Below are 55,449 nucleotides of genomic sequence, written 5' to 3'. Positions count from 1 at the left end.
TGCGTCGTATTACTACTCAATGACACGCATGCCGTCTCGCGGCACGGTGCGGCTGGAAGGACAGACGTACGCGGTGACGGGTGAGAGCTGGATGGACCGCGAGTGGAGCACGAGTGCCCTGGGCGAGGACCAGGTGGGCTGGGATTGGTTCTCGCTGCAGCTCTCGGATGGAAGCGAGCTGATGTATTACCAATTGCGGCGCGATGACGGGACGGTGGACCCGTTCAGCTCGGGGACGTGGGTGCCACCGGCGGGCGCGGTGGACAGCGCGTCCGTGCACCTGACCCGGGATGACGTGAAGCTGGCGGTGCTGGACACGTGGAAGAGTCCGCGCGGCGGGGTGTATCCGTCGAAGTGGAAGCTGGGCGTGGAGAAGCTCGGGTTGGAGCTGACGGTGATGCCGAAGCTCGCGGACCAGGAGCTGCCGGTGAGCGTGCGCTACTGGGAGGGCAGCGTGGACCTGGACGGCGTGCGTCAGGGCCAGCCCGTGAAGGGACGCGGCTACGTGGAGCTGACGGGGTACGCGGACACTGCGGCCTCGACACGACGGCCGGAGGCCCGGGCCCGGGGGACTCCGGAATCCCGAAGTACGCCAACAACAGACACCCCACGACACTGACCACGGCAGTCTGATTTCAGTGTGCCCTTGGCGGCGAGGCTGGAAGAAAGCCTATGCTTCACCCCTCACCTGGGGGGGTGTCATGAGTCATGACAGTGAAGCGAGCGCCAGTCCTCGAATGTCCGCCGTCGCCATTGAGCAGGTCGAGGTGCATCCCGCGCCTCCGGAGACAGGGGCCGTCACTCCCGTCCCCCTCCCACAAAACCAGCGACTGATGCTGCTCACCACCGCGCTGCCGCTGCTCAGCGTCGCGGTGGCGTGGTTCGTCGCCCCGGGCTGGAACTACATCGCCGCGTCCGCCGTGCTGCTCGCCTTCCTCGCCGTGCTCGGACAGAGCATCACCGGAACTCCCTTCGGCATCCTCATCAGCGAACGCAACATCATGAGCCTGTCTCGCTTCCAGGCCGTCACCTGGACCGTCATCGTCATCGCCGGCTACATGACCATGGTCATCGCCCGCGCGAAGACAAACACCCCCAATGCCGTCGACGTCGCCATCCCCCAGGAGCTCTGGTGGGCCATGGGCATCTCATCCACCTCCCTGCTCGGCACACCCCTGCTGCTCAGCGGCAAGCGCTCCAAGACGCCTGACGCCAGGGCCGTCGCATCCACCGCCGCCCAGCTCTCCGAGAGCCCCGACGACATCCACGCCCACTGCCAGGGCGCCCTCTACGCCAACAAAGGCATCCAGGACGCTCGAATCTCAGACATGTTCCAGGGCGACGAGGTCGGCAACACCGCGCAAATCGACCTCGCCAAGGTGCAGATGTTCTATTTCACCGCCATCGCCGCGGTGAGCTACTTCGTCGACATCTCCATGGCCATCCGACGCGGCTCCCTCACCAGCCTCCCAGAGCTCTCCGAAGGCCTCGTCGCCCTGCTCGCCATCAGCCACGGCGGCTACCTCCTCAGCAAGACCACCGACCACTCCAACTCCAAGCCCTCCTGAGCCATGCGCCCGCCGCGCCATGGAGCTGCTCGCCGAGGATGGCGCCCGCGTCGCCCGGAGCGTCCTCCCCTTCCCCGTAAGACGCCCCCACCCCAAGCGACCTGCCAGACAAGCCCCCTGAAGACCGCCCGGGTGGGTGCATGCGGCACACGGACTTCCTCGAACGAAGACTTGTGATGACCCACTGACCGAATTACCATCTTGGTCAATGAGTTCCGACCCGCGCATCGCCATCCTCAAGGCCGCCGGCGAAGTCTTCGCCCGGTTCGGCTTCAAGAAGGCCTCGGTGGAGGACATCGCCAAACGCGCGGGCGTCGGCAAGGGCAGCATCTACCTGCACTTCGAGAGCAAGGAAGCGCTGTTCGAGGCGATTGTCCGGCAATCCCACGAGATGAGCCTCGCCGAGCTCAAGGCGAGCGTCCAGCGCGCCACGACGCCCGAGGCCCAGGTCCGCGCCTACATCCGCTGCAAGCTGGAGCAGAGCGTCCGCAAGCCCGACGGGGAGCGCCTCGAAATGGCCACGCTCTTCGAGCTGGGTACCCAGGTGATGCACCTCGTGCCCCAGATGCAGGAGGCAGACGCGGCCATCCTGGCGCGCGTCATCGAGGACGGGGTGGCGCAGAGGGCCTTCTCCGTCAGCGACCCCCCACTGGCGGCGCGCGGCTTCGTGGAGCTCATCGTGATGCTCGTCCCCAGGCTGATGACCCAGGAGACCTCTCCCCTGACGCTCCAAGCCCTGGACGCCACCTTCGAGATCTTCATCCGCGGCCTCCTGGCCTCACCCGCCTCCAAGCCCCCCATGAGCTGACACCCCACGGGCCCCACTCCGTGCCCGGAGGGTTGGGGTGTTCGTTTGCCCGGGACTGACCAGAAAACCAAATCAGTCATTCAGTGCCGGAAGCTCCATGAAGTCCCCGGCCCCACGACGAGGAACGCAGCGATGAAGACGACCTGGAAGGCAGCAGTGGTGGTGGTGGCCGTGGTGGCGGGTGCGTGTGGCGGCGGAAGCAAGCCCGTGGCGCCCCCTCCCTCGGCGCAGGCCGCGCAGAAGCCCGTGGGCGTCAAGGCCGTCACGCCAGCCACGAAGCTGGAGGCGAGCGTCCTTCAGGCCACCGGCAGCGTGCGCGCCAAGCAGGAGGCGACGCTGAGCGCGGAGGCCTCCGGCACCCTCACCAAAGTCACCGTGAATGCGGGCGACGCGGTGAAGCGTGGCCAGGTGCTCGCGCAGCTCGACACCTCCAACGCGCGCCTCACCGCCAACCAGGCCCGCGCCGCCAAGGCCGCGGCTGAAGCGGCGCTGGAGGGCGCGAAGACAGAGGTGGAGCGGGCTCGGACGCTGGCGCAGTCGGGCAGCCTCGCGCGCGCCTCGCTCGACAAGGCCGAAGTGGGCTACCGCCAGGCGCAGGCCCAGGCCGAGCAGGCCGCGGCGGTCCTCGCCAGCGCACAGGAGGCGCTGCGCGACGCCACCCTCACCGCGCCCTTCGACGGCGTCATCACCACGCGCAGCCGCAACGAGGGCGACTACGTGACTCCGGGCACGGCCATCTTCGGCCTCGTCAACCCACAGGCGCTTGAGGTGCGCGCGCCGGTGCCCGAGGCCTTCGTGGACCGCGTGAAGGTGGGCACCATCGTCAAGGGCACGCTCAACCCCTCCGGTGCGCCCTTCGAGGCGAAGGTGCGGAGCCTCGGCGCCGTCATCGACTCGCAGACGCGCACCGTGGAGGTGCTCGCGGATGTGCTGCCCACGAAGGACGATGGGGCGAAGCTGCGCGCGGGCGCCCTGGTGGAGCTGGACTTCTCCAACATGATGGCCACCGACGACGCGCCGGGACAGGCGGGGGTCTTCCTCCCCTCGCAGGCCGTCAACTCCAAGGGCCAGCAGGGTTTTGTCTGGGTGGTCCAGGACGGCAAGGCGCAGCGCCGTGACGTCAAGGTGGAGCGCGTGCTGCCCGGCTTCGTGCGCGTCGTCCATGGGCTCGGCCACGAGGAGAGCGTCGTCGCCGACGCCAGCCTGCCGCTCCAGAACGGCGTCGCGCTCCAGGTCGTGCAGTAGCCCTTCTCCTCCCTCCCTTCTTCGACGAGCGCCACTGCCATGCTCCAGACCTTCATCAAACACTCCGTCTTCACCGTCATGCTGATGGCGGCGGTCGTCGTCTTCGGCCTGTATGCCTATCCGCGCATCGGCGTGGACCAGTACCCCAACGTCGACATCCCCGTCGTCACCGTCACCACGCTCTTGCCGGGCGCGGACCCCGAGTCGATGGAGAAGAACGTCTCCGACCCGCTCGAAGAGGCGCTCAACACGCTCAACGGCGTGGACGAGCTCAACTCCATCAACCTGGAGAACGTCAGCCAGGTCACCATCAGCTTCAAGCTGGGCACCAACGTAGACGTCGCGGCCCAGGACGTTCGCGACCGCGTGCAGGCCACGCTGCGCGAATTGCCCGGCGATATCGAGACGCCCGTGGTGGAGAAGTTCGACATCGGCGCGGCGCCCATCCTCACCCTGTCACTCTCCGGCGCGCTGCCCATCGAGGAGCTGACGCGCGTGGCGGAGGACGTGGTGAAGCCCTCGCTCCAGAGCCAGGCGGGCGTGGGCAGCATCGGCGTGGTGGGTGGCCGCGAGCGGGAGATTCAGCTCGTGGTCGACCCGCAGCGGCTGCGCGGCTACGGGCTGGCCATCGGCGACGTGAGCCAGGCCCTCCAGTCGCAGAGCGTGGATTTGCCCGGCGGACGCGCCACGCAGGGAGGCCGCGAGCGAATCGTCCGGCTGACGGCCGAGGCGCGCAGCGTGGAGGAGATTGGCGCCATCATCGTCGCCAGCCCCAACGGCACACCGGTGCGCGTGCGTGACGTGGCGGCGGTGGTCGACGGCGCACAGGAGGCGCGGGGACTTGCCCGCTCGGACACGGGCACCGCGCTCGCCCTCGTGGTGCGCAAGCAGTCGGGCGCCAACACGGTGCAGGTGGCGGAGAACGTCAAGGAGTCGCTCGCAGAGCTCAACGCCGAGCTGCCCCAGGGCGTGACGGTCAGCACCATCAGCGACAACTCGACGACGATTCGCGCCTCCATCCACGCGGTGCAGGAGGACATGCTCATCGGCGGCGTCCTCTCCGTGCTCATCGTGCTCTTCTTCCTGCGGGACTGGCGCTCCACGCTCGTGTCGGCTGTCGCTCTGCCGGTGAGCGTCATCGGCACCTTCGCGGTGATGGCGCTGCTGGGCTTCACCTTCAACATGATTACGATGCTGGCGCTGACGCTCTCCATCGGCCTGCTCATCGATGACGCCATCGTGGTCATCGAGAACATCGTGCGGCACCTGGAGGAGGGGAAGACGCCGATGAAGGCGGCGCTGGAGGGCACCTCGCAGATTGTCATCGCGGTGCTCGCGGTGACGCTCGCCATCGTCGCCGTGTTCATCCCCGTGGCCTTCATGGAGGGGACCATTGGCCAGTTCTTCTACCAGTTCGGCGTCACGGTGGCCGTGGCGGTGCTCATCTCCTACGCGGTGTCGATGACGCTCACGCCCATGCTCTCCAGTCGCCTGCTCAAGGGCCACGTCCACAACGCGCCCCGCAACCGCGTGAGCGCCGCCATCGAGCGCGGGCTCGTGGGGATGGAGCGCGGCTACCGCCGCATCCTCGACTGGGTGCTGGGACGGCGCGCCCTGGCCATCGGCGTGGCGGTGGGGGTGCTGGTGCTGACACTGGGCATGGCCCGCTTCCTCAAGTTCACCTTCATCCCTCCCTCCGACAACGGCGCGGTGCGGGTGACGCTGGAGCTGCCCGTGGGCTCCACGCTCGAGGACACCGAGCGCGAGCTGGAAATCGTGGCCGCGCAGGTGCGCCCCCTGGAGGGCGTGAAGGAGACGTTCAGCACGGCGGGCGGTGGCACGCTCGAGGAGGTGCACAAGGGAGAGGTGCTGGTGAACCTGGTGCCGCGCAAGGAGCGCGCCTTCGACCAGGAGTCCTTCAAGGTCCGCCTGCGCGACGCACTGGCCGAGCGCCCCGGGGTGATGCTCTCCGTCCAGGACGTCTCCGGCGTCGGCGGTGGTGGCCGCACCCAGCAGGTCCAGTACGTGCTGCGCGGCACGGACTGGCCCCAGGTCGTCGCGTCCAGCGAGAAGCTGCTCGCCACGATGAAGTCCCACCCCGGCTTCACCGACGTGGACACGACGTTCCGCAGCGGCAAGCCGCAGTTCGACGTGCGCGTGGACCGCGAGCGCGCCGCGCAGATGGGCGTGCCCGCGGCCCAGGTGGGCGTCGCCCTGCGGGCCTACCTGGGGCGCGACGAGTTCATGACGTACCGCGAGGGCGGCGAGACGTATGACGTGAAGCTGCGCCTGCCCGACGCGACGCTCGCCTCCGAGGAGGCGCTGGGGCAGCTCACCGTGCGCACCACGGGCGGGCAGTTGGTGGAGCTGCGCAACGTGGCCAGCATCACCCCCTCCGAGGGCCCGGTGCAGATTGACCGGATGAACCAGAAGCGGCAGATAACGCTGCTCGCCAACCTGGCTCCCGGCTACACCCTGGGCGAGGGCATGAGCTACCTCACCGCGCAGGCGGAGCAGGTGCTGCCCCAGGGCGTGGTGGGAGGCTTCGCCGGCAACGCGAAGGAGCTGAACAAGACCGTCGGCGCCTTCGCCACCGCGCTGGGGCTGGGCATCCTCCTGCTGTACATGATTCTGGCGGCGCAGTTCGGCAGCTACGTCCACCCGTTCACCATCATGTTGTCGCTGCCCTTCGCGCTCATCGGGGCCATCGGCGCGCTGCTGCTGTCGGGCCATGCCCTGTCGATGATTGCCCTCATCGGCGTCATCATGCTGATGGGCCTCGTCGTGAAGAACGGCATCCTGCTGGTCGACTTCACCCAGCAGCTTCGAGACGCCGGCAAGAGCGCTCGCGACGCGCTGCTGGAGGCCGCGCCGGTGCGCCTGCGCCCCATCCTCATGACGACCATCGCCATGGTGGCCGGCATGATTCCGGTGGCGCTCGCCAAGGGAGACGGCGCCGAGACTCGCGTGCCGATGGCGCTCGTCATCATCGGAGGCCTCATCAGCTCCACGGTGCTGACGCTGGTGGTGGTGCCCGTCGTCTACTCGCTCCTGGACGGGCTCTCCGCTCGCTTCAGCCGTCGCAAGAGTGGCGTCGAGGCGTCGGAGGAAGTGGCCACGCCGGGCGTCCCGCTCCTCGCGGAGGAGGGCTCCCACTGAGACACGCGCCCACGCCCCGCTGAAGGCGGACCCGAGAACCACACCCTCGGGTCCGCCCCCTTCCACCTGATTCACGAGGTCGACGCTCCGGTCCTCTCAAGGGACCGCGACGCACCTCGTGTGTCCGCTGCTCCTGACGCATCCACCTCGGTCTCCACCATGCTCCTCCATGCGCTCATCACCAGTGTCCTGCTGACGCAGGCTCCCAGCGTCTCCTCCACGCCTGGACACACCCCCACTTCCCATCCGGCTCCCGCCACCAGCGACACACCCGTGCGGGACGCGGGGTCCCAGCCGGCCACCAGCGACTCCGGCGTGCCGCTGCCCGCGTCTGGCACGAAGGCGAACTCGCTTCCGCTGCTCACCCTGGAGGAGGCCATTGCCCTCGCGGAGAAGCAGAGCCCCAGCCTCGATGCCGCACGTGCGCGGCTCCAGCAGTCCAAGGAGCTGGGCAACAAGGCGTGGTCCGGCTACCTCCCCAGCGTCACCGCGAGCGGCTCGTACATCCGCAATCCGAAGGAGCTGACGTTCGCGCTGCCTGGCGCTCCGGACCCCATCACCTTGCAGAAGCAGGACCAGCTCGCCGGGCAGGTCTCCGCGCGACAGGCCCTGATTGTCCCCACGCTGTGGCCCGCCATCAAGAATGCCTACCTGGGCGAGAAGGTGGCGGGACTGACGGCGGAGAACTCGCGCCGCGAGATTCTCTTCTCGGTGGCCCAGGCCTACCTCGGCGCCGCGAGCCTGCGGGAAGCCATGGCGGTGCAGGAGCAGCTCCTGGAGGTCCGTCGCGGCTTCGAGCGCGACGCCCAGAATCGCTTCGAGGTGGGTGACGTGGAGCGGCTGGCGCTGCTGCGCGCGACGCTGGACCGCAAGCAGGCCGAGCAGGAGGTGGTGCGGAGCCGCAACGCCTATGCGACGGCGAAGAGCTCGCTGGCCGCGCTCCTCGCTCGGCCGGTGGACTTCGACGTGGCGCCTCCCAAGGAGACGGCCGTGCCACTCCCCGCCGAGGCAGGGGATGCGGCCTCCGCCGAGAAGACGGCCCTGGACCGGCGGCCGGATGCCTCGGCGGCGCGCCTCAACGTGGACCTGGCGCGCGGCGGTCGCAAGCAGGTCGTCATGGAGTACCTCCCCAGCCTGCATGCCACGGGCAACGTCTCGACGAGCAACACCGCGGGCCTCACCGGCGTGGCGTCCACGTGGACAGCGGGACTGGCCCTGTCGTGGAACCTGTTCGACGGCGGGCTGCGCGAGGCCAACCTGCGGGAGTCCTCGGGAAAAATCGCCGAGGCGAGCGCCAACCTGCGTGGCACCGAGGAGAAGATTCGCGACGAGGTCCGCAAGGCTCGCAGCGAGCTGGAGAGCGCGGAGGTCAACCTCAGCACGGCCGAGGAGCGGGTGAAGCTCGCGTGGGAGAGCGCGCGACTGGCGAAGCAGAGCTTCGACGCGGGCGCCACGACGTACCTCCAGGTGACGGACGTCAACGCGACGCTCGCGAGCGCCCAGATGTCCGCCGTGACGGAGGCGCTCAACGTGCAGCTGTCACGCCTTGCCCTGGCTCGCGCGACGGGCCTCTTCGACCCCACCGGCAACTCCCTGGCGCCCGTGCAGTAGCCGCTACGCATCGAACGCCATGAAGAACGTCTCCACGCTGAATGCGTCACTGCATCACGCCCGGCTCCTCGCCGTGCTGCATGCCGTCGGGCTCCCACTCCTCAGTCGGGCGCAGGACGTGAAGCCCCCGCCGAGTCCTGGCTCCGCGCCACTGGCTGGTGAGGTGACGATTGAAGCCTCGGCGCCACCGCCGGCGATGCTGACGGGGCGCATCGAGCGCATCGACATCCAGGGCAACACCCGCACCCGGGAGTCCGTCATCCTCAGGGCCATGCGCATGGCCCCGGGCGATGTGCTCACCACCGGGGACGCCGCCGAGCTGAAGCGCAGGGTGCTCAATCTCCAGCTCTTCAAGGGCGTGGAGGTGCTGACACGTCCCGAGGGCGAGGGCGTGCGCCTTCAAGTCACGGTGGAGGAGCGCTGGACGCTGCTGCCCATCCCCGTCTTCTCCTCGGGCAAGGGGCAGTGGCAGGCAGGTGTCTTCGCCGTCGAGAGCAACCTGTTCGGGCTGCGCAAGACACTGGTGGGCGGAGGCATGTGGGGCAACCGGGGCGGCACCCTGTTCTCTATGTACCGGGACCCGAGCATCGGAGGCAGCCAGTGGACGGGCCTCCTCTCGTTCCAGTTCGCCAAGACAGACAGGGAGCGCCACGTCCGGGACGTCATCAAGGACACGTACACGGACAGGCGCTTCGACATCGCGGGGACGCTCGGCTACCAGGTGACGCCGGAGCTGAATGTCGGCGCGGGGTGGTTCTCCCTCATCAACAAGCCCCTGGCTTTGACAGAGGGCCTGGAGACGCCCCAGCGCGGAGAGGTGCACGGGGTGAGCGTCTCGGCGGAGTACCTGGGCCAGGACTTCCACTTCTACTTCAACGAGGGACTGGTGGCCCGGGCGCTCTACCGTGAGGGCCTGGGCTTCCTCGGCTCTTCTCGCGAGCTGCGTCAGGTGTCGCTGTTCGCGAGCTACACGCTGCCTGTCTTTGGAAACCACGCGCTGACCTTGACGGCCCAGCACGGGCAGACACGAGGAGACGCGTTCCTGGACGCGCAGCTCCTGGGAAGCCGCACGGGGAGCCGGGGCTTCGCCGCTGGAACCCTGTGGGCGGAGACGGCCAGCTCGGCGACGTTGGAGTACCTGGTGCCGCTCTGGAGTCCCAGCATGCTGACCCTCACCGCGCATGCCTTCGTGGATGTCGGCCGGGTGGAGTGGCGGAACTCGTTGCTCAAGTACGTCTCCCCCGGCGTGGGCGTCCGTGCCTACGTCCGCGAAGTGGCCATTCCCGCCGTCGGCGTCGAGCTGGCCAGGGACCCGCTGTCATGCGACGTGGTGACCTCGGTGGCGGTGGGCTTCGGTTTCTAACGGCCTTCGGAGCGCGCTCCCATGATGACCGTCGTGTCGATGATTCCCAGACGTCAGGGGATGGTGGAGCGGATGATTCGTGACTTGCGCATGACGACCGCGGCGCTCCGCGACATCCTTCCCCTCGTCGAGCCGTGCCTCGCTGGCCCCCGGGCTCGCGAGCTCGCGCTGCTGGAGGCCATCTTCGAGGAAGGCAGGGTCAGGAGAGCCTTCACCGTCCCCAACCCCCGGGCGACCGCCCGTGCACTGGCGGCGGGACTGCATCAAATCGAGTGCACGATGGTGCGCTTCTGCCTGATGCCTGGCTTGCGCGCCTCCAACCTCGAGTGAGCCCCCCCACCGCACAGGGCAAGCCCCCGTACGGGCCTACTCGAACACGGCCGAAAACAGGGAATGAATGCGCGTGTCCGGGTCCTGGCGATTCCAGATGGCGGCGGCATTCCCGAGCGGGCTGGTGACCACCTCAAGCTCCCCGAGGTACCCCTTCACGGTGGCGAAATCGAGCCGCGTGGCGGAAGACCAGCCCGTGCCAGGCACGAAGCGTCGGGCCCAGGCATGAGGAGCGCGGAGGACGGAACGGGTTGAGCTCCCTTTGCGCTGCTCATCACGTGACGCCGTTCCCCACCTCGGGGCGAGGCCGCGCATTTCCTTCCATGGGCAGCGTGACGCCTCCTCACACTCCTCGTCTCTCCCTGTCATGCCCCTGGCGCGCCCCATTCCCGCCTCCCATGCGCTGGCACCTGACTTGCCTTTGAGCCACCGGCGCGTGAGGGCCGTTCGCCCAAGGACGTCAGAGGCGGAGCAAGCATGTGCGGGCATGGACGAGGCGGATGGTGGCTGGGATTGCTGAGCGCGCTCTTGCTCGCCGGCTGCAAGGACAGCGCGGACACCCGCGCGCCCCCCATCGAGGACCAGGAGGAGCTTCCCGATTCGGGCACGCCGCCTGTCGATGAAGACGCCGGTGCACCCGATGCCGGTGAGCCTCCCGACGCGGGCACTCCTGACGACGCGGGCCCACCGGACGCCGGTGCACCCGATGCCGGACCGGCCAGCGGACCTCCCCTGCCTCCGGATGCGAGCGGCTGGCGCTTCCTCGGCTCCGCGCAGGGCGGACCGCGCGAGGTGCTCGGCGTCACGCAGGACGAGGGCGGCAACATCTGGGTCGCGGGTGGCGAGGAGGGCCTCTGCCTGCTGCGCCCCGGCGCCAACACGTTCCAATGCTTCACCATGGCGGACGGCCTGCATCCCTGGGCCGCGTGGAAGGGCAAGGACCCGCTGCCGGAGCACCGCTACCTCAAGGTGACGGCGGTGACGGGCGGCCCCCTGGGCACCGTCTTCGTCGGCTATCAGGGTCGCCCCCACTGCGAGAACGAGTTCTACAAGCCCCCCGGCCAGCCCGAGGACCCCGCCATCTACAAGAGCGGCGACGCGGACCGCGTGGAGTTGAGGGTCGATGGCACCTTGTCCGTCGTCCACTATGACATCCACTCGCCCGCGCACTCGGTGCCCGGCTACGGCCACCGCGAGAAGCTCTGCACAGTGAACCGCATCGTCTGGGACAAGGCCACCCAGGGCCTCTGGTTCGCCGCCAACCACGGCCTCGCGTGGGGCGAGGCGAACTACCAGGGCGGCGAGGCCTGCGCCAACGCCGAGGTCCGCGCCGCCAACACGTGGGCGTACGTGTCCCATGACTCCCAGGGCAACGAGGTGGACCGCGAGTTGCGCCAGCGCTGCAAGTTCGGCGTCATGGAGCACGTCCACCCCGCCATCCAGATGCACGGCGCGGACGAGACGGACGAGGACAGCCGGCTCGCCGGGGATGTGTGGGGCGTGGCGGTGCGGCCGGACGGCGACGTGTGGATGGGCACCGCCATCCGCAGCTCGCGCTTCCGCATCATGACCAACGCCGTGGGCCATGCGGACACCGGCGCCCCCTGGAACTTCGAGGCCGCGCGCAAGCAGTCCGAGGAGAAGAAACACACCGCCAACCGCATCGACATCTGGCCCGATGCCGTGGCCGAGCCCACCGCCCCCACGCCCGAGCAGCGCAAGGACGACGTGGTGAGTGACCTGGCCCTGATGCCGGACGGCACCGTCTGGGTCTCCAGCTTCGCGTGGGGCCTGGCGAAGCTGAGCGACGCAGGGCAGGTGGTGGACCATGAACTGACGGGCGAAGCGGAGCGCTTCGTGGCCTCGCTGGAGCGGGACTCGCGCGACGGCAGCCTGTGGATTGGCCATCGCTGGGGCCGGGGCCTGATGCGCCTCCACACCGAGGGCACCTTCGTCACCCACAACAAGGCGCTGGGGGCACTGGCCAGCCAGCCCATCTGGGACATCCAGGTGGTGGGCACGGGTGACTCGCGCGTGGTGCTGGTGGCCTTCGGGGCCACACGTGATGGCGCCAACACCCTCACCCGTCCGGGAGCCATCGGCATCTACACCGGCCGTTGACGTGGAGTAGGGTCCTCCCAAAGCGCCGTCAATCTTTGGGAGGACTCACCCCATGCCGAAGGCGAAGTACGTCCTGGCCCTGGACCAGGGCACCACTGGCACCCATGTCTCCATCCTCGACTCGAAGCTCAAGGTGGTGGGCCGCTCCTACAAGGAGTTCACCCAGCACTTCCCCAAGCCGTCCTGGGTGGAGCACGACTTGGATGAAATCTGGGCCACCAGCGAGTGGTGCATCGGCCGCGCGCTGAAGCACGCGGGGCTGGTGGGTCGGGACATCTCCGCGGTGGGCATCACCAACCAGCGCGAGACGACGGGCCTGTGGGCTCGCGACACCGGCAAGCCCCTGCACCACGCCATCGTCTGGCAGGACCGGCGCACCTCGGAGCTGTGTCGCCAGCTCAAGGAGCGCGGCGTGGAGCCGCGCGTGCGCGAGACGACGGGCCTCGTCGTGGACCCGTACTTCTCCGGCACCAAGCTCCACTGGCTCTTCGAGCACGTCAAGGGCGCTCGCGCGAAGGCGGAGCGCGGCGACGTGTGCTTCGGCACCATCGACACGTGGCTCGTCTACAAGCTCACCGGCGGCACCACCCACGTCACCGACGTGTCCAATGCCAGCCGCACCCTGCTGATGGACCTGAGGACCTTGCAGTGGAGCGACGAGATGCGCGCGCTCCTGAAAATCCCGGCCGCGTGCCTGCCGCAGATTCGCGGCTCCGCGGAGGTCTACGGCACCACGCGCGGCATGCGCAGCCTGCCGGACGGCATCCCCGTGGCGGGCATGGCCGGAGACCAGCAGGCCGCCCTCTTCGGGCAGGCGTGCTTCGAGCCCGGCGAGTCCAAGTGCACCTACGGCACCGGCGCGTTCCTGTTGATGAACACCGGCACGGAGCCGGTGCGCTCGACGGCGGGCCTGCTCACCACGGTGGCGTGGCGCCTGGGCGGCACCGGCTCCACCACGTACGCGCTGGAGGGCAGCAGCTTCATCGCGGGCGCCGCGGTGCAGTGGATGCGAGACGGCCTCAAGGTCATCAAGCGCGCGCCGGATATCGAGGCGCTCGCCGCCAGCGTGAAGGACTCCGGCGACGTCGTCTTCGTCCCCGCGCTCGCCGGCCTGGGCGCGCCGCACTGGCGCCCCGAGGCGCGCGGCCTGTTCGCCGGCATGGACCGCTCCACCACGGTGGCCCACATGGCGCGCGCGGTGCTGGAGGGCATCGCCCTGCAGATTCATGACCTGGCGGAGGCCATGCGCCGCGACAGCGGCCGGAACATCCCCGTGTTCAAGGCGGACGGCGGCGCGGCGGCCAACAACCTGCTCATGCAGTACCAGGCCGACCTGCTCGGCGTGCCGGTGGTGCGCCCGAAGAATCTGGAGACCACCAGCCTGGGCGCGGCGTTCCTCGGCGGCCTGGGCGCGGGCGTCTGGGACAGTCCGGACGCCATCCGCCGGGCGTGGAAGGCGGACAAGGTCTTCAAGCCGAAGATGAAGACCGACGTGCGCGAGCGTCACCTGGACAAGTGGAAGCGCGCGGTGGAGCGCGCATGAGCCGGGCGGCGCGGACAGGCCGGCTCCTCGCCGCCGTGCTCGCCCTGCTCTGCGGTGCGGGCTGCCCCGGCGGCCCACTCCCGGATGAGTGTTCCGGTGGCGGAAGCAGCATGGTTCCGTCGGCCCTCCTCGTGCCGGTGAACCAACCGGTGAGCCTGCTCATCCCCGCCAACGCGAACCCTGTCTGCGGCGGCCTCGGAGCCGAGCGACCCGAGTCCGTCACCGTCGAGGCCCAGGACCCGCGCAACCTGCCCGTGCCCGCCACCGTCGAGCTGAGCCCGAGCTTCTGGGGGGCCAACGTCCACTTCACCCCGACGATGCCGGGCCGCTACCACCTCATCGTCGCCTTCTCCCCCGTGGGGAGCCTGCGCCAGGTGGACGTGCACGTGGCGGAGGACGGGCGCCAGCGCCCCACCGTGGCGCGGATGACCAACAAGTCCGAGTGCCTGAACCTCGCGCGCACGCGCGGCGGCACCTGGGTCTGCTCTGGCCGGGCCTTCCGGGAGCCGGGCGAGCAGGAGCAACCGGTGGGTCAGGCCCGCAACCCCGCCATCGCCGTCGTCGGCGACGTGGTGTGGTCGCTGTTTGAAGGACAGGTGCGCCGCTACGTCGACCCGGGCACGGGCCCTCTCCTCCTCACCGGCACCGCGCCCTTCCCGCTCTCCACGACGACGGACAACACCCCGCACGCGCGGCTGGCCACCGAGGACGAGTACGTGCTGGTGGACGCCACCACCGTGTACCGCTACACCTTCAGCGAGGGCGTGGGCGTGCTCCCCGTCCCGACGTCCCAGTGGGCTCAGCAACCCGGGCTGACGTTCGGCGCGGACTTGACGCAGGTGATGGCGCTGCGCGCGGGAGCGACCGTCTGGCTGGTGCACCGGGTGCAGGAGCCTTCGACCTTCATCCCGCGCACGCAAGCCTGTCCCTTCCAGCTCGGCCTTCTGGCCACCTATGTGCCCGTGCCGGGCCAGCCCTGCGCGTCGCTCATCGGCGAGCCCCTGGGCTACGGCGACGGCGTGCTGTGGACGCGGGAGACGCTTTCGTCCGGCCAGGGGTTCAGCAGCGTCGTGCACCGCTACACGGTGACGGCGGAGCACGGTCCACGGGAAGAAGGCGTGCTGTCCCTGGACTCGAGCCTCGCCGTCATCATGTCGGAGCTGCGGTACGGCCCCACCCTTCCCGTCTTCGTCTCCACCTCGAACCTGGGCCCCCGCGCCACCCCGCGCTGGGACTCGGAGCGTGGCGAGGTGTTGCTCGTGTTGCTGCCAGGCCCCGGAGTGAACCCTGGCGTTACGCGCATCTCGGACCATTTCACCTGGACGGTGAACGCCGAGGTGATTCCCGAGCTGCGCGTCTACCCCTGGACGTCCACTCCCTGACGCCACCCACGGATGGCTTCCCTCGGGCGCGAGAGCGGATATGAAGGAGGTCATCATGGCCCATGACCGCACCCTGCTCGCTCCCGAGGCGCTCCAGTCCTTCCTCGCCCAGCATCCCGACTGGAAGCACGAAGGCGGGATGATTCGCCGCACCTTCGAGGCGCCCTCCTTCCTGGCGGGCATCGCCTTCGTGGAGAAGGTGGCCCAGGCGGCGGAGAAGGCGGACCACCACCCGGACATCGACATCCGCTGGCGCAAGGTGACGCTGGCGCTCGTCACGCACGACGCCGGGGGCCTCACCTTCCGCGACACCGCCCTGGCGGCGGACTCGGACCGGCTCTTCGCCGAGGTGGTGCGGGCGCAGTGAGTCCCTTCGCGGTGAGTGCCTCCAACGACGTGATGGACTCCAGGATGGGCGGCTCGACGCGGTGGAACAGAGGGCTTCGCGCGCTCGGTGCTTGCGCGGTGCTGGGCCTCGCGCCCGCGGCTTGGGCACAGGACGAGCAGCCCACCGAGCCGCGTCCGGAGCGGCTGTACTTCAACCCCGGTGCGCTCCTGGGCTCCGCGCGCGTGGTGGCGCTGGGCGGTGCCTACGTGGGCATCGCCGAGGGCGCGGCGGGGTTTCCCAGCAACCTGGCGGCGCTGGCCCACCGGGGCGCGGCGCTGGAGAAGGACTGGGACCTGGGCGTCACCCTGTCCTGGCTGGATTTGCCCTTCACCAGCGGGCGCGGCCGCGACGTGGACAACGACGGGCGTCCGGACGAGTCGGAGGACCGGCGCCAGCTGCTGGGCGGCCTGCTGTTGCAATACAAGCGCTTCGGCATCGGCTTCGCGCTGCGCAACAGCGCCGTCTCCTACTGCGCGACGGCGGCCTGCGCGGGGGACAGCGAGCGCATCCGCGTGTCGATGACGCAGTCGGTGCTGGCCGGAGCGGTGTCTTTCGGACAGGACGACTTCATCCTCGCGCTGGGCATCTACGCGGCGCAGGCGTCCTTCCGGCTGTCGTCGGGCGGCACGGAGCTGCGCTACGGCGACACGGGCGTGGCGGTGGACATGCTCTACCGCCCGCATGGGCGCCCCTGGCGGCTGGGCGTGACGGTGCGGCCGGAAGTCGTGGCGGACTGGAGGCGCGAGGAAGGCCAGGCGCCGGTGCTGGCGGACCGGACGCTGTTCGGCGCGGTGGTGTCTCCGGCGGTGCTGTCGGTGGGCGCGAGCTGGCGGCTGGGCGAGGGGGCGGAGCGCTACAACCGCCTGTCTCCCGCCGCCCGGCGTCAGCTCGTCGTCGAAGGGGACGCGTTGCCGGTGCCGGAGGAGGAGCCTCGGGACGCGCCGGCGGGGCGGTGGCTCATCAGCGCGCAGGTGGACCTGTTGTCCGGCGTGGACAACGCGGTGCCGCTGCGCACCTTCGCGTCCACGGCGGAAGAGGAGCGCGTGGGCTCGGGCTCCGAGTTCGCCCCCCGACTGGGCGTGGAGCACGACACGGTGCAGGGGATGATTCGCCTGCGGGCAGGCGTGTACGCGGAGCCCTCGCCCTTCGACGGCCGGCCGCCGCGGCCCCACGTCACCGGCGGCTTCGAGGTCTTCATCCTGCGCTACTGGGAGGACTGGTCCATCAGCGCCTCGTTCGACCTGGCGAGCCGCTACACCAACGTCGGCCTGTCCGTGGGCTTCTGGCGCTGAAGGGCGCGCGCGCTGCCCGACGTGGGAAGCGCGACGCCCTCACAGAGAACCCCTGGTGCGCAGTGGAGGCACGCGCGCGCCTTCTTGAATGAGTCTTCGCGCGGCTCGAAGCGGGCGGGCGGGCAGACGTCGCACACGGTATTGCTGGCACCTACCAGCATGGAGAACCTCCGAGGGCAGAAGGGGGCTTCATGCAACAGGGGCGGCGGTGGTTCCGGACTGTCGCAATCGCGACAGCGCTGGGATGGGCGGGGTTGGTGACAGGCTGTGATGACGCGGAGGCCGAGACGTCTCCCGATTGTCCGAACTCTTCGAGGAGGGACTGTCCCGCACAGGAGACACCTTCGGAGGGAGACGACGCGGGGACGCCACCTCCCGAGGAGACTCCGGACACGGGGACTCCGGATGCGGGCGGTCCGCCGCCCGTGGAGCCACCGCCGCCTCCTCCTCCGGCGACACCCGGGAGCACGCTGTGGCTGGCGCGCGAGGGCACCGCCCAGGATGACCTGGCGCTCGGCGCGGCGATGGATGCGAATGGAGACCTGCTCACCGCGGCGCTCTACGAGCTGGATGACCTGCAGGAGCGTCAACCCACGGACAACACGGTGCGGCTGACGCTCGCGCGGCGCGCCTCGACGGGCGAGGTCCGCTGGACGCGGAGCTACCCCGTGCGAGTGGCGGAGCTGCCCGAGTCGATGCGCGCGGACGTGAATGCGCGCGTCGCCGCGGCGCCCGAGGGGGGCCTCTTCGTGGCGGTGGATGCGCGGGGGCTGGTGGACTTCGAGCCGCTGGAGCTGGGTGACGGCGCCTTCCTCGTCCGGTTGGACCCGGCGGGCAACGTCCTCTGGTCGGCCACGGTTCCGGGGGGAGACGCCACGGTGGCGGACCTGGTGCTGGATGCCCAGGGGCGGCCGATGGTGGCGTTCAACACCTCCGGCTCCACGGACTTCGGCGGCGGCGTGGTGGGCTCCGGCGCGGTGGTGGTGACGTACTCGCTGGACGGCAAGCCCGAGCGCGCGCTGTCCATCGGCCGGGCGGAAGGCTCGGACTCGCGGGTGATGGTGACCACCCTGGCGCGCGACGCGAGTGACAGGCTGGTGGCGGGCGGGCGCTACGTGGGCAAGGCCCGGTTCGGCACGCAGAGCACGGAGGCGTCACAGGATGGGAGCCCGTTCGTCGCCGTGTACGAGGCGACCGGCACCCTGGCGTGGGCGAGGCCGCTCGCCCAGGCCCGTGGCACCGTGAGCGACGTGGGAGTGGATGGCCAGGGCACGGTGGTGGCGCTGGGCTCCTTCCTGGGCACGGTGTCGTGGGGCGCCTCGAAGCTGCAGGGGCACGTGTACCGGGCCAGCCCGTTCCTGGTGTCGGCGGATGCCACGGGCAAGGAGCGCTGGAGCCGCAACCTGGGCGATGGCCTCCTGGCGGGGGCGCTGGGCGTGGAGCCCTCGGGCGGGCTCGTCGTCGCCGGGTTCACCTACTCGCTCATCGTGGACGGCGCGTCGGGACCGGACGGGCTCGGCTCGGCGCAGCCCGTGGCGCTGCGCTACGGCGCGGATGGCGCGTCGCTCGGGTTGAAGCTGTATCTGTCGGACCCGCCCCGGCCTCGAGGCGAGCTGTATGGCGTGGAGGACATCCGCTTCGTGGAGGTGCTCCCGGACGGCGATGCCCTGCTCTTCGGTCACTCCGACCGGGAGTCGGACTTCGGCACCGGCCGCAGGGCGCCCGCGCGCAGTGACTTGTTCCTGCTGCGCATGAAGCGCTGAGCACGCGGCGGGGACCCTGTCCTTGGAGGGGGTCCCCGCTTGCGTGCGCGCCGGTGATTAGCGGCGCGTCGTGCGGCGGGTGGTGGTCTTCCGGGCTCCCTTGCGCGCGGCGCCACGGGTGGTGGTCTTCTTCCGGGCCGGGCTCTTGCGCGCGGTGCGACCGGCGGCGGCCGTCCTGCGCGTGGTGGCCTTGCGAGCACCCTTGCGCGTACCGCGGACCGCGGTCTTCCGCTTGGCCGTCTTGCGCGTCGTCGACTTGCGAGCGGCGGTCTTGCCCCGCTTCGCGGAGGCACGGCGCGAGGTGGTCTTCTTCGCACGGGCACCGGTGCGGCCAGCGGCCTTCTTCGTGGCACGACGCCGACGCGTGGACGACTTGCGCGTCGAGGACGACGTGTCAGAGGTCGCACCCATGTCCGTGGGCGCCGTGGCATCGGTGATTTGCGAATTGACGGTCTCGTGAGTCATTCCAACTCCTCCAGTGAGGGCAACTGCATGGATTACGACCCACAGCGTACGCCGATGCGCACGCGATGAGAGCCATCCCCTCGCGAAGATGAACGACAGCGGACGAATGGCGCGTCAGGCTTCGCGCATCACGGTGCGCGCGTCAGCTCGCGTTCGAGCTGATCCACCCGCGCGAGCGACGCCGTCAGCCCATGCTCCGTCGCCACCGCGCGCGCCTGTCGCAGCCGCCCTTCGACACGGGCTTGCTCGCCGCGCAGGGCGTGGGCCCGCGCCGAATCCAGCAGCAGGTCCACCGTCGAGAGCCAGTCCTGGTGGGACTCCGCATTGGAGAGGGACTGCTCCAGGAAGGGGAGCGCGGCGGTGGCGTCCTCGCGGCGCAGATGGATGCGGCCCAGGGCGGCCCGGGCCTCGCGCTCGCCAGACGGGTCCTTCAGCTCCAGGGCCAATTCCAGCGCCTTGCGCGCGGGCTCCAGCGCGGAGGTGCCCTTGGGCTCCAGCCGGGAGCGGACCAGGGCCACCGTGACGAGCGCGAACATCTGCCCGGTCCGAAAACCCACCTGCTCCCTCAGGCGCAGCGACTCCTCGAACTGCTCCAGGGCCAGGTGCAGCTCCCCCCGGTCCTCCGCGAGTCCCGCCAGATGCCGCAGACCGTAGGACTGCATCAGCGCGTCTCCGGAGGTCCGGGCCAGCGCCAGGGAGTGCTCGAAGCTCGCCTTCGCGCCCGCGAAGTCGTCCTGGAACTGTTGGGTGAGGCCCAGGTGGAAGAGCGCTTCGGTGTGCCCGCGCGTGTCCCCGGAGGACTCGGCCAGGGCTCGGGCCTGCTCGAAGAGGGCGACGATGGGCGCCCACTCGCCCTTCCCCGACAGGAGCTTGTCGAAGTAGTGGAACATGCCCTCGGCATCCAGCGCGGCCACCCTCGCGCGCGCGTCCCCGGAGTCCTCCGCGAGCCGACGTGCTCGACGCAGCAGGTCGAGGACAGCGCCCGCGTCCATTCCGGGCTCATGGCGGAGCTGGCGGGACAGGACGCGGCCCAGCTCGACCTGGAGGCGGGCCTCACCGCCCGGGTCCTTCAGGAGTCGAGCCCGTTCACTGGCGAACCGGCCCAGGGCCGCGGCCTCCTGGAAGCGGCTCTCCAAGTCGTAGGCCTGCATGACGGTGACGGCCGCCTCGGTGAACCGGCGCCCCTCCTCCGAGGAGACAGGGTCTCCGCTTCCACGCGCTGACTTCCCGGCCGCGCAAGCCGTGACGAGCGCAGCCAATCCCACACACACGACAGGCCTCATGATGTCCTCCGTGGGAGGCGATGGGCCTCCCTGTTGACGGGAAGGCTAGGGACAGAGCGGGCCGGGTGGGGCCCGGATGGGATGAGACGCGGAATCGGGGGACGAGCCGAGGCTGACCGAGGACGAACCCCTCGCGGAGACAAGCGGGTGCGTCTAGCCTCCGGAGCCACCATGACCGCCGAGGAGAAGCAGCGACTCATCGAGCGCGCTCGCGCCATCCTCCTGGAGCAGGTGCCCCACTGGGAGCCGGCGAGCCGCGAGGAGGGCAAGCCCCTCAGTGGGTACGAGCAGCTCGGGGTGGCGGTCAGGGGCGCCCTCGCGGGAGACCCGGGCGTGATTCCCACCCTGCATCGCGTCCTCGACGAGCGGTTCTTCGCGACGACGAACTCCCTGAATGAGAATGCGCTGGCCTCATTGGGCCTGGCGCTGCTCGGAGACCACGCGTCCATCCCGAGGATTCGCGCTGCGCCCGGCATCAACCTGAACCGCGAGGCGAAGCCTCTCGCGCTCGCGATTCTTGATGCCTTGGAGGAGCCGTCCTCAGGAAGGCTCTAGGACAACATGCGCACAAGGACGTCGCGAACAAAGCGCGTGACTTGCCTGCGTTGCTCTGCCTCGTACAACAGGCCGCTCAACACCTGCACTCCAGCAATGTCGTCCCGTCCAAGCTCCTTGGCCAGTGCCGCCAATGATGGCGTGGGACGGGCGTCGGCAAAGGCGGTGAGCGATGCGTACCCCAGCTCCCGGGTGTGCTCATTCAGGCGGGCCTTCCAGTTCCCCTCCTCCGTGAGTCGCCTCGTGGTGGGCCTGCTCCAGTCGGACGCAGAACTGGTCGATGTCCATGTCCCCCTTGAAGCCGCGCGCCTCGAACCACTCACGGTGCGTCCCCATCAGCTCGGGCATCGCGGTCGCCGACATGTCCACGCGCTCTGGGTCCTCCACTTCCGACGCGGCTCCCGCCAACACAGTGGCACGGCCAGCGCTTCTCGCAGCCACGTCGGTGGATTGGAGCGATGGTCGAGATGGCGCCTGAAGACACCATCGAATCCCCCGGCCCACCAGGGAAGGCGATGGAGCGCTTCACCTCATCAATGGCATCAAGGCCCGCTTGACGCGCCGTGCGTTCGCGCTGGAGTTGGACCCCTTGGAGCCACCGCCCTATGCTCAAGCCATGAGCGCCAACGTCGGCTCCACCCTGCTGTTTCTCCTCATCCCGGGGCTCATGTTCCTCCCCCTCCTGGGGGCCGTCATCTGGCTCGCCGGGAGAGCCATCAACATGGCGCGACACGCCGGCCTCTTGGGGAGCCCCCCTCCCGCGCCGCGGCTCCAGGACCCGCCCCGGCAGCACGTCCTCTGGGACAATCAGGGCACCCTTGCTGTCGGCTCCACCTTCGCGCTGCTCATCTTCGCCCCTCACCTGCTCATCATGAACATCGGGCTCGTCTGGGGCTTCATCATCGGGAGGGTCCCGCTGTCCGATTTCCTCCTCGGGGCCGCGACCCTCCTGGTCATCGACGTGTACCTCGGCCAGATGCTCGTGCTGCCCGCCGGCCGGAACGTCCTCAGGAAGCTGCGCTTCAGGCGCACCCGCTTGTTGCTACCCGGGACGTCCCTCGCGCTCGGCACTCGCGTTCCGCTGGAATGGGTGGGGCCGCCCGAAGTGGCGAAGCTCCCTGCTGTGACGGTGACGCTCCGGCGCATCCAGGAGCGGTTCAAGACAACCGGCCACGGGAAGGCCCGGCGCACCCGCATCGTCCGCGACATCAAGTACGAGCGCACCCAGAACGTCGAGACCGCAACCCTGCGCGACACCGGGAGGCTCTCCTTCACGCTGGACCTGCCGCCCTCGGATCCGCGCATCACGACGGAGCTCAGTCTTCCCCGTCGCCTCTGGGAGATGACCATCACCGCCAGGCGCCGCTCGGGCCTCGACCTGGACGTCACCTTCTGCCTGCCCGTGTATGCCGTCCAGGAGATGCCCGCGACCTCCGAGGCCCCAGCACCGGGGACCGCGTGGCCTGAGTCCTGACAGAAGCGTGGCGCGGGGCCGACCACCCGGGTGTGCGGGTGGGCTTGCGTCTTCCCAGCCGTGCCGCGCGCTCAGCCCTTCTCCTTCTGGGTTGAAAAGAGCCAATACCCGGCGACGGTGAAGAGGAGGAAGTACCCGCCAGCCATCAGGTGGATATCGACGAGGGGCGTGGCGACCTTGCTGCTGTTCCCGGCCCGCAGGTAGTCAATCATCGTGTAGGCGTAGGGAATCAGGAAGTTCCAACGCCAGGACAGCGCGGCCAGCGTCCCGACCCAGAGCAGGAACCCGAAGCCAATGGGCACGAGGAAGTTCCGGGAGCGCAAGCTGATGAGGTACTGCAGCGCCACGATGGGCAGACAGTCCACGAAGAACAGCAGGTTCTCTCCGAGGAACCGCGTGAAGGGAATCGGGCCCTTCGGATATGGGACGCCCGACACGAGCAGGGCCGGGATGACGGCCGACAGATAGATGCCGACGTTGAACAGCAGGAAGAACCGCGCGAGCGTCAGCAGGATGATGGCGAGCTTGGAGAAGTAGAGGGTCGCCAGGCTCAGCGGCAACACGTGGACCAGCTTCCAGGCGTTGTTCTTGTACTCCAGCTGGGTCATCAGCGTGGTCGCCAGGATTCCTCCCATCGGCAGGAAGAAGATGGCCGCCGACTCCCACGAGTTCCTCCATAGCAGGGTCCAGAAGCCGTCCGCGGCGTAGAGGGCCGGCAGCCCTTCGCCGTGAAGCAGCCGGGCAACGATGATGACCGCCGGGGTGAAGAACGCCCCCAGCAGCACCATCCAGGAGGCGAGGCTCTTGCGCTGCTTGAGCCACTCGCTCTGGAGGCTGTGGACGAAGCTCACGCGACACCTTCAATCAGCTCCATGAAGATGGACTCCAGGTCGTTCCGGGCCACGTGGAGTTCATAGACATCCAGGCCGCTGCTCACGAGGCACCGGTTCACCGCGGCGACCTCTCCATCCGCGGCCCCGGGCAGGACGAGCTGACCCTCCTCGGCTCGGACAGAGAGGCCCTGGTCCGTGAGGAGCCGCAGGGCCTTGCCGTCATCGCTGGTGCGCACGGTGACGGCGAGCGCACGGTGCCGCCGCTGCTTCAGCTCGCTCATGGTGCCCTGGAACCGCATCGTTCCCCGGCTGATGATTCCGACATCGGTCACCAGCCGCTCAATCTCCGCCAGAAGGTGGCTCGAAATGAGAATCGTGATGCCGTGCTCGCGGTTCAGCCGCTTGAGCAGCTCTCGCATCTCGATGATGCCGTTCGGGTCCAGCCCGTTGGTGGGCTCATCCAGGATGAGCAGCTCCGGGCTGTGCAAGAGCGCGATGGCGATGCTCAGCCGCTGCTTCATGCCCAGCGAGAACTGGCGGGTGGTCTTCCCCCCCGTGCCCACCAGGTCCACGAGCGCCAGGACCTCCTGGATGCGCGACCGGGGGCACTGATGCACGCGCTGCAGCAGCTCCAGGTTCTCGACGGCCGTGAGGTGGTCGTAGAGCGAGGGGCTCTCGATGAGCGCGCCGACCTTGCGGAGAATCTCGAGGCGATGCTCGTCGAAGCTTCGACCGAAGACCCGGATGGAGCCTTGCTGCTTGCGCAGCAGGCCCAGCATCAACCGAAGCGTCGTCGTCTTCCCGGCGCCATTCGGTCCCAGGAACCCATAGATGCTTCCGCGAGGCACCTGGAGGTCGATGCCTCCCAGCACGGTGTCCTCTCCGTAGCGATGGACCAGCCCGCCCACTTCGATGCAGTGCATGGAGCCTGTCCTCAGGCTGGAGAAATTTAACTCTAAATTAAATTAGTGGCCGTTTTATTTAAGTCAAGCTTAAATTCCCCACCTGCCATGACCTCGAAAACGATGACGGCGCGAATCCGGACCCGCGGCGCGCGACTGCGCCGTGTGATGACGTTGCTGGTGGCGCTGCTGTCGGTGTTGCTGGTGCTGGAGCGGTTCTCCGCCGTCACGCTCGCGCTCCATCGGGACGGAGGCCCGGAGCCGGTGCGTCGGCTGGCGCAACAGGCCGTGGCCGCCATTCCCGAGGTCTTCTACCTGCTGGCGCTGTGGTGGATTCGCCAGGCGTCGGCGGCGTTCGCTCGCGGGGAGTTCTACACGCCCACGCTCACCCGGGCCTTGAGTCGCGTCGGGGTCATGCTCGCCATGGGCGCGTTGCTCGGCGTATTCATCGTCCCGAGCTTGATGCGCCTCATCGGCTTCGAGCCGGGCTATGTCATCGCGTATGACGTGGGGGGACTCGTGCTGGGCGCCGTCGGCCTCGCGCTGACGCTCCTGGCCAACGTCCTGACGCATGCCTTCGCTCTGCAGAGCGAGCTCGAAGAGATTTTCTGATGCCGATTCGAATCACGCTGGATGAGGTGCTCGCCAGGAAGGGCCTGAAGGCGAAGCAGCTCGCCGAGCAGATCGGCGTGAGCCAGACGCACCTGTCCTTGTTCCGCTCGGGCAAGGTGAAGGGGGTCCGGTTCTCGACCCTGTCCAAGCTGTGCATGGCCCTCGGATGCGCGCCGGGCGACCTCATCCAGTACGACCCGGACCCTGGAGACCTGCTGACCGTCGACGAGGAGTGAGCAGGGGCACCCGTCACAACGGATGGCCGAGCACCTGCTCCAGTCGGGCCCGGTAGGTGCGACTCAACGTCAGCTCCTGTCCATCGCGCAGCACCAGCCGGTGGTCGCCCGACAGCGTGGGTGACAGCGAGACGATGCGGTCCACGTTCACCAGCGCCGAGCGATGCACCCGAGCGAACCGTCGCGGCGGCAACCGCGCCTCCAGCTCCGCCATCGTCTCGCGCAACAGGTGCTCCTCCGCGCCGACATGCAGCGTGACGTAGTTGCCGGCGGACTCCACCCAGTCCAGGTCCTCCACCGGCACCAGCAGCGTCCGGCTCCCGGTCTTCACCACCAGGCGCTCCGCGCTCCCAGGAACGGGTTCCGGGCGCAGCTCCTGGAACAGGCGCTGGAGCTGCTGGCGCAAGTCTCCCGGGGGCGCGGCCAGGCGCTCACGCACGCGCGCCAGCGTGCGACGGAAGCGCTCCACCGTGAAGGGCTTGAGCAGGTAGTCCACGGCGGCGGCATCGAAGGCCCGCAGCGCGTGCTGCGGCCACGCCGTCACGAAGACGATGACGGGCGGAGGCGCCAGCGACGCCTCGGCCAGCACGCCGAAGCCATCCCGCTCCGGCATCTCCACGTCCAGGAAGACCAGCGCGGGCCGCTCCCGGGCTAGCACCTCCAGGGCCTCCTGCCCATCACCACACTCGGCCACCGGGTGCAGGTCCGGCTCGGAGGCCAGGAGCATACGCAGGCGCTCGCGGGCCAGCGGTTCGTCATCGACGATGAGCGTGCGTACCGTCATGTCCGGGCACTTCGGGAGTACAATGAAGGCGTGACAACGAAGGCGCTCAGCGTCTGGGCAAGCCACATCAGCGGCTCGTCATCGACGATGAGCGTGCACACCGTCGTCATGCCCGGGCACTCCGATAGGGCAGCGAGAGCGAGACGACGAAGCCGCTCGGCGCCTGGGCCCGCCACGTCAGCGACTGCTCGGCACCATGGAGCCGCTCCAGGCGCGCACGCGTGGACCCCAGGCCGATGCCCTCATTCAGCTCCGTGACGCCCGGTGGTGGCCCCACCCCGTCGTCGCCCACCTCCAGCGCCAGACGCCCCCCATCCCGGTGTACGCGAACCCAGACTCGGCCTGGCCCCCGGCGCGGGGCGATGCCGTGACGAATCGCGTTCTCGACCAGGGGCTGGAGCAGCAGCGGAGGCACGAGGGCGTCACGCACCTCCGGGGACACGTCCACCTCCACCTGGAGCCGGTCCGAGAAGCGGGTGCGCTCGATGTCGAGATAGGGCGACAGCAGCTCCAGCTCCTCGGACAGGGGCACTTCGTGGCGGCCGTCCCGGTCCAGGCTCGCGCGCAGCAGCTCGCTGAGCTGTCCCACCATGCGGTCCGCCGACTCCACGTCGCGATGCATCAGCGTGGAGATGGCATGCAGCGTGTTGAACAGGAAGTGGGGACGCAGCTGGCTGCGCAAGAGGTGGAGCTGCGCCTGCGCGAGCTGCGCCTCCAGCCGGGAAGCCCTCACCGCCTCCTCGCGCATCCTCCGCGAGTACCCCAGCGCCGCGTCGAGCCCCACCACGGAGAGGTAGACAAGCAGGTCGAAGTCCGTCGTCTTCGACAGCATCCACGTGAAGTGCGTCCACGCCGCCGGCCACCCGCCTCCGTTCGGCACCTGGACGAACTGCCTCAACACCGCGACGAGCGCCAGGTGCAGCACCGCGAAGAACAACCCCGGCGGTACATGGAGCACGAGCTGCACGGGCCAGGGCTTCCCCGTCGCCGCCACCCGGCGCGCCACCGCGAGGATGAAGGGCGTCAGGACCGCCCAGCAGTACCAGACGATGGCGCCCGTCAGCAGGGCCTCGCCGGTGTTGGAGGGCTCGCCTCGCGACGCGCGGTAGACGAAGAGCTGCGCGCCATAGAGGAGCGCGAGCACCGTGTAGCCCGCCAGCACCAGCGCGGGCCAACGCCAGCGGCTCGCGAGTCCGCGCCAGGAGGCAGAGGGCTCGTCGGCGCGAGCGGGGGTGCTCAAGGACAGGGGAGGATTCGACGACATGGCGGGCGCGGTGGATTCTAGTCCTCCCGCGCCCCCTTTGCGGAGCCCGCCCCGTCAGCCCTTGAGGAACGCGGCCAGCTTCTCGTAGGCCACGGCCAAAGGAGCGATGGGCGCGCTCTCGTTGGCCTGATGGGCCTGCGCCGTCTCACCAGGGCCGTAGTTGATGGCATCCACGCCCCACTCGCCGAAGCGGGCCACATCCGTCCACGCCTGCTTGGACGCGGCGGGCAGCCCGGTGATGGCGAGCAGCTTCTGGAACAGCGGATTGCCGGCGACGACAGGCCCGCTGGGTGACGCGTCCGAGATTTCCACCTCCGCGCGGCCCGCGACGAGCGCGTGCACATCCGCCTTCGCCTGTTCGATGCTCTTGCCCGGCGCGAAGCGGTAGTTGAGGTTCAGCTCGAACGCCTCGGGGATGACGTTGCGCGCGCGCCCACCCTTGGCGAGCGTGGCGTTGATGACCTCATAGAAGCGGAAGCCGTCGACATTCACCTCCACACGCTGACGGGCCAGCAGCTCCGTGAGGAACGGCCCCGCCTTGTGGATGGCATTCTCCCCCTGCCACGGCCGCGCCGAGTGCGCGCTGCGCCCGGTGAAGCGCACCGTCACCTGCATGGAGCCGACGCAGCCCACCTGCACCTCGCTGTCCGTGGGCTCCATCGCGATGCCGAACTTCACGCCCGCCAGGTCCGGCCGCTTCGCGAAGAGGGGAATCAAGCCGCTCTCCGCATAGGCGCCCTCTTCGCGCTCGTAGAAGAGGAACGCCAGATTCACGGGCAGCGTGTCGCGGCGCAGGTCCTCCGCCAGCGCCATCATCACCGCCAGCCCGCCCTTCATGTCCGAAGCACCCAGGCCGAAGACGCGCTCACCCTCGATGCGAGGCTCCCGCCCCACGTCACTGGGGTGCGCGGGCACCGTGTCCAGGTGGCCGATGAGCGCCACCGTGGGGCGAGGGTCATCCAGGCGACCCAGCAGCAACGTGTGCCCCACCCGGAAGACCTCCCTCGCGGGGAAGTGCTGGAGCGCCCAGCGCTCGACGAAGTCGGCGATGGGGCCTTCGTGGGTGATGGGGCTGGAGATGCGGCACAGCTCGAGCGTCGTGCGGGCGAGCCTCATGGCGAGGTCTTGGGAGGACATACGCCACGCACCATAGCGCCACCTCACCCCCGCCCGCTGGTCTCCCCTCCATGGCGACGACGAACGGGGTCGGCAAGCAGGCAGAACAAGGGGCTTGAAGTCATCGATTTGTGGAAAACCCATGACATGGGGCCTCGCCCATGCTCCGGGTGAGGGGCGGCGCTCGACGAAACCCACCCGGCGGGATTGCGGGTGACAGTGCACGGGGCTTCCCGGACACTCGCGCCGCTTTCCACCTCCGAGGCTGAAATGTCGGCGAAGTCGAACAGTGACGCGACCCAGGCCCTGCTCTCGCTCTGCGAGTCCAAGGCCCGCTGGAAGAACGAACTGACTCCGGAGGCCGTGAAGAAGGCCGTCGCCGAAGGCGCTGACGTGAAGGCGGGCAACCAGTACGGCATGACGGCCCTGCACCTCGCCGTGCAGGCGCCCTACTCGAAGGGCGAGCCGCTCCCCAGCGTCGAAGTGGCGCGGGCGCTCATCGAAGCGGGCGCGGATGTGAATGCGCGCGACCACCATCAGCAGACACCGCTGATACACGCCGTCACCTACGAGCCGGACAAGGACAGTGAGCACCGGGCGCTGGAGCTCATCCGGGTGCTGCGCGCCGCGGGCGGCAAGGTTCCCTCGGAGGTGAAGGACCGGAACGGCGGCGCGTTCAGACTGTCGACCGAGGCCATCTACCGGGAGGTCCTGGACGCGGGCGCGGCCGTCAACGTGCGGGACGACTCGGGACAGACGCCGCTTCATCGCGCGATGGGCGTGGGCAAGCCAGAGCTCGTGAAGCTGCTCATCGAGCGCGGCGCGGAAGTGAATGCCCTCGACGGGATGGGACGCACGCCGCTGGGTGTGGGGCTGCGCACCAAGGAGGAGGTGTGGGTGGCCCACAACAAGCGCACGCCGGGCTTCGTCGCGTCCATCAAGGCGCTGGAGGACGCCGGAGGCAAGGCGAGCGTTGCCTTCCCGCACGACCCCACCGACGTGTTCGCGCCCTTCCCCATCGACGAGGCCGCGCTGACGAAGGCGCTGGAGGGCAAGAAGCTCTCCTTCAAGCACGCGGTGAGCTCGGCGCAGGAGCTGGCCACGGGGCTGCACAGCTTCGGTGAGCCGAGCGATGCGTTGGACAAGCTGGAGGCCGTGAGCGATGTGCTCGGAGTGGAGGAGCGCACGGTCAGACTGAAGGGCCCGCTGACGCTGAAGCGCGCCTTCTTCCACCACGGCGACCTGGAGGTGGACGGCGACCTGGATATCCAGAAGCCCTTCGCGGTGACGGGCGACGTCATCGTGCACGGCGTGGTGTGGGACGCTGGGAATGACTCGCTCGTGAACATCCTGGGCGACCTGAAGTGCCACGGGCTCTACACCTCCGGAGAGTTCAGCGTCGGGGGCGACATCGAGGCGCGTGACGTGGTGCTCGGCTACTACAACGACCACATCCTGAGCGCGGACACCATCCGGGCCAAGGTCGTCATCGAGGATGAGCACGCCGTCGATGCCACCGTCGAGGCCGAGCACCACTTCGACATCGACACCTACGCCCAGGGCTACGGCGACGGCGTGGCCGATGACCTCCGCGCCATCTTCGTCGACCAGGTGTTCGAGGGCGCCAAGGAGGTACCCGAGGAGGAGGAGTCGGACGAGGAGGACCTGGACGAGGAGGACTCCGACGTGGAGGACCTCGACGACGAGGACTCCGATGACGTCGACTCGGACGATGAAGAGGACTCCGACGAGGAGGACTCCGACGACGTCGACTCGGATGATGAAGAGGACTCCGACGATGAGGAATCCGACGATGAGGAATCCGACGACGAGGACTCCGACGGCGAAGAGGACTCGGACGACGAGGACTCCGGCGACGAAGAGGCAGCGGACGACGACTCCGACGATGAAGAGGAGTCAGACGACGACGAGGATGAAGAGACGCCGCAGCTCGACAAGGGAGCGCTCTTCGACCGCATCAGCAAGGGGCTGCCCGTCTTCCGCAAGCAGCAGAAGAAGTAGGAGCCTCGCGCTGCAGGCGCGGGAACAGCTCTCCCGCGCCCGAAGCCGCCCGTCAGAACGTCCGGATGAAGTCGAGCTCCACGCCCGGATTCTTCACGCCGCCCGCGTCAGCGGCCGTCACCGCCTGGGCCTTCGCGGGAAGCGCCGGGCTGCCTGACGCCTGCCACGCGGACACGTGGCGGAACGAGTTGGCGTCGAAGCCCGCGAGCATCAACACGTTGGGCACCCGCGAGGGCAGCGGCGCGTTGTCGTAGGCCTCCAGGTTCCACAGCACCACGTCCACCGGACCCAGCGCGTGGTGCCACGCCTGGAGCACGGCCTGGAGCGGCGGCACGCTCGCGTCGAACTCGAGGCCCTTCTTTCGCAGCGACTCCACCAGGGCCGGGTCCACGCTCTGGACCTCCGGCGGATGGAACTGCATGTCGGAGAAGAAGTAGAGCGTGCGGGGCCTCGGCCGCGAGGGATTCTTCAGCAGCAGGGTGATGAGGTTCATCACCGCGTTCACCACCTGCGTGCCGCCCCACCCCTGCCCGCCGCGCAGCCTGGCGGACAGGTCGAGCACACCCTCCCCCGGCGCGAGGTCCTCCACGAAGATGTCATCGGAGAACGTCGCCGCGTACCCCAGCTCGCGCGACATCACCGCGGCCAGCACCACCGCCACGTCCCCCACGTGCGCGGAGCTCTTCGCCCCGCCCAGCTTCGTGGCGAACATGGAGCCGGAGATGTCCGCGAGGCCCAGGCTCTTGCCCTCCGGCAACAAGCCCTCGCACACCCTCTCCAGGATGACCTCGAAGACAGGCGCGATGGCCGGCTCCGGGTCCGAGTGGAAGCAGTCCTCCCCCTGGGAGTCCTGCCGCGTCTTGCCCCACATCGCCGCGAACCACCCCATGTACACCTGATGCGGCCACAGCCCCGCGAAGCGACGCTTGCGCGCCTCCGCCAGCAGCACCTCCACCGGCATGCCGGCCCGGTACATCGCGCGCAGGTAGCCCTTGAAGGCCAGGTCCGGCAAGAGCCCCGGCACGTCCAGCACGCGGCGCCACGTCTCCTGCGTCGACCCCATGAACGACAGCGCCTGCTCCGTGGAGAGCCGCCCCTTCACGAAGTTCTCCACGCTCGCCTCGCCGCCGAAGAACGCGCGGCGCGCCTCCAGCAACTCCAGCCCCTGGGCCAGGGCCGAGCGCTCCCGCGTGGGCGCGTGCAGGTAGCGGTAGAGCTTCAGCGTGCGCTCATCCAGGTGCGCCTTCGCCACGCCCATCGCATCCACCAGCCGCAGGCTCGCGCGCTGGCCGTTCTTCCGGCGCCGCGACAGCGGAAACCGCCGCCCCGCGTACTTGAGCACCTGATACAGGTCCATGCCCGCCAGCGCCCGCGCCATGCCCTTGCGCGCCGCCTCGGGCACCTCGCCCAGCCCCAGGTTGTCGAAGTGCGTGAGGAACACCGCCACGTCATCCGCGCGGTGTCGCAGACAGCGGAACGTGTACTCCTCCGTGAAGGGCCCCTCCGGGTCCGCCGCCGCGAGGATGGCTGGCGCGACGCTCCCCTGGATGCGATTGCCCTTCCCCTTCACCGGGTCGCGCATGTACGCGGCGAACTTCCAGCCGAAGCCCCGCTCGTGACGCTCCGCCGCGAGCAGCGCCGCCGCGTAGCTTTGAATCTCCACCACCTGGGTCCGGTAGAAGCTCTCCTCGAGCAGCGCCGAGCCCTTCGTGAAGGTCAGGTGCGTCAGCGGGTCCGTCTGGGACAGGTCGAAGGCCGCGGCTCCCTCGTGCGTCAGCGCTCCCACCACCTCACGCAACACCTGAGGCATGTCCCCTCCCGACCTGAAAAGAAAAGTCGGCGCCCCGTCCCTGATGGCAAGCCATCAGGGACTCATGGACGAAGTAGGGGCGCCAGATGTCTGGGAGGCTATGACAACTCACCCGGGCGTGGCGAGGTCTTCCTCGAACTCCGTCGCGCCCTCCAGCAGCGTCGCGCACAGACACGCGGGGCCCCGCAGCGCGCTGAAGCCGTGGGCACTGCCCTCCGTCTTCTCCAGCTCCTCGCCCGGCCACACCTCGTGCCCGCCGTCCTCGCGCAGCCCGCCCTCCAGCACCAGGTTCTGCTCACGGCCGTGGTGCGTGTGCCTGGGGTAATACACGCCCGGGTTCAGCCGCAGCACCGCGGCCATCATCCCCTCGCGCGCGGGGCCCGGCTCCACCGGCAGCAGCTCCGAGCCCTCCACCGGCCCCGGCAGCCACTGCGAGGCATCCGAGAGCGACTCCAGCAGCGCCAGCGTCCGCTCCCTCGACAAGTCGTAGAACGCGGCCACCCGGTCCGCGAAGCGCTCCAGGCGCCGCGGCCCCTCCATGCGCTCCATCAACCCCCGCAGCACGGCGGCGGGCGGCTCGACGGGCGGCACCGCCATCGACAGGCCCTCGCGAGCCATGGACAGGCGGTCGGCCTCGACCCGGCAACGCGAGCACGTGGACAGGTGACGCTCCGCGGCCTCCCAGGCAGGGGAGTCCAGCGTACCCAGGGCCCAGTCGGCCAGGATGTCGTCGAGGTGCTCCATCGTCACATTCCGTCCCGTCACACTCCCTCTACGGAAGTGTCAACCGCTCCGGATTTCTGGCGCTCAGACTGGCACGGCGAAGTCGCGCAGGGCCGAGTTGAGGCTCGTCTTCTTGTCCGTGGACTGTGTCCGCTGGCCGATGATGAGCGCGCAGGGGACCATGAACTTGCCCGCCGGGAACTGCTTCTCCCGCATCCCCGGAATCACCACGCTGCGCGCGGGGACGCGGCCCTTGTAGACGCGCTCCTCGGGGCCGGTGACGTCGATGATTTGCGTGGACGCGGTGAGCACCACGTTGGCGCCCAGCACCGCCTCCTCCTCCACCACCACGCCCTCCACGACGATGCAGCGGCTGCCCAGGAAGGCCCGGTCCTCGATGATGACGGGCGACGCGGTGGGCGGCTCCAGCACGCCCCCCAGCCCCACGCCTCCGGACAGGTGCACGTCGCTGCCCACCTGCGCGCAGCTGCCCACCGTGGCCCAGGTATCCACCATGGTGCCCGAGCCCACGCGCGCGCCGATGTTGACGTAGCCGGGCATCACCACCGCGCCCCGCTCCACGAAGGCGCCGTAGCGCACCGTGCCCGGCGGCACCACGCGCACGCCCGCCTGGGCCAGGCCCTTCTTCAAGGGAACCTTGTCGTGGAACTCGAAGGGCCCCACCTCCATCACCTGCATCTCCGACACGGCGAAGAACAGGAGGATGGCCTCCTTCACCCAGGCGTGGACCTTCCAGCCTTCCGGGCCTTTCTCCGCCACGCGCAGCTCGCCCGAGTCCAGCCGCGCCACCGTCTCGCGCACGGCGGACACGAAGTCCGGGTCCTTCAGCTTCGTCCGGTCCGCGAACGCGGCGGAGACCTTCTGGGCAAGCTCGTCAATGGGCGACATGGCGCCTCCTTGAATCACAATTCGGAGCGCCGCGCCGCACCCAACCGCAAGCCCCGGCCGGCTCGGCGTGCTCAGGTCGACGCCGCGCTCGGGTCCACCAGGGGCAGTGTCTGCGTGGTGATTTCCCCGTGCAGCGACGGGGAGGCCCTCTCCGCGGGCGCTGTCCCCTCCAGCTCCACCGCGCCCGGCGTCACGTGTCTCACCCGGGAGAGCGGCACCTGTCCCCACTTCTGGCTGAACGGCCAGCGCCGCACATAGATGTGCGTGCCGCTCAGCAGCGCCACGTACCCCAGCAGCGTGCCTCCCTCGTCGCGCACGCGCATGCCTCGAATGATGGAGCGCCGCTCATAGGGCGACGCCGTGTCGGGCCAGGCCATCCGTCCACCTCCTCCTCCCAACCTGCGCCTTCCCGCGCCTACCTGGGAGCACCCCTCGCCCACCTGCTTCCTCGCCAGCACAGGCAACTGGAGCCCCAACAAATCCGATAATTTCCTGTTTTCTCTGAATGCGCCATGTTGACGACTGGTCAATCGCCCCACGGTCGTGCCAGCATGGGGTCACCCCTCACCCGTACCCCTGGAGGGCAACATGAGCGCTACCCCCGCGCGCCCGTGGAGCCTCGCAGTGGCAGTGCTCGCGTCGTTCGCCGCCGGTTGCCTCGGAGAGGCGACGCTCGACATGCAAGGCGTGCCGGATTACGGCAATCCGAACCCGCCCCCTCCCCCGGTCCAGCAGGATGGCTCGCTGCCGTGTGACTTGGGGAGCGTGCCCGCCGGGGTGACGCTCACGGGCATCGCCGACGACTTCAACCGGGTGGTGCAGCCCGCATTGGTGCGGGAGACGTCGGGCTGTATCTCCTGCCACGCGCCCACCAGCGGACGGCTCTTCAAGGTAGGCCTCAACGGCGTGGAGAACTTCTACGCCATCCGCGCGGCGGGCTACCTCACCCCGTCGGCGGGCTCCATGTTGTCGCGCCTGGTCACCACGGACGAGAGCGCGCGCATGCCCAGGGCGCAGCCGTCCTGGAGCGCGCAGGAGATTTCCGCGGTGGCCAGCCTCACCTGCCAGCTGGCGGCGGTGGAGACGCGGCAGCCCTCGTCGCCTCCGGACGAGGAGTTTCCTCCGGCGCTGCTGGAGGCCTACAGCGGCCCGGCCGTCGCCACGTATGACAACCCCTTCCTGAGCTACGACCAGCTCAAGGGCAAGGTGAAGGCCGTCTTCAACGACGACTGGGTGCGCGGCGGCGTGGACCGCTTCGCGCAGAACGTGGGCGTGTTCGGCGGCGTGGACTACAAGGACCACTTCGTCGAGGCGCGCGTGGCCTCGGCCGACTTCTTCCTGGGCCTGGATGACCTGTCTCGCGACGTGTGCCTCACGGCCGCCACCGCGAAGACGGGGCCCTTCACCGGCGTGGACCTGGGCCTGCCGCTGACGGACATCCCCGCGCCCACCACCAAGACGTATGAGATGGAGGCCGCCGCGAAAGACGGCACCACCATCCCCGCCGGCACGCAGATTCTGGCGAGCACGGGCGGCAAGTCCGGCAGCACCGGGTGGAACCTCTACACCACCGGCACCCTCACCACGCTCCAGCCGTATGTCTTCCCCGCGTCCGCCACCTACCGCTTCACGGTGAAGGCCAAGGGGGACTTGTGCGGCCCGGACCTGCCGAACCTGCAGCTCAAGGTGGACGGCGTGCTGGTGAAGGAGTGGCCCGTCCCCAACAACACGGCCTACGCGGACTTCGTGCACACGCAGGCCGTCACCGGCGGGGACCACATCCTCACGGTGGCCTTCACCAACGACTACGGCGAGACGGGCGTCTGCGACCGCAACCTGCACGTGGACGCGCTGGTGGTGTACGGCCCCACGGAGGCCGCCACCGGCACGACTCGCGCGGACGCGGCGAAGGCCAAGGTGGACACCCTCTACCGGCGGATGCTGTACCGCGCCGCGACGTCGCAGGAGCGCGCCAACGGCTACGCGCTGGTGACGAGCCTGATGGACATCGAGGCCAACGCCACCAAGGCGTGGAGCGGCCTGTGCGAGGGCCTGATGCGCGCCCCCGACTTCCTCTTCACCCTGCCGCCCTCCTACGAGAAGCTCTCCGGCAAGGAGCGCGACAGGCTGCTGTTGGTGAAGCTGGCGCAGGACCTGCTGGGCCACCCGCCCACGGCCGCGGACTTCACCGCGCTGGAGAGCGGCACGAAGACGTGGGAGGCCCTGGTGGACGCCTACCTGGCGTCGGCGGACTTCCGCTCCAACTACTTCCGCCGCATGCGCGTGCGCACGGAGAGCGAGGGCACCGCCGACACGGACGAGCCCGCGCGCCTGTGGACCTTCCTCGTCGACCAGGAGCGCCCTCTGCAAGAGCTGCTCGTCGGTGACTACTCGGTGGACGCGGCCTTCAAGCAGGTGACGCGGCCCTCGCAGCACGGCAAGACGGGCGTGCTCACCATGAAGGGCTTCATCAAGAACAAGCCGGGCCTGCCGCACTACAACTACGCGGCCCGCGTGATGACGGACTTCATGGGGACCATGTACGAGGTGCCCGCCGAGGTCTTCGACATGCGCGGCGCGGCCACGGCCTCCTCCACGGTGGACCCCAGCAGCATCTGCTTCTCCTGCCACCAGACGCTCACCCCGCTGGCGCACCAGCGCCTGAAGTGGGACGACGAGGGCAACTACCGCACGGCGGATGAGCAGGGCGTCACGCTGGACGACACGGACCGGAACCTGGCCAGCACGTATGCCTTCAAGGGCTCGGGCATGGAGGCCTTCGCCACCCAGGCGGTGAAGAAGGAGGCCTTCGTGCGCCGCACGCTCAACGCCCAGTTCGCCCTCCTCTTCGGCCGGGAGATGCGGCACCAGGAGGACGAGCGCGTCATCTACAAGCGCCTCTGGGATGTCAGCCAGGAACAGCGCGGCAGCCTGAAGGCCGTGCTCAAGACTCTCGCCACCTCGCCCGAATACCTGCGCCAGTAACCGCGCCCCAAAGGACCGCCGCCATGAACCGCCGCCGATTCCTCGCGGGCGCCGCAGCGGGCGCCGCCATCAGCACCCTGGACTGGCTCCGCTTCTTCCGCTCCTTCGGGGTGCCCGGGACGAAGAAGGAGCTGGGCTTCGCCGAGGCCGCCGCCGCCGAGGCCGACAACCCGCACTTCCTCATCTACTGGTTCCAGGAGGGAGGCTGGGACGGGTACTCGATGTTCAACCCCGTCCACACGCCCAATGACTCCATCCGGGTCATCCCCGCCGGAGAGCTGCGGCCCGTGCCCTCCTGGACGCAGCACCGCTACCGTCCGAAGAACTACGGCACCACGCCGTCGGACCCGCCCCGGACGCAGGGCAACATCCAGTACGGCTACCTGGCGCAGGACGGCCTGGAGCTGTTCCCGGACATGTCGGTGGTGTCCAGCCACAACGGCAACACCTTCCACTCCGGCGGCCGGTGGGAGTACCACTACGGCAAGTACAGCGCGTCACTGTCCGGCAAGCGCAACGCGGACGAGCGCACGGTGATGCAGGCGTTCTGCGAGGCGTACGGCACGGGCTTCCTGTTGCCCCACGTCTCCTGGCACCGCTGGCTGTCGGACGGTGAGCTGTCCATTCCCTCCTATCCGGAGGGCACCGGCTACTACGAGAAGCTGGGCCCGGTGCACGCCCACACGCTCTACGGCAAGACGCCCGCGGCGATGCGCGACCGGCTGTCTTCTTTGGGCAACGTGGCGCAGGGTCAGCGCGACGCGCGCATCCGCCAGTTCACCGACAACCTCCAGGCCAGCTTCCTGGCGGAGAAGAACAGCGAGTCTGTGCGCGCCTTCTCGTCCGCGCTCCAGATTCACCGCGCGCTGACGGCCGGCGGCAGCATCAACCTGGACCCGCGCACGCTGTTCACCAACACCACGCTGCGCGCCGAGTTCGGCGTCACCGCCGCGGACGAGGCCACCGACTCCTCGTCCATCAACGGCAACCCCGCTCGCACGAAGGAGACGCCCAACACCAACGTGCAGGCGTTGATGACGTACGAGATGATGACGAAGGGGCTGTCCATCGGCTTCTTCATCGAGAACCGGGGCCTGCGCCAGTTCGACACGCACCGCGACAGGCGCTCCATCATGAGCAACAAGGGCCAGACGGAGCAGCGCGACACCATGCGCAAGAACCTCTGGAACCCGCTCAAGACGCTGGTGGCGAAGCTCAAGTCGACGCCGTACGGGACGACGGGCAAGAGCTACTACGACTTCACCACCATCGTCCTCGCCTCGGAGATGGGCCGCACGATTCAGGGCGACGTGGAGGGCATCCTCACCAAGGCGGGGGTGACGGACGCGCAGAAGTACGAAGAAATCATGCTCCAGGACTGCTGCCAGCACTGGCGGGTGAACAGCGCGGCCTTCCTGGGTGGCACCGTGCGCGGCAACACGCAGTACGGCCGCGTGGGCAGCGTCTCGCTGGACGGCATCCCCATGATGCCGGACGGCACGCTGGACCCGGCCTATGACCCGGACACGGGCCTGTTGATTTCGGGCAGGACGAAGAACGCCAACAGCTTCATCTCCGACGCGGGCCACCTGTACGCGACGGCGCTGCACCTGTCCGGCCTGGACCCCGCGGCCCTGAAGGCCGCGGGCAAGGGCAAGAACGACAGGCCGGCGATGAAGTTCATCAAGCGCTGAGGTGACGAAGGCGACCTGGAGTTGCGCTCCGGGTCGCCCTCCCTGCGCGGCTCATCCGTCCAGGGCGCGCGCTACCGCGTCGACCACCTCCTGGTCCGTGGGGAAGGCCAGCGAGTCCTTCCGGATGACCACCTTGTCGCCGACCCGGACCTCGTAGCTGCCCGACGGTCCTGGCTTCAGCTCCGTCTCTACATCCAGTTCGTCCTTCAGCACGGCCGCCGCACGGGCGGCCCGAGGCTTGTAGCCTCAGGAATTACAGTAGGTAATCGAGACCTGCTTCGCGTCCGCCATGGTGCGTCTCCTCCGCCGGGCGCATCGGCTGTGCCCGTCCTCTGGAGATAATGCGTTTCGAGTGCGCGGACCAGCCTGCTTGCCCTCCCCTGGACCCACCAGTCGTTCATTGGCGAGCGGGACTTCGGGCACCCCGCTCGCGCCCGAAGACGGCGCCACCCGACGCGGCTAGGTTCCCGCTTCGCCATGACCGACTTTCGTGAGCGCATCGCCGCCGCCTATGACACCGAGGCCTTCCGTCGCGAGGGCCGCACGCTGGTGGACACGCTGGCGGACTACCTGGGACAGGCCCAACGCGGCGAGGGAATGCCCGTGCTGCCGTGGGCAGCGCCAGCGGTGAACGTGGACCGCTTCTCCGCATCCTTTCCGGAGGAGCCCACGGGCGACTTCGCGGAGCTGGTGGCGCGCGTGCTCTCCGGCTCCAACCACCTGCACCACCCGCGCTACGTGGGCCACCAGGTGACGGCCCCGGTGCCGCTGGCCGCGCTGTGCGACGCCGTGTCCTCCCTGCTCAACAACGGCATGGCCGTGTACGAGATGGGCCCCGTCTCCACCGCCATGGAGCGCAACGTGCTCAGGTGGATGGCGGCGCGCCTGGGCCTGCCGGAGTCCAGCGACGGGGTGCTGACCTCGGGCGGCTCGCTCGGCACCCTCACCGCGCTGCTCGCCGCGCGACAGGCGAAGGCCGGCTATGACGCGTGGAATGACGGCGCGCACGCGGGCCCGCCGCTCGCCGTGCTGGTGCCGACGACGGCGCACTACTGCCTGTCGCGCGCCACGCGCGTCATGGGCTGGGGCGCGGGCGGCGTGGTGCCCCTCCCCGTCGACGAGCGCTTCCGGCTGCGCCCGGAAGGCCTGGAGCCCGCGCTGGACGCGGCCACGCGCGCGGGGCGCAAGGTCATCGCCGTCGTCGCCAGCGCCGGCTCCACCTCCACCGGCGCGTTCGACCCGCTGGAGCCCGTGGCCGACTTCTGCGAGCGCCACGGCCTGTGGTTCCACGTGGACGCCGCGCATGGCGCCGCCGCCGTGCTCAGCTCCGAGTACCGCCACCAGGCGCGGGGCATCGACCGCGCCGACTCCGTCGTCTGGGACGCGCACAAGGGCCTGCTCATGCCCGCGCTCGTCACGGCCGTCCTCTTCCGCGACGGCGCGCGCTCCTTCGAGTCCTTCGCCCAGGAGGCCAGCTACCTCTTCGGCGACACGGAGCGCCCCTGGAGCGACGTGGCCTTGCGGACGATGGAGTGCACCAAGGAGATGATGGCGCTCAAGCTCTACGCCTGCCTCAGCGTGCTGGGCACGCGCCTGTTCGCTGACGCGGTGACGGAGTCGTACACCCTGGCCCGCCGCTTCGCCGAGCGCCTGTCCGCCGCCTCCGACTTCGACGTGCCCGTCTCCCCCGACTGCAACATCGTCTGCTTCCGCCACACGCCCGCGCACGTCCCGCCCGGGGAATGGGACGCCCTGCAGGCGCGGCTGCGCGAGCGGCTGGTGACGCGCGGGGACTTCTACCTGGTGCAGACGAAGCTGCCCTCGGGCGTCCACCTGCGCGTCACCCTCATCAACCCCCTCACCACCGACGCGGACCTGGACGCGCTGATGGAGGCGCTCAGGACGGCAGCTCGACGGTGAACTCGCTGCCGACGCCGGGCTCGGAGGCCACCGAGACGACGCCGCCCAACACCGACACCATCTCCCGCACCAGCGTCAGCCCCAGGCCCACGCCCGGCTTGGACTTGTGGTCCAAGGGCTCCAGGTGCTCGAAGGGCTCGAAGACACGCGCATGCGCGGCGCGGGGGATGCCCGGGCCGGTGTCGCGCACCCGCAGCCGCCAGCCCTCGGGACGCGCCTCCACCGCCACCGACACGCCGCCCTTCTCGGTGTACTTCACCGCGTTCGTCACCAGGTTGAGCAGCACCATCTGGACGATGCGCGGGTCCGTGCGCGCCACCGCCTTGCCGGGGGGACGCTCCAGCTCCAGCGCCAGGCCCTTGCGCCGCGCCTCCGCGCGCGCCTCCTCCACCACCTCCTCCACCACCTCGCCCAGGTCCACCGCCTGACGCCTCACCACCAGCCGTCCCTCTTCCAACTGGTTGTACTGGAGCACCATCTCCACCATGTCCCGCAGCCGCACCGTGGAGCGGTGCATCCGGTCGAACATGTCCAAGGCCCGGGGCGGCATGCCGTCCAGCTCCTTCTGGAGGGCGTGCTGGGTGAGCTGGAGCACCGACAGCGGCGTGCGCAGCTCGTGCGACACCAACTGGAGCAGCGTGCTGCGCGACGTGCTGGCGCGCTCGGTGGTCTCCAGCGCCACCTCCAACTGGCGCTTGCGCATGCCCAGCTCGCGCGCCATCGCCTCCAGGTCCACCGAGCGCGCGGCCAGGAGGCCCTGGAGCACCTCGCGCGTGCGCTTCATCACCGCCAGGTTCGTCACCCGCGCCACCAGCTCCTCGGACACGAAGGGCTTCACCACGTAGTCCTGCGCCCCCGTGCGCAGCAGGTCCACCCGCATCGCATCGTCCGCGCGCGCGGTGAGCAGCAGGATGGGCGTGGACTCGATTCCGGGACGCGAGCGCACCGCGCGCACCAGCTGGTCTCCCCCCATGCGCGGCATCATCAAGTCGCTGACGATGACGTCCGGCTGCATCCGCTCCGCCTGCACCAGCCCGTCCACGCCGTCCACCGCGGTGGCCACCTGGAAGTCCTTCGACAGCGTCTCCACCACGAAGCGGCGCATCTCCCGCGTGTCCTCCACCACCAGCACGCGCGGGCGGCTCGAGTCCTCCGCGCGCGTCGACGCCATCACCTCCCGCGCCTCCGGCCGCAGCACGTCCAGCTCCGCGCGCGCCGCCGCGCGCTGCTCCACCCGGCCCTCCAGCTCCGGCCGGGCCAGCAGCTTCACGCCCTCGGGCGCCATCAGCGGCAGCTCCACCACGAAGCGGGCACCCCCTCCCGGCCGGTCCTCCACCCAGACGCGCCCCTCGTGCAGCATCACGAAGTCACGGGTGATGGCCAGCCCCAGCCCGGTGCCTCCCGAGTCCCTCACCGTGGCCTCGTCCCCCTGGCGGAAGCGCTCGAAGATGGCCTCTCTCAGCTCCAGCCGCACGCCCGGCCCGGTGTCCTCCACCACCAGACGGGCCCGGCCTGCCTCCGCGCTCAGCGCGACACGGATGCCGCCGCCCGGCGGAGTGAACTTGGCCGCGTTGGACAGGAGGTTCAGCACCACGCGGTCCAGCTTCTCGGCGTCCACCTGCGCTGGCAGCATGTCCGGCAGCTCCAGCGTGAAGTCCAGCCGGCGCTCCGCCGCCAGGCCCTCGAAGTTCTCCGCGCCCAGCCGCACCAGCCTCGCCAGGTCCGCCTCCTCGTACTGGAGGCGCATCTTCCCCGCGTCCAGCTTGGCCACGTCCAGGAGCGCATTCACGTGCCGCAGCAACACCCGCGCGTTGCGGCGCACCACCTCCAGGTCCTTGTGGGCGGACTCGGGCAGCTCCCCGTCGTGCAGCAGCCGCTCCACCGGCCCCAGGATGAGCGTCAGCGGCGTGCGCAGCTCATGGCTGACATTGGCGAAGAAGCCCGTGCGCTGCGCCTCCGACTCCTTCAGTCGCGCGTACAGGTCCTCCAGCTCCAGGGAGCTCTTCTCCAGACGCACCCGGCGCTCCTCGGAGAGCCGCGCCGCGTCCGTGAACTCCACCACCCGCCCGCGCAGCGGCACCAGGTACATGCCCGTGGCCACCGACGCCACCGCCGTCACCACCTTGATGCCGCCCCCCAGGTAGTAGGCCGAGTACCAGACGTTCCACACCTCCATCAGGTGCGTCAGCCCACACGCGGCGATGAAGACGCCAAAGGACAGAATCATCCCGCCGAAGGGCAGGCGGCTGCGTTTCACCATGGCGTACAGCGTCAGGGAGATGAAGAAGTAGGCGGAGCCGATGAAGGCGTCCGAAACGACATGCATCGCCACCAGGTCCTGTTTCCACAGGTAGCAGTGGCCGTGCGGCATGTTCCAGGCGCCATAGAAAAAGTCCCGCAGCCCCGTCCAGGGGCCCTCATCCACCAGGGTAAACCGCTCCAGGGAAACCGCGCCGCGCACCGCACGTCCGAGCTGGTCGTTCATGGCGTTCCCTTCCGCTGTCCCGAATGAAAGGGGAGCCCCCCCCAGGCCCTCCCCTCAACGGAGCATTCCACGAAAAGCAGGCGACTCTAGACACCGCCCATCTCACACCCTCGCGCGAGGAAAGGGCATGCACCTTGGGACTTCGCGCCGGGTGCTGGACAGTCGCCCCCGGGGTCGAAATGAGGTAGAGCGCACACCGCCATGCTCGTCTCTCTTGTCATTCCTGTTTACAACGAGATTCCCACCCTCGCGGAGCTGCTGCGCCGCTGCATCGCCGTCGATTTTCCGAAGGAGCTCGTCCTGGTGGATGATTGCTCCCGGGACGGAAGTCGGGAACTGCTCCAGCAGCTCGCGGAGCAGGGGGTGGGCGTGTTGGGTGGGTCCCCCAAGAACCGGAACGAAGTCCGGGTGCTGTTCCAGGAGCAGAACCAGGGCAAGGGCGCGGCGCTGCGGCGCGGCTTCGCCGAGGCGACGGGGGACATCATCCTCGTGCAGGACGCGGACCTGGAATACGACCCGAAGGATATCCCGAAGGTGATTCAGCCCATCCTGGACGGTGAGGCGGACGTCGTCTTTGGAAGCCGCTTCACGGGGACGCCCCGGCGGGTGCTGTACTACTGGCACACGGTGCTCAACAACATCCTGACCACGCTCTCCAACATGACGAGCGGGCTGAACCTCACGGACATGGAGACCTGCTACAAGGCCTTCCGCGCCGAGGTGCTGCGCTCCGTCGAGGTGGAGGAGGACCGCTTCGGCTTCGAGCCCGAAATCACCGCCAAGGTGGCGCGCGGCAACTGGCGCATCTTCGAGGTGCCCATCAGCTACCACGGGCGCACGTACGAAGAGGGCAAGAAGATTGGCTGGAAGGACGGCGTGCGCGCCCTCTACGTCATCGGCAAGTACGCGCTGAAGCGATAGCGCGCGGTCCGGGCCGCTCGGCGGTCCTGGACGCCGCGCCTCTCTCCGTCCCGCGGACAGGGGACTGGGTGGAAAGGGCCGCGCCTCCGCTGTTCCGCGCTCGCGTCAGTCCCGGACGCGCCTCCTCCGTTGGAAGGGGTGAGGGTTCGGGCCAGCGCCAACGCGCGCGGCCCGGTCTCATCCGTCACGGGCTAACGCCTCGTGCCGTTGCTTCCACTCCCGCTCGTGTTCCCGTCGGTGCTGGTGCCGCTTCCAGTGCTGGTGCCGCTCCCGGTGCTGGTGCCATCGAGCCCCACTCCCGAGCCGCCGCTGGAGCCCGCGCCTCCGGTCCCTCCCGTGGTGTTCGGGTTGCCGATGCTGGTTCCACTCGCTCCGGTACCACCGGTGCCGCTCGGGCTCGTTCCGCTGGTGGCCGGGTCGTTCGTGCTGCTGCTGCCCGAGGTGTCCGTGCTCCCGGTGCCGCTCGCGCCACTGCCACCAGCGCCCGTTGAACCACTGCCACCGGAGCCCGTGTCGTTGATGCCGGAGCCCGTGGTTCCGGAGTTGGAGCCCGCGCCGCTACCACCGGTTCCACCACCTGTCGCCGGCCCGCCTATCTGCGACCCCGTCGTGCTTCCCGAACCGCTGGTGTCCTGCTGTTCCTGCGCCTCGGAGGCCCGTCGAGATTCACAGCCCCACCCAAACACCATCGCTGACACCAGCGCGCCCATCAGCCATCCACTTCGGAAAAATTTCATGGTCATGCTCCCACCGCTGTGGATGTCTCAATTTGAAAACGAAGCGGCGGGACGAAAGGGGTTGTCCGGGCGCATCGGGCTCCCGCTCGGAGGGCGTGACGCGCAGGCGCATCGCCTCCCTTCCGGACCGCGCGGCGGGCAAGCATCCGACCGCGACACGAGGAGCCTCTCGTAAGGGAGGCACTGAGGCACGACGCCTGAGCGGCGGGACCTTCAGTGGGCGTGCAGGGGACGCAAGGGGCGGCCTCCCCGTGCTCGGGTGTCCTCGCGCCCCGCGCGCATGAGCGCTCCGCCCACGAGCAGCAACACGACACCGAACGCGAGGAAGCCCAGGTCCCACGCGAGCTCATGCGGGCCAGGCTTCACATGGTGAAGTCCGAGGAGCTGGTGGTCGATGAGTCCTTCGACGACGTTGAAGAGACCCCACCCCGCGAGCACGCCTCCCGACAGGATGCGTCCACTCCAGGGGACGTCCACGCGCCTCCCGGCACGCCACAACAGCACGAGCCCCGCCGCCGTCGTCAGCCACGTGAAGGCATGGAACAGGCCGTCCCAGAACATGTTCACCTTGGCGCTGACCAGGTCCGTGACGGGCACCTGGCTGGCGAGCATGTTGTGCCACTGCAGTATCTGGTGCAGCAGGATGCCGTCGACGAAGCCCCCCATGCCCACGCCCAGCAGCAGCGCGGCGGCCAGCAGCGGACGCCGGTTCACGGCGACATCAGGTCCCTGGAGTGCGTTCGTCATGACTCCTCCCGGCTGGCGTGGCGTCGCGCCGATGCACCCGGCACGCCCTGACGGCCCGCGCCCCAGGGAAACCCCACGATGAGCGCGACGAGGCAGAGCACCACGAGCAGCGGCATCAGCGTCAGCGCGAGCCGCCCCACGAAGTGCTCGTTGTAGATGCCCGCCTCGACCCGAGGACGACAAGTCTCACAGGCCCAGGCCCCGGTCGACATCAGGCCCAGGGCCAGGATGACGGTGGCCCTGAGCCGCGCGGCGATTCGCTTCATGTCCCGCAAGCTGGAGACGCGCGCGGCAATCCCCTACCGGCCTCGCGCGCCTACCCACTCCAGGCGACGGCCGGCCGGCTGGAGGGCTTCAGGGCGCGCGGGCCCCGAAGCTCTTCCCCGTGAAGCCGCCGGCTGGGGAGGCACACCGAGCCGCCTCCCCCTTCCCTCCCTGCCCGGCGCCTGGAGTCTCACCGGCCCAGCGGCCGTGAGCGCGGCTACCCGTGGGCGTGGGCCTCTTCGTTCGGAGGAACCTCCGGAGGTGGCACCGACGGCGTGGTGGGCCCCGTCAGGAGCGCCTTCGCCGCGTCCACCGCCTCGCACGTGCCTGTCAGCGCGAGCACGTCGCCCACCTGGAGGACCTCCTGCGCGGTGGGCACGGACACGCTCTCCTCGCCGCGCTGGATGGCCAGCACTGTCGCGCCCGTGAGGCCGCGCAGGTTCACCTGCGCCAGCGTCTTGCCCGCCACGGGGCTCTTCTCCTCCAGTCTCACGGAGGCCGGAGCGCCCAGGCCCGGCAACAGCCCCTGGACGTGGTCCAGCGCGTGCTCGTCCCCACCCGGCTCCTTCGAGTGCGACTGCGCCGCCAGCGCCGCGACGATGACCTGCGCTCCGGCGCGCACGTGGCCGTGCAGGTTCGTCGCGCCCCGCCAGAACGCCACACCCAGCGCGCCCACCAGCGCCAGCACGATGAGGGGACCGGTGGCGCCCTTGAGGAAGGGCTGCGTCACCACGACGATGGGGATGCCCACCAGGAGGATGATTCCCACCTGCAGCGTGACGAGCAGCACCCGCCGAGGCGCCACGGCCAGGTCCAGCTTGCCGTCCTTGCGCGCGGGCAGCGCCGCCTCCGCCAACGTCGCGCCCAGCCGCCGGGCGATGCCGATGACGCCCAGGATGAACGGCACCGCGAGCAGCACCGCGCCACCGAGGATGACGTTCTTGGACACGTCCTCGTCCAGCCCCGTGCGCGTCTCGACGAAGCCCGCCATGCGCTCGGCCGACATCGTCGTCCCAATCACCAGCGTCACCAGCAGCACGGCGTCCAGCACCAGCAGGCGAATCAGCCGCCGCACGCCCGCGCCCAGCGTCTCCCGCCTTGGCGCCTGACGCAGCCGCTCCACCCACGTGCCGTACAACGTGACGAAGGTCTGCAGCGGCTTGGGCAGCTTGCGGTCCACCCACGTGGCCACCGGCCCCGACACCTTGATGAGCAAGGGCGTGGTCAGCGTGGTGATGGCCGACACGGCCACCGCCACCGGATAGATGAACGAGCCGGTCGCCTTCAGCGACAGCCCCAGGCCCGCGATGATGAAGGAGAACTCACCAATCTGCGCCAGGCTCATGCCCGCCTGCACCGACGTGCGCGTGCCGTTGCCGGTGAGGAAGGCCCCCAGCGTCACGCTGATGAGCTTGCCCAGGATGACCACGCCGGTGAGCACGAGGATGGCGGCCCAGTGCTCGACGATGAGTTCCGGGTTGATGAGCATGCCCACCGACACGAAGAAGATGGCCGCGAACATGTCGCGCACCGGCTGTACCAGGTGCTCCACCAGCTTCTCCTCGCCCGACTCCGCCACCAGCGAGCCCGCGAGGAACGCGCCGAGCGCCACCGAGTAGCCGAACGACTGCGCCAGCAGCGCCACCGCGAAGCAGATGCCCACGCTCGTCACGAGCGTCGTCTCCGGCCGGTTCAGCTTGATGACCGCGCGCATGGCCCGGGGGATGATGAACAGGCCCACCGCCACCAGCCCCACCAGGAACGCCACCAGCTTGCCCGTGGTGAGCGTCAGGTCCGTCACGTTCAGGCCCGCGCCCGTGGAGATGGCCGTCAGGGTCGCCATCAGCAGCACGGCGATGAGGTCCTCGACGATGAGCACCCCCACCACCAGCTCCCGCAGCTTTCCCTTGATGCCCTGCTCGTCGAACGCCTTGGCGATGATGGTGGTGCTGGAGATGGCGATGAGCGCACCGGTGAAGAGGCTCTCCAGCGTCGTCCACCCGAAGGCCCGCCCCACCACGAAGCCCAGCCACACCATGATGCTGCACTGGATGACGGCCGTGACGCCGGCGGTGAAGCCCACGGAGAACAGCTTGCGAAGGCTGAACTCCAGCCCCAGCGAGAACATCAGCAGGATGACGCCCAGCTCCGACAGCGTCGTGACGACGTCCGGATTGGCCACCAGCGGAATGGGCACGAAGGGCCCCACCACGAGGCCCGCGAGGATGTAGCCCAGCACCACGGGCTGTCGCAGCTTCTGGAAGAGAACGGTCGTCACCGCGGCGACGCACAGGACAATGGCAATGGCCTGGAGGACCTCGTGGGCTCCGTGCATCAGGTCACCTCAAGAATGGGAAGCTCGGCTGGGACACGACCTGCCCCGCCCCGAGAAACCGGAGACAAGGGCCGTCGCGCGCGAAGGAAAGGAAAAGACGTCGTAACGCCCGAAATACCGCCGGGCTCGCTCAAGCGCTCGGTGCCGGAGGGACGCCGGCGCGATGCTCACCGCTCAAGCGCCTGGCGGAGGGCCTCGCAACGGGCGGGTGACGATGGAGGGCCGGTCCGCGATGTCCCCGCTCGAGGTGGGGGCCGCCGCGGACCGACGTTCTCTCAAGGTGACGCGCGCGACGGCGTGCCGCCGCTCCCGGCCCCAGCGATGGAGGGCCTGGAGGTCGGGTGCGAAGGGGGTGCGGCCCCGCGCGGAGGACGGCGGGGAGAAGGCGTGGCCGGAGCCGACGTGGAGCCCCGAGTCCCAGCCCCCCAGGTCGGTGACGTGGAACTGCGAGCCCCAGCGGCGAGAGGACCCCTTGGAGGACTTCGCCCCCTGGCGCACGGACGTCGCGCCGGTGTCCAGGTAGAAGCCCCGCTCCGCCGCCGTCACCGTGGGGCACTCGGCGGCCTCGGCGCGCAGGACGGTGGCCAGCACCAGGGTCATCCCCAGGGCGAGCAGCACCGTCCGGAGCGTCTCGCTCCCGGAGCCGGGCATTCGCGATGTCGTGCCGGGGGAGCGCATCACTCGTTCAGGTACTACGCCGGACCTGGGCCCGTAAAGCGCGCCCTGCCTCACGCCCGCCAGTCCGCTGGAGCCTGGCTACTGGCGCGGACGAGGTGGCGGGCGCTGCCCCCTCGCGAGCACGCCGGACCCGCTTCTCGAGCCCCACGCCACCGGATGAGGCCGTCGCTGACGCGGGGGGACGACGCCCCGCTCCAGGCGGGTGCGTCACGGCGCTGTAGGGCCATGTCCCCCCGGACCGAGCTCCGCGGCGTCGTCGCATCGGCCCGAAGTCGCGGCCGTCACCCCCGTGTGGACGGGGAGAACGTCCACCGGTGCACATCCAAGGCAGGCGGCGATTCGGCGCGCGGCGGGGCCTGCCGGTTCGGAGGATCAGACCTAACTTGAGCGCGTGCTTTCACGATTCTTGCTCTACGGGTGCACGGGTTGGGTGTTGGAGGTCCTCTTCACCGGGGCGGGCGCGGCCTTGAGCAGGGACAGGAGCGCCACGGCGCGCACCTACCTGTGGATGCACCCCATCTATGGGGGCACGGCCCTGGCGCTCGAGGAGGTCTCCGCGCGGCTCAAGCCCCTGCCCCGGCCCCTGCGGGCGCTGGCCTACACCGCCCTCATCTTCGGGGCCGAGTACGCCACGGGGTGGATGCTCAGGAAGCTGCTCGGCCGCTGCCCGTGGGACTACGCGCCTCACCGGTGGAGCGTGCACGGCCTCATCCGCCTGGACTACGCGCCCGCCTGGTACCTCACCGCGCTGATGTTCGAGCCGGTCCGGGACGGCCTGCTCCACGTCACCAGCGAGGCCCTGCGCCACACCCCGGAGTACCGGGAAGCGGAACAGGCGGGGGAATTGCCCGTGTGCCTGCCGGAAGGCCAGGCCGAGCAGGCCGGGGTGGTGGCCTCGCGCTTCGAGCAGGCCCACTCGGAAGCAGCCCCCTGAGCGACTTGGACTCGGGCCTCCGAGTCCTATGGCCGACTGCCCCCCAGGCGGTTATTGGAGCGCCGCCGGCTTTTCTTCCTCCGTGCCGCGTCGCGTAGTACCTTCGCGACTGCTCTTCCCACGCGCCAGCGGGAAATTCCGCCGACTCTTCGAAAGTTTCCGCCCTCGTATGTTCGACTGGCTTCACACCCTTTTTTCGCGCGACCTCGCCATCGACCTCGGGACGGCGAACACGCTCATCTACATCCGCGGTCAGGGCATCGTGTCCAACGAGCCTTCCGTGGTGGCCGTCCAGCATGACGCGCGCGGGGGCAAGAAGGTCCTCGCGGTGGGCAAGGAAGCCAAGGAGATGCTGGGGCGCACGCCGGGCAACATCGTTGCCATCCGGCCGATGAAGGACGGCGTCATCGCCGACTTCGAAATCACCGCGGCGATGCTGCGCTACTTCATCCAGAGCGCGCACAACCGCAAGACGCTGGTCAATCCGCGCATCATCATCGGCATCCCCTCCGGCATCACCGAGGTGGAGCGTCGCGCGGTGCGTGAGGCGGCGGCGAACGCGGGAGCGCGCGAGGTCTACCTGATTGAGCAGCCCATGGCGGCGGCCATCGGCGCGGGCCTTCCGGTGACGGAGCCCAGCGGCAACATGATTGTGGATATCGGCGGTGGTACGTCCGACGTCGCGGTCATCAGCCTGGCCGGCATCGTGTTCGCCAAGAGCGTGCGCATCGGCGGCGACAAGCTGGACGAAGCCATCATTCAGTACGTGAAGCGCAAGTACAACCTGCTCATCGGTGAGCGCACGGCCGAGCTCATCAAGATGGGCATCGGCACCGCGTACCCGACGGACGAGGTCATGACCATGGAGATCAAGGGTCGCGACCTGGTGGCCGGTGTGCCGCGCACGCTGACGGTGTCCAGCGACGAGGTCCGCGACGCGCTCGCCGAGCCCGTCAACGGCATCGTCGAGGCCGTGAAGCTGACGCTGGAGCGCACGCCGCCGGAGCTGGCGGGTGACATCGCCGACAGGGGCATCGTCCTGGCCGGTGGTGGCGCGCTCCTGAAGAACCTGGACACGCTCTTGCGCGAAGAGACGGGCCTGCCCGTGTTCCTCGCGGAGGACCCGCTCTCCGCCGTGGTGATGGGCGCGGGCAAGGCGCTGGAGTCGCTCGATATCCTGCGGCAGGTCTGCCAGCCGGGCTGACACGGCCCGGAGCTGAGTCCCGCGTGCGCCCACGGCGCCGTGCCTTTCACGAGGCCGGCGCCGTTCGTGTATCCGGGGCCTGTTTGACAGCCGTGCGGCGCCTGGATTGTGGTGCGCCGCATGAGCTCATTCTCGGTTCGTCACAGGTTGTCGGGAGTCCTCGCCGCCACGCTGCTGCTGTCCACGCCCGCCCTGGCCGACTGGGTCGGGGACCTGCGGGTGAAGAGCGCGCCGCTGCCCGGACAGAAGGGGGCGGCCCCGGAGACGAAGGGCAAGATGTTCGGCCGTCCGGGCATGCTGCGCATGGACCTGGCGCCGGCCGAGGTCCCCGGCGGCATGTCCATCATCTTCGACTGGGAGAAGCGCACGGGCACGACGCTCTTCCACGCGAAGAAGGCGGCCACGAGCCGCAGCCTGGATGACCTGTCCGTGAAGATTCCCGGCACCTGCGTGGGCAAGGCGCAGGACTTCGACGCCTGCTTCAAGGAGCAGGGCTTCAAGAAGGTCGGCACGGAGAAGGTCAACGGCCACCCCACGGTCGTCTACGAGGGCGTGCCTCCTGGCGCCGAGGACAGCATCCAGCGTCAGAAGGTCTGGCGTCCCACGGACCTGCCCGAGGTCGCCTACGTGCGCAGCCAGACCTTCGGCAAGGACGGCAAGGTTCAGGCGGACATCGAGGTCACCAACATCAAGATGGGCGCGCAGCCCGCGTCGCTCTTCACTGTCCCCTCTGGCTATGAGGAGCTGGATGCCACCAGCGCCGCGCCTCCCATCATGGGGTCCTTCAAGCCCGAGGACTTCAAGGGCAAGACGCCCGAGCAGATTCAGGAGATGATTCGTCAGCGCATGGGCCAGCAGGGCACGCCGCCCGCGAAGACGAAGTAACGCCGCTCGCAGTGAGTATGCTGGGGGTGTTCCCACTCGAGGAGCCCGCCATGTCCACCGCACCGCAGCAGGCCGAGCAGCACCACCGTATCGACTACATCGAGCTGCCCGTGAAGGACATCGCGGAGGCGAAGCGCTTCTATGGCGCCGTGTTCGGCTGGAAGTTCGAGGACTACGGCCCGGACTACGCGAGCTTCATGGACGGGCGGATGAACGGAGGCTTCAACAAGGAGCTGGAGGTGTCGAAGGGGGGCGCGTTGCTGGTGCTGTATTCGAAGGACCTGGACGCGACCCTGGCGAAGGTGCGCGAGTCCGGAGGGCGCATCGTGAAGGAGACGTTCACCTTCCCCGGAGGCAAGCGCTTCCACTTCGCCGACCCCACGGGCAACGAACTGGCGGTGTGGACCGAGCCGTGAGGCGCTGTCGATGCGCGTCCCGCTGACGGACCTGTCGTCGCCGACTTGCTGAAGCAGCGAACGACCATGTCGGGTTCCGTCTCTACTTCGCTTGCCTCACCCCACGCGGGACGCCGCTCCGCCGCTTCTGGCGCCCAATGCTCGGGCCTGGGGGCGGCGGTGCTTCGCATACAGGTCGTCTCGCCATGCCAGGAGGTCGGGGAACGCGGCGGCCAGTGACTCGTGATGCCAGATTTCGCGTGTCCCCGGACCGAGCGGCATCCACGCATCATCCACCGGCCGTGCGAACTGGAGCATCATGCATGCGGTGATGTCCGCGTAGGTGAAGCCGTCCTCCAGATAGGGCCTCCCTCGAAGCTCCGCGCGCAGGTGCTCCAGCGCGGGGATGGCCGTCTGTTGAATCGCCGTCTCCGGGTCCACCAGCGCCTTGTGCTTGCGTGCGATGAAGCGCGCTCCCAGCCGGGCCGTCGGCGCGGAGACACCTCGGAGGAAGCCAGGGATGAACGAGGGCAGGCTCTCCTCCTGCGCGCGCGGATGGTGGGACAGGCGACTCACCACGCTGGAGCGGGCGATGCCCAACACCTGGTCACTCAACGCCTCCCAGCGCTGGATGGCGGCCATCGCGCTCTCGGGAAACAGAGCCGCCCCCTGCCCCAGCGTCTCCGCGCGACGGGCGATGGCGAACGAGCCCGTCGTCGCGACGCCCTCCCCGACGAACATCGGCACGGAGGGATGCGTGCCTTTCGGGGTGCGCCAGCGCAGGGCCAGCTCACCGATGAGCGGCAGGTGCTCGCGGTAGCGATAGTCCACGCGGTGATGGTCCAACGCCCAGCGAGCCTTCTCCGTCCAACCCGAGTAGTGCATCCCGTAAAGAGTGCGCATGCGCCGGGACGCTACCGCCACCACGGGCTTCATGCATACTGGCCCCATGCCTCCCTCTCTCCGGCTTCACCTCCGAGACTTGAGCAGCGCCCTGGTCGCGGCCTGGCGCAAGGAGTTCGCGGACCTGCCCGGCGTCACCATCTCCCACGGCGACATCTTCTCCGAGCGAGAGGGCACCCTCTCCTCCGAGGCCCCCATCGACGTGCGCGCGGACGCCATCGTCAGCCCCGCCAACAGCTTCGGCTTCATGGATGGCGGCATCGACGCGGTCTACACGTACCAGCTCGGCCCCCAGGTCCAGGAGCGACTCCAGGCGCTGCTCGCCCAGGAGCACGGCGGCGAGCTGCCCGTGGGCTGCGCCGTCATCGTGCCCACGGGACGCGAGGAGATTCCCTGGTGCATCAGCGCGCCCACCATGCGCGTCCCCTCGGACGTCAGCGACACCGTGAATGCCTATCTGGCGTTCCGTGCCTCGCTGCGAGCCGTCCTCGCCCACAACGCCACCGCGAAGCACCCCATCCGCACCGTGCTCTGTCCCGGACTGGGCACCGCCGTCGGCCGCATGCCACCAGCACGGTGCGCGAAGCAGATGAAGGAAGCCTGGCTGAACACCGTGCGGGGACCGCCGTACATTCCCGTGTCGGTGGGACAGGCCTCCGACGATGACTGGAAGCTGAGACAGTAGCGCCGCGCGGGTCCTCCGCTTCCTCGGCCCCGTGGTACAAGCCGGCCCGATGAGCCCCGCCAAGAAGACCCGGTCCGCGCGGAAGAAGTCTCCGGCCACGAAGTCATCGGCCGCTGGGAAGTCCGCTCCCGCGAAGCCCGCACGCGCGAAGCCCACCACTGCGAAGTCCGTGGCCTCGAAGCTCGCTCCCGCGCAGTCCACGCCCGCCACCGCGACGCCCACGGGCGATTTGCCCATCGTCTTCTTCGCGAATGCGGAGGCCTTCGACACCTGGCTCCAGAAACACGCCGCCACGTCGCGCGGTGCGTGGCTCAAGTTCTCCAAGAAGGGCAAGAGCCCCGTGTCCCTCACCTACCAGGAGGCACTGGAGGTCGCCCTGACGTGGGGCTGGATTGACAGCCAGAAGGGTCGCTTCGACGACTCGGCCTATGTCCTGAAGTTCACCCCGCGCGGGCCTCGGAGCATCTGGTCGAAAATCAATCGCGACAAGGTGCTCGCGCTCATCGAAGCAGGCCGGATGAAGCCCTCGGGCCTGGCCGAAATCGAGAACGCGAAACAGAACGGACGCTGGGAGGCCGCCTATGACTCCCAGAGCAAAATCACCGTGCCCGCCGACCTCGCGGCGGCCCTGGCCGCCCATCCTCGCGCGGAGGCGTTCTTCGCCACCCTCAACTCCGTCAACCGCTACGCGGTGCTCTTCCGCATCCACCACGTGAAGAAGGCCGAGACGCGCGCCCGCAAAATCGCCGAGTACGTCGAGATGCTCGGCCGGCACGAGAAGCTTCACAACTGACGCAGGACGCTCCACCTCCGACATGGCCGAACCCTCCAGCAATCCACCGGTGCTCTCCGTCCGCGAGCTCTGCAAGTCCTACGCGAGCACCGTCGCCGTGGATGGCATCTCCTTCGAGGTCGGTCGCAACGAAATCGTCGGCCTGCTCGGCCCCAACGGCGCCGGAAAAACCACGACCATCAACATGGTGCTCGGCGTCCTGGAGCCCACCTCCGGCGCCATCCACATCCAGGGCGTGGACCTCTCCAAGCGCCGCTCGCAGGCGCTCGAGTACACCAACTTCGCCGCCGTCTACGCGCCGCTCCCCGGCAACCTCACCGTCGTCCAGAACCTGCGCTACTTCGGCATGATCTACGGCGTGAAGCGCGTCTCCGAGCGAATCGAGGCCCTGCTCCAGGAGTTCGACCTCACGCGCTTCCGCGACACCAAGTGTGGCGTGCTGTCCTCGGGAGAGCAGACGCGCGTCGCGCTCGCCAAGGCCATGCTCAACCGGCCCCAGCTGCTGCTGCTCGACGAGCCCACCGCCTCGCTGGACCCGTCCACGGCGCGCGATATCCGCGCCCGCATCCGCGACTTCACCGCGAAGGGCACCGGCGGCGTGCTGTGGACCTCCCACAATATGTACGAGGTGGAAGAGGTGTGCGACCGCGTCCTCTTCATGTCGCGCGGCAAGGTGCTCCTCCAGGGAGACCCTCGCAAGCTGCCTCACGAGCACGGCAAGGCGACGCTGGAGGAGCTGTTCATCACCGTGGCTCGCGAGCCGCTCGCACTGGAGCACCCCTAGCCATGCGACTGTCTCGCGCCGCCGCCATCGTCCTGCGCCAGTTCTACCTGCTGCGCGGAAGCCCCTCGCGCGTCTTCCCCCTCTTCGTCTGGGTGGCCATCGACATCGTCCTGTGGGGCTTCATCACCCGCTACCTGGGCACCATCACCCACCAGCCGGGCATGGACCTGTTGCCCGCGCTGCTCGGCGCGGTGCTCCTCTGGGATTTCCTCACCCGGGTGATGCAGGGCGTGACGATGGCCTTCTTCGAGGACGTCTGGTCGCGCAACTTCCTCAACGTCTTCGCCACCCCGATGACAATCACTGAGTACGTCACCGGGCTGGTGCTCTCCAGCATCGCGACCAGCTCGGTGGGGCTCGTCGTCATGCTCGTCGTCGCGGGCGCCGTGTTCGGCCTGTCGATGCTCGTCTATGGCGCCATGCTGGTGCCGTTCCTGCTGGTGCTGTTCCTGTTCGGAATCGCGCTCGGCATCATCGGCACGGCGGTGGTGCTCCGCCTGGGGCCCTCCGCGGAGTGGTTCATCTGGCCCATCCCCGCG

Annotated in this window: 51 protein-coding genes and 1 pseudogene (2 of these 52 running past the window's edge); 31 read left to right on the top strand and 21 right to left on the bottom strand. The window is 69.2% G+C overall.

What is annotated here, in order from left to right; all coding sequences use genetic code 11:
• The 14 genes from LZ199_RS20575 to LZ199_RS20510 form a co-directional block, all read left to right on the top strand.
• On the top strand, positions 1-619 hold the final stretch of the coding sequence (locus tag LZ199_RS20575; RefSeq protein ID WP_253995435.1) for a lipocalin-like domain-containing protein. Its footprint begins 647 nt before the window's first position; the window shows 619 of its 1,266 coding nt (coding positions 648-1,266); the start codon falls outside the window, past its left edge; the stop codon is at positions 617-619.
• 82 nt (positions 620-701) lie between these two features.
• Entirely contained in the window at positions 702-1,568 is an 867-nt protein-coding gene (locus LZ199_RS20570; RefSeq protein WP_253995434.1) for a hypothetical protein, read from the top strand.
• Between the two features lie 208 nt (positions 1,569-1,776).
• Positions 1,777-2,376: a TetR/AcrR family transcriptional regulator gene (locus LZ199_RS20565; protein ID WP_253995433.1), complete on the top strand. Its 600-nt coding sequence runs from the start codon at positions 1,777-1,779 to the stop codon at positions 2,374-2,376.
• 132 nt (positions 2,377-2,508) lie between these two features.
• Positions 2,509-3,621 carry an efflux RND transporter periplasmic adaptor subunit gene (locus tag LZ199_RS20560; protein ID WP_253995432.1) on the top strand — a complete coding sequence of 371 codons (1,113 nt, stop codon included), beginning with the start codon at positions 2,509-2,511 and terminating at the stop codon, positions 3,619-3,621.
• Between the two features lie 39 nt (positions 3,622-3,660).
• Positions 3,661-6,780: an efflux RND transporter permease subunit gene (locus LZ199_RS20555; protein ID WP_253995431.1), complete on the top strand. Its 3,120-nt coding sequence runs from the start codon at positions 3,661-3,663 to the stop codon at positions 6,778-6,780.
• Between the two features lie 159 nt (positions 6,781-6,939).
• Positions 6,940-8,391, top strand: a complete 1,452-nt coding sequence (locus tag LZ199_RS20550; protein WP_253995430.1) for a TolC family protein — start codon at positions 6,940-6,942, stop codon at positions 8,389-8,391.
• A 19-nt stretch (positions 8,392-8,410) separates the two neighbouring features.
• Positions 8,411-9,754 carry a POTRA domain-containing protein gene (locus tag LZ199_RS20545; protein ID WP_253995429.1) on the top strand — a complete coding sequence of 448 codons (1,344 nt, stop codon included), beginning with the start codon at positions 8,411-8,413 and terminating at the stop codon, positions 9,752-9,754.
• A gap of 21 nt (positions 9,755-9,775) precedes the next feature.
• On the top strand, positions 9,776-10,084 hold the full coding sequence (locus tag LZ199_RS20540) for a hypothetical protein (protein WP_253995428.1): 309 nt from the start codon (positions 9,776-9,778) through the stop codon (positions 10,082-10,084).
• 477 nt (positions 10,085-10,561) lie between these two features.
• Positions 10,562-12,205, top strand: coding sequence for a ligand-binding sensor domain-containing protein (locus LZ199_RS20535; RefSeq protein ID WP_253995612.1), 1,644 nt, complete (start codon positions 10,562-10,564; stop codon positions 12,203-12,205).
• A gap of 52 nt (positions 12,206-12,257) precedes the next feature.
• On the top strand, positions 12,258-13,748 hold the full coding sequence (gene glpK / locus LZ199_RS20530) for a glycerol kinase GlpK (protein WP_253995427.1): 1,491 nt from the start codon (positions 12,258-12,260) through the stop codon (positions 13,746-13,748).
• A gap of 110 nt (positions 13,749-13,858) precedes the next feature.
• Entirely contained in the window at positions 13,859-15,130 is a 1,272-nt protein-coding gene (locus LZ199_RS20525) for a hypothetical protein (RefSeq protein ID WP_253995426.1), read from the top strand.
• Positions 15,131-15,185: 55 nt separating this feature from the next.
• Positions 15,186-15,497 (top strand): 4a-hydroxytetrahydrobiopterin dehydratase, encoded by a 312-nt coding sequence (locus LZ199_RS20520; protein WP_323389796.1) that lies wholly within the window; start codon positions 15,186-15,188, stop codon positions 15,495-15,497.
• Positions 15,498-15,541: 44 nt separating this feature from the next.
• Positions 15,542-16,810 (top strand): hypothetical protein, encoded by a 1,269-nt coding sequence (locus LZ199_RS20515; RefSeq protein ID WP_253995602.1) that lies wholly within the window; start codon positions 15,542-15,544, stop codon positions 16,808-16,810.
• A gap of 191 nt (positions 16,811-17,001) precedes the next feature.
• The gene (locus tag LZ199_RS20510; RefSeq protein WP_253995424.1) at positions 17,002-18,573 is read left to right on the top strand and encodes a hypothetical protein; all 1,572 of its coding nucleotides are present in this window, start codon (positions 17,002-17,004) and stop codon (positions 18,571-18,573) included.
• A gap of 57 nt (positions 18,574-18,630) precedes the next feature.
• Here LZ199_RS20510 and LZ199_RS20505 read toward each other — a convergent pair whose 3' ends face one another.
• On the bottom strand, positions 18,631-19,038 hold the full coding sequence (locus LZ199_RS20505) for a cell envelope biogenesis protein TolA (protein ID WP_253995423.1): 408 nt from the start codon (positions 19,036-19,038) through the stop codon (positions 18,631-18,633).
• Positions 19,039-19,166: 128 nt separating this feature from the next.
• Entirely contained in the window at positions 19,167-20,321 is a 1,155-nt protein-coding gene (locus tag LZ199_RS20500) for a tetratricopeptide repeat protein (RefSeq protein ID WP_253995422.1), read from the bottom strand.
• 171 nt (positions 20,322-20,492) lie between these two features.
• Between LZ199_RS20500 and LZ199_RS20495 the strand changes: the two genes are divergently transcribed.
• Positions 20,493-20,876, top strand: a complete 384-nt coding sequence (locus tag LZ199_RS20495; RefSeq protein WP_253995421.1) for a hypothetical protein — start codon at positions 20,493-20,495, stop codon at positions 20,874-20,876.
• On the opposite strand, the pseudogene LZ199_RS20490 reads toward LZ199_RS20495, so the two are convergent.
• Together LZ199_RS20490 and LZ199_RS20485 are read right to left on the bottom strand one after the other, a co-directional pair.
• Positions 20,876-21,082: pseudogene (locus tag LZ199_RS20490) on the bottom strand (NUDIX hydrolase); the annotation flags it as partial. The gene LZ199_RS20495 and the pseudogene LZ199_RS20490 sit on opposite strands and share 1 nt — an antisense overlap.
• Positions 21,075-21,239 carry a hypothetical protein gene (locus LZ199_RS20485; protein WP_253995611.1) on the bottom strand — a complete coding sequence of 55 codons (165 nt, stop codon included), beginning with the start codon at positions 21,237-21,239 and terminating at the stop codon, positions 21,075-21,077. The pseudogene LZ199_RS20490 and the gene LZ199_RS20485, both read right to left, overlap by 8 nt.
• A gap of 190 nt (positions 21,240-21,429) precedes the next feature.
• Between LZ199_RS20485 and LZ199_RS20480 the strand changes: the two genes are divergently transcribed.
• Positions 21,430-22,350: a hypothetical protein gene (locus tag LZ199_RS20480; protein WP_253995420.1), complete on the top strand. Its 921-nt coding sequence runs from the start codon at positions 21,430-21,432 to the stop codon at positions 22,348-22,350.
• 71 nt (positions 22,351-22,421) lie between these two features.
• Here LZ199_RS20480 and LZ199_RS20475 read toward each other — a convergent pair whose 3' ends face one another.
• Together LZ199_RS20475 and LZ199_RS20470 are read right to left on the bottom strand one after the other, a co-directional pair.
• Entirely contained in the window at positions 22,422-23,201 is a 780-nt protein-coding gene (locus tag LZ199_RS20475) for an ABC transporter permease (protein ID WP_253995419.1), read from the bottom strand.
• Entirely contained in the window at positions 23,198-24,106 is a 909-nt protein-coding gene (locus tag LZ199_RS20470) for an ABC transporter ATP-binding protein (protein WP_253995418.1), read from the bottom strand. Before LZ199_RS20470 ends, LZ199_RS20475 begins: the two co-directional genes overlap by 4 nt.
• An 87-nt stretch (positions 24,107-24,193) precedes the next feature.
• Here LZ199_RS20470 and LZ199_RS20465 point away from each other — a divergent pair, with 87 nt between their 5' ends.
• Positions 24,194-24,697 (top strand): DUF2975 domain-containing protein, encoded by a 504-nt coding sequence (locus LZ199_RS20465; protein WP_253995417.1) that lies wholly within the window; start codon positions 24,194-24,196, stop codon positions 24,695-24,697.
• Complete coding sequence (locus LZ199_RS20460) at positions 24,697-24,933, top strand: helix-turn-helix domain-containing protein (protein WP_253995416.1); 237 nt, start codon at positions 24,697-24,699, stop codon at positions 24,931-24,933. Before LZ199_RS20465 ends, LZ199_RS20460 begins: the two co-directional genes overlap by 1 nt.
• 13 nt (positions 24,934-24,946) lie before the next feature.
• On the opposite strand, the gene LZ199_RS20455 is transcribed toward LZ199_RS20460, so the two are convergent.
• The 3 genes from LZ199_RS20455 to dapE form a co-directional block, all read right to left on the bottom strand.
• A complete protein-coding gene (locus LZ199_RS20455; protein WP_253995415.1) occupies positions 24,947-25,717 on the bottom strand; it encodes a LytR/AlgR family response regulator transcription factor in 771 nt (256 codons plus the stop codon).
• Between the two features lie 106 nt (positions 25,718-25,823).
• Positions 25,824-26,981 carry a sensor histidine kinase gene (locus LZ199_RS20450; RefSeq protein ID WP_253995414.1) on the bottom strand — a complete coding sequence of 386 codons (1,158 nt, stop codon included), beginning with the start codon at positions 26,979-26,981 and terminating at the stop codon, positions 25,824-25,826.
• A 54-nt stretch (positions 26,982-27,035) separates the two neighbouring features.
• Positions 27,036-28,118: a succinyl-diaminopimelate desuccinylase gene (gene dapE / locus LZ199_RS20445; RefSeq protein ID WP_253995413.1), complete on the bottom strand. Its 1,083-nt coding sequence runs from the start codon at positions 28,116-28,118 to the stop codon at positions 27,036-27,038.
• A 249-nt stretch (positions 28,119-28,367) separates the two neighbouring features.
• On the opposite strand from dapE, the gene LZ199_RS20440 reads away from it, so the two are divergent.
• A complete protein-coding gene (locus LZ199_RS20440; protein WP_253995412.1) occupies positions 28,368-30,119 on the top strand; it encodes an ankyrin repeat domain-containing protein in 1,752 nt (583 codons plus the stop codon).
• Between the two features lie 52 nt (positions 30,120-30,171).
• Here LZ199_RS20440 and LZ199_RS20435 read toward each other — a convergent pair whose 3' ends face one another.
• The 4 genes from LZ199_RS20435 to LZ199_RS20420 form a co-directional block, all read right to left on the bottom strand.
• Entirely contained in the window at positions 30,172-31,929 is a 1,758-nt protein-coding gene (locus LZ199_RS20435) for a vWA domain-containing protein (protein ID WP_253995411.1), read from the bottom strand.
• Positions 31,930-32,037: 108 nt separating this feature from the next.
• Positions 32,038-32,673, bottom strand: coding sequence for a cupin domain-containing protein (locus tag LZ199_RS20430; protein WP_253995601.1), 636 nt, complete (start codon positions 32,671-32,673; stop codon positions 32,038-32,040).
• 63 nt (positions 32,674-32,736) lie between these two features.
• The gene (locus LZ199_RS20425; protein ID WP_253995410.1) at positions 32,737-33,561 is read right to left on the bottom strand and encodes a 2,3,4,5-tetrahydropyridine-2,6-dicarboxylate N-succinyltransferase; all 825 of its coding nucleotides are present in this window, start codon (positions 33,559-33,561) and stop codon (positions 32,737-32,739) included.
• A 71-nt stretch (positions 33,562-33,632) separates the two neighbouring features.
• Positions 33,633-33,938: a hypothetical protein gene (locus LZ199_RS20420; protein WP_253995409.1), complete on the bottom strand. Its 306-nt coding sequence runs from the start codon at positions 33,936-33,938 to the stop codon at positions 33,633-33,635.
• Positions 33,939-34,149: 211 nt separating this feature from the next.
• Between LZ199_RS20420 and LZ199_RS20415 the strand changes: the two genes are divergently transcribed.
• A complete protein-coding gene (locus LZ199_RS20415) occupies positions 34,150-36,546 on the top strand; it encodes a carbohydrate-binding domain-containing protein (protein ID WP_253995408.1) in 2,397 nt (798 codons plus the stop codon).
• 23 nt (positions 36,547-36,569) lie between these two features.
• Positions 36,570-38,240, top strand: a complete 1,671-nt coding sequence (locus tag LZ199_RS20410; protein WP_253995407.1) for a DUF1501 domain-containing protein — start codon at positions 36,570-36,572, stop codon at positions 38,238-38,240.
• Between the two features lie 51 nt (positions 38,241-38,291).
• On the opposite strand, the gene LZ199_RS20405 is transcribed toward LZ199_RS20410, so the two are convergent.
• Positions 38,292-38,531: a SelT/SelW/SelH family protein gene (locus LZ199_RS20405; RefSeq protein WP_240356218.1), complete on the bottom strand. Its 240-nt coding sequence runs from the start codon at positions 38,529-38,531 to the stop codon at positions 38,292-38,294.
• Between the two features lie 186 nt (positions 38,532-38,717).
• Here LZ199_RS20405 and LZ199_RS20400 point away from each other — a divergent pair, with 186 nt between their 5' ends.
• Positions 38,718-40,160, top strand: coding sequence for a pyridoxal phosphate-dependent decarboxylase family protein (locus LZ199_RS20400; RefSeq protein ID WP_253995406.1), 1,443 nt, complete (start codon positions 38,718-38,720; stop codon positions 40,158-40,160).
• Here LZ199_RS20400 and LZ199_RS20385 read toward each other — a convergent pair.
• Positions 40,138-42,645, bottom strand: coding sequence for an ATP-binding response regulator (locus LZ199_RS20385; RefSeq protein ID WP_267145151.1), 2,508 nt, complete (start codon positions 42,643-42,645; stop codon positions 40,138-40,140). The two genes, LZ199_RS20400 and LZ199_RS20385, sit on opposite strands and share 23 nt — an antisense overlap.
• Positions 42,646-42,846: 201 nt before the next feature.
• Here LZ199_RS20385 and LZ199_RS20380 point away from each other — a divergent pair, with 201 nt between their 5' ends.
• A complete protein-coding gene (locus LZ199_RS20380) occupies positions 42,847-43,566 on the top strand; it encodes a glycosyltransferase family 2 protein (protein ID WP_253995405.1) in 720 nt (239 codons plus the stop codon).
• Between the two features lie 191 nt (positions 43,567-43,757).
• On the opposite strand, the gene LZ199_RS20375 is transcribed toward LZ199_RS20380, so the two are convergent.
• The 5 genes from LZ199_RS20375 to LZ199_RS20355 all read right to left on the bottom strand — a co-directional run bounded on the left by LZ199_RS20375 (position 43,758) and on the right by LZ199_RS20355 (position 48,300).
• Positions 43,758-44,303: a hypothetical protein gene (locus LZ199_RS20375; RefSeq protein ID WP_253995404.1), complete on the bottom strand. Its 546-nt coding sequence runs from the start codon at positions 44,301-44,303 to the stop codon at positions 43,758-43,760.
• Positions 44,304-44,516: 213 nt separating this feature from the next.
• Positions 44,517-45,050, bottom strand: a complete 534-nt coding sequence (locus tag LZ199_RS20370; RefSeq protein WP_253995403.1) for a DUF2243 domain-containing protein — start codon at positions 45,048-45,050, stop codon at positions 44,517-44,519.
• Complete coding sequence (locus LZ199_RS20365) at positions 45,047-45,316, bottom strand: hypothetical protein (protein WP_253995402.1); 270 nt, start codon at positions 45,314-45,316, stop codon at positions 45,047-45,049. The genes LZ199_RS20370 and LZ199_RS20365 overlap by 4 nt, the downstream gene beginning before the upstream one ends.
• A 215-nt stretch (positions 45,317-45,531) precedes the next feature.
• Positions 45,532-47,649, bottom strand: a complete 2,118-nt coding sequence (locus tag LZ199_RS20360; protein WP_253995401.1) for a cation:proton antiporter — start codon at positions 47,647-47,649, stop codon at positions 45,532-45,534.
• A gap of 174 nt (positions 47,650-47,823) precedes the next feature.
• The gene (locus LZ199_RS20355) at positions 47,824-48,300 is read right to left on the bottom strand and encodes a hypothetical protein (RefSeq protein WP_253995400.1); all 477 of its coding nucleotides are present in this window, start codon (positions 48,298-48,300) and stop codon (positions 47,824-47,826) included.
• Between the two features lie 418 nt (positions 48,301-48,718).
• Between LZ199_RS20355 and LZ199_RS20350 the strand changes: the two genes are divergently transcribed.
• The 4 genes from LZ199_RS20350 to LZ199_RS20335 all read left to right on the top strand — a co-directional run bounded on the left by LZ199_RS20350 (position 48,719) and on the right by LZ199_RS20335 (position 51,766).
• Positions 48,719-49,261, top strand: a complete 543-nt coding sequence (locus tag LZ199_RS20350; RefSeq protein WP_253995399.1) for a putative ABC transporter permease — start codon at positions 48,719-48,721, stop codon at positions 49,259-49,261.
• 169 nt (positions 49,262-49,430) lie between these two features.
• On the top strand, positions 49,431-50,465 hold the full coding sequence (locus tag LZ199_RS20345; RefSeq protein ID WP_141641347.1) for a rod shape-determining protein: 1,035 nt from the start codon (positions 49,431-49,433) through the stop codon (positions 50,463-50,465).
• 120 nt (positions 50,466-50,585) lie between these two features.
• Complete coding sequence (locus LZ199_RS20340; RefSeq protein WP_253995398.1) at positions 50,586-51,350, top strand: LolA family protein; 765 nt, start codon at positions 50,586-50,588, stop codon at positions 51,348-51,350.
• A 50-nt stretch (positions 51,351-51,400) separates the two neighbouring features.
• Entirely contained in the window at positions 51,401-51,766 is a 366-nt protein-coding gene (locus tag LZ199_RS20335) for a VOC family protein (protein WP_253995397.1), read from the top strand.
• 96 nt (positions 51,767-51,862) lie between these two features.
• On the opposite strand, the gene LZ199_RS20330 is transcribed toward LZ199_RS20335, so the two are convergent.
• Positions 51,863-52,648, bottom strand: a complete 786-nt coding sequence (locus LZ199_RS20330) for a glutathione S-transferase family protein (protein ID WP_253995396.1) — start codon at positions 52,646-52,648, stop codon at positions 51,863-51,865.
• A 79-nt stretch (positions 52,649-52,727) separates the two neighbouring features.
• Between LZ199_RS20330 and LZ199_RS20325 the strand changes: the two genes are divergently transcribed.
• The 4 genes in view from LZ199_RS20325 to LZ199_RS20310 are tightly spaced (at most 49 nt apart) and all read left to right on the top strand, a layout consistent with a single transcriptional unit that may run on beyond the window.
• Positions 52,728-53,333 carry a macro domain-containing protein gene (locus tag LZ199_RS20325; RefSeq protein ID WP_253995395.1) on the top strand — a complete coding sequence of 202 codons (606 nt, stop codon included), beginning with the start codon at positions 52,728-52,730 and terminating at the stop codon, positions 53,331-53,333.
• Positions 53,334-53,382: 49 nt separating this feature from the next.
• Positions 53,383-54,126 carry a YdeI/OmpD-associated family protein gene (locus LZ199_RS20320; RefSeq protein ID WP_253995394.1) on the top strand — a complete coding sequence of 248 codons (744 nt, stop codon included), beginning with the start codon at positions 53,383-53,385 and terminating at the stop codon, positions 54,124-54,126.
• A gap of 22 nt (positions 54,127-54,148) precedes the next feature.
• A complete protein-coding gene (locus tag LZ199_RS20315; protein WP_253995393.1) occupies positions 54,149-54,910 on the top strand; it encodes an ABC transporter ATP-binding protein in 762 nt (253 codons plus the stop codon).
• Positions 54,911-54,912: 2 nt separating this feature from the next.
• Positions 54,913-55,449, top strand: partial view of an ABC transporter permease gene (locus LZ199_RS20310; RefSeq protein ID WP_253995392.1) — the 5' portion only. Its footprint extends 270 nt past the window's final position; 537 of the gene's 807 nt are visible here — the first part of the coding sequence; it begins with the start codon at positions 54,913-54,915; its stop codon lies beyond the right edge, outside the window.

The sequence above is a fragment of the Myxococcus qinghaiensis genome, assembly GCF_024198215.1.
Classification (GTDB): Bacteria; Myxococcota; Myxococcia; order Myxococcales; family Myxococcaceae; genus Myxococcus; species Myxococcus qinghaiensis.
Note: the sequence above shows the minus strand (reverse complement) of the source record. Positions and strands in the feature narration are given on the sequence as shown.

What these genes read in the sequence shown, in the direction of transcription:
- LZ199_RS20380 (WP_253995405.1), top strand. Translation starts at nt 42,847, where the DNA reads ATGCTCGTCTCTCTTGTCATTCCTGTTTACAACGAGATTCCCACCCTC.
- LZ199_RS20360 (WP_253995401.1), bottom strand. Translation starts at nt 47,649, where the DNA reads ATGCACGGAGCCCACGAGGTCCTCCAGGCCATTGCCATTGTCCTGTGC.
- LZ199_RS20315 (WP_253995393.1), top strand. Translation starts at nt 54,149, where the DNA reads ATGGCCGAACCCTCCAGCAATCCACCGGTGCTCTCCGTCCGCGAGCTC.
- LZ199_RS20550 (WP_253995430.1), top strand. Translation starts at nt 6,940, where the DNA reads ATGCTCCTCCATGCGCTCATCACCAGTGTCCTGCTGACGCAGGCTCCC.
- LZ199_RS20565 (WP_253995433.1), top strand. Translation starts at nt 1,777, where the DNA reads ATGAGTTCCGACCCGCGCATCGCCATCCTCAAGGCCGCCGGCGAAGTC.
- LZ199_RS20335 (WP_253995397.1), top strand. Translation starts at nt 51,401, where the DNA reads ATGTCCACCGCACCGCAGCAGGCCGAGCAGCACCACCGTATCGACTAC.
- LZ199_RS20525 (WP_253995426.1), top strand. Translation starts at nt 13,859, where the DNA reads ATGGTTCCGTCGGCCCTCCTCGTGCCGGTGAACCAACCGGTGAGCCTG.
- LZ199_RS20340 (WP_253995398.1), top strand. Translation starts at nt 50,586, where the DNA reads ATGAGCTCATTCTCGGTTCGTCACAGGTTGTCGGGAGTCCTCGCCGCC.
- LZ199_RS20450 (WP_253995414.1), bottom strand. Translation starts at nt 26,981, where the DNA reads ATGTCGTCGAATCCTCCCCTGTCCTTGAGCACCCCCGCTCGCGCCGAC.
- LZ199_RS20570 (WP_253995434.1), top strand. Translation starts at nt 702, where the DNA reads ATGAGTCATGACAGTGAAGCGAGCGCCAGTCCTCGAATGTCCGCCGTC.
- LZ199_RS20520 (WP_323389796.1), top strand. Translation starts at nt 15,186, where the DNA reads ATGGCCCATGACCGCACCCTGCTCGCTCCCGAGGCGCTCCAGTCCTTC.
- LZ199_RS20415 (WP_253995408.1), top strand. Translation starts at nt 34,150, where the DNA reads ATGAGCGCTACCCCCGCGCGCCCGTGGAGCCTCGCAGTGGCAGTGCTC.
- LZ199_RS20375 (WP_253995404.1), bottom strand. Translation starts at nt 44,303, where the DNA reads ATGAAATTTTTCCGAAGTGGATGGCTGATGGGCGCGCTGGTGTCAGCG.
- LZ199_RS20355 (WP_253995400.1), bottom strand. Translation starts at nt 48,300, where the DNA reads ATGCCCGGCTCCGGGAGCGAGACGCTCCGGACGGTGCTGCTCGCCCTG.
- LZ199_RS20425 (WP_253995410.1), bottom strand. Translation starts at nt 33,561, where the DNA reads ATGTCGCCCATTGACGAGCTTGCCCAGAAGGTCTCCGCCGCGTTCGCG.
- LZ199_RS20440 (WP_253995412.1), top strand. Translation starts at nt 28,368, where the DNA reads ATGTCGGCGAAGTCGAACAGTGACGCGACCCAGGCCCTGCTCTCGCTC.
- LZ199_RS20500 (WP_253995422.1), bottom strand. Translation starts at nt 20,321, where the DNA reads ATGAGGCCTGTCGTGTGTGTGGGATTGGCTGCGCTCGTCACGGCTTGC.
- LZ199_RS20370 (WP_253995403.1), bottom strand. Translation starts at nt 45,050, where the DNA reads ATGACGAACGCACTCCAGGGACCTGATGTCGCCGTGAACCGGCGTCCG.
- LZ199_RS20540 (WP_253995428.1), top strand. Translation starts at nt 9,776, where the DNA reads ATGATGACCGTCGTGTCGATGATTCCCAGACGTCAGGGGATGGTGGAG.
- LZ199_RS20430 (WP_253995601.1), bottom strand. Translation starts at nt 32,673, where the DNA reads ATGGAGCACCTCGACGACATCCTGGCCGACTGGGCCCTGGGTACGCTG.
- LZ199_RS20365 (WP_253995402.1), bottom strand. Translation starts at nt 45,316, where the DNA reads ATGAAGCGAATCGCCGCGCGGCTCAGGGCCACCGTCATCCTGGCCCTG.
- LZ199_RS20385 (WP_267145151.1), bottom strand. Translation starts at nt 42,645, where the DNA reads ATGAACGACCAGCTCGGACGTGCGGTGCGCGGCGCGGTTTCCCTGGAG.
- dapE (WP_253995413.1), bottom strand. Translation starts at nt 28,118, where the DNA reads ATGTCCTCCCAAGACCTCGCCATGAGGCTCGCCCGCACGACGCTCGAG.
- LZ199_RS20545 (WP_253995429.1), top strand. Translation starts at nt 8,411, where the DNA reads ATGAAGAACGTCTCCACGCTGAATGCGTCACTGCATCACGCCCGGCTC.
- LZ199_RS20435 (WP_253995411.1), bottom strand. Translation starts at nt 31,929, where the DNA reads ATGCCTCAGGTGTTGCGTGAGGTGGTGGGAGCGCTGACGCACGAGGGA.
- LZ199_RS20330 (WP_253995396.1), bottom strand. Translation starts at nt 52,648, where the DNA reads ATGCGCACTCTTTACGGGATGCACTACTCGGGTTGGACGGAGAAGGCT.
- LZ199_RS20455 (WP_253995415.1), bottom strand. Translation starts at nt 25,717, where the DNA reads ATGACGGTACGCACGCTCATCGTCGATGACGAACCGCTGGCCCGCGAG.
- LZ199_RS20400 (WP_253995406.1), top strand. Translation starts at nt 38,718, where the DNA reads ATGACCGACTTTCGTGAGCGCATCGCCGCCGCCTATGACACCGAGGCC.
- glpK (WP_253995427.1), top strand. Translation starts at nt 12,258, where the DNA reads ATGCCGAAGGCGAAGTACGTCCTGGCCCTGGACCAGGGCACCACTGGC.
- LZ199_RS20345 (WP_141641347.1), top strand. Translation starts at nt 49,431, where the DNA reads ATGTTCGACTGGCTTCACACCCTTTTTTCGCGCGACCTCGCCATCGAC.
- LZ199_RS20495 (WP_253995421.1), top strand. Translation starts at nt 20,493, where the DNA reads ATGACCGCCGAGGAGAAGCAGCGACTCATCGAGCGCGCTCGCGCCATC.
- LZ199_RS20560 (WP_253995432.1), top strand. Translation starts at nt 2,509, where the DNA reads ATGAAGACGACCTGGAAGGCAGCAGTGGTGGTGGTGGCCGTGGTGGCG.
- LZ199_RS20515 (WP_253995602.1), top strand. Translation starts at nt 15,542, where the DNA reads ATGGGCGGCTCGACGCGGTGGAACAGAGGGCTTCGCGCGCTCGGTGCT.
- LZ199_RS20320 (WP_253995394.1), top strand. Translation starts at nt 53,383, where the DNA reads ATGAGCCCCGCCAAGAAGACCCGGTCCGCGCGGAAGAAGTCTCCGGCC.
- LZ199_RS20505 (WP_253995423.1), bottom strand. Translation starts at nt 19,038, where the DNA reads ATGACTCACGAGACCGTCAATTCGCAAATCACCGATGCCACGGCGCCC.
- LZ199_RS20535 (WP_253995612.1), top strand. Translation starts at nt 10,562, where the DNA reads ATGTGCGGGCATGGACGAGGCGGATGGTGGCTGGGATTGCTGAGCGCG.
- LZ199_RS20555 (WP_253995431.1), top strand. Translation starts at nt 3,661, where the DNA reads ATGCTCCAGACCTTCATCAAACACTCCGTCTTCACCGTCATGCTGATG.
- LZ199_RS20410 (WP_253995407.1), top strand. Translation starts at nt 36,570, where the DNA reads ATGAACCGCCGCCGATTCCTCGCGGGCGCCGCAGCGGGCGCCGCCATC.
- LZ199_RS20460 (WP_253995416.1), top strand. Translation starts at nt 24,697, where the DNA reads ATGCCGATTCGAATCACGCTGGATGAGGTGCTCGCCAGGAAGGGCCTG.
- LZ199_RS20470 (WP_253995418.1), bottom strand. Translation starts at nt 24,106, where the DNA reads ATGCACTGCATCGAAGTGGGCGGGCTGGTCCATCGCTACGGAGAGGAC.
- LZ199_RS20510 (WP_253995424.1), top strand. Translation starts at nt 17,002, where the DNA reads ATGCAACAGGGGCGGCGGTGGTTCCGGACTGTCGCAATCGCGACAGCG.
- LZ199_RS20465 (WP_253995417.1), top strand. Translation starts at nt 24,194, where the DNA reads ATGACCTCGAAAACGATGACGGCGCGAATCCGGACCCGCGGCGCGCGA.
- LZ199_RS20485 (WP_253995611.1), bottom strand. Translation starts at nt 21,239, where the DNA reads ATGTCGGCGACCGCGATGCCCGAGCTGATGGGGACGCACCGTGAGTGG.
- LZ199_RS20420 (WP_253995409.1), bottom strand. Translation starts at nt 33,938, where the DNA reads ATGGCCTGGCCCGACACGGCGTCGCCCTATGAGCGGCGCTCCATCATT.